Source organism: Planctomycetaceae bacterium, assembly GCA_041398785.1.
Classification (GTDB): domain Bacteria; phylum Planctomycetota; class Planctomycetia; order Planctomycetales; family Planctomycetaceae; genus JAWKUA01.
In genome coordinates, this window is record JAWKUA010000022.1 from 57,672 (window position 1) to 115,342 (window position 57,671).

Consider the following 57,671-nt stretch of genomic DNA (forward strand, 5'->3'; position numbering starts at 1 on the left):
AAACATTCCCATGCCACCGGAACAGCCGCCGTTGCCTCCGAACATTCCGCCGCCACCGGGACCATTTTCCTGCATTCCGCCGCCCATCATGGCCGGCCCGCCGCCGCGCATTCCTCCACCAAAGCCGCCGCCGCCACCGCCGCCACCCCGCATTCCTCCACCGCGCTGGGCGAACGAAGCTGTTGCCGGCAGCAGTATCAAACACACGACAGCAATTGTTTGAAAGACTCGTCTGGACATTGTTTCCTCCCCTGCAGATCGAAGTCACGGAAATCGAACACTGCCTGTCGCGGATCAACGTTTCAGTGACCGAACCGCCGATCCGCAACAAGCCACTATTTCGATAAACGTGACAGCTGCGACAGGTTCCGGCATTTTTCCCCGCAGATTTTCGGTTCGGCTGCCGGGCCGCGTGGACTATCGCCTTCAGATCGGTGCAGGGCGACGCAAAGGCACCATGTCCAGGAGGTGCGCGAGCGGTGCTTCGGGCATGTGCCGGGGGGGAGACGGTGCGCCGCTACTCGGCAGACTGGCCGTTCAGCGGAGTCCGCGACATGTGTTTATCGAGAAATCGTATGACGCGCTTTGAGTATACCTCCGGCGACGCAGCCAACAGATCGACATGCGCTGCTCCGGCGACCATCCACAATTCCTTCGGTTCCTGTGCTCGTTCGAACATCTCCGCCGTTTCAGCAGCAGTCGTGTGATAGTCGTCGGATCCGGAAATAAGAAATACCGGGCATCCAACGCCAGCCAGGTGGTCGATGGGGCGAAGTTCAGACGGCGATACTCCAAGCCGTGGCTTCAATTGAATCAGCAACAACTGCGCCGGAAGCCACGCCAATGGTCCCAGTGATGCAGCGACGCGATTGTTGATTGCGCGGTCGATGTCCGAGTAAACGGATTCCAGCACAATGGCATCGATGCCCAACGGTGACGCCAGCAAGGCCGACGCGCCGCCGAGTGACACGCCGATCACGCCAATCGGTTGTCCGGGGTGCTCGCGCCGGGCATATTCCACAGCGGCCCGGACGTCATGCCTTTCGAGGTGGCCGACAGTAATCTGATCGCCGGAACTTTCGCCGTGTCCCTGCAGATCAATCAGGACGGAGCAATAGCCATTCGCACGCAACAGTTCCGCTCGGCGGACCATCGCCCTTCGCGATCCGCGAATGCCATGCACCAGCACGACGACCCCCTTTGCGTCGTCAGTCTGCACATGCCAGCCACTGATCGTGGCACCCGAATCACTTTCGAGCGATATCGTCTCGGCGGACAGATTCGACGGAGGACTTCCAACGATATGCTGTGCCGGTGCGATGAGAGCACCTGCGACGAACCACGATATGATCAGTCCCGCACCAATCAACAACAGTGCCGCCAGACCAGAACGCCGAACGACGCGGCGACAAAGGAATCTCCCGGCATTTGATGTGCTGTTTGTTGCTCGGAACACTGTCTTCAGAATGCCTGCTTTGAAAATCAATCAATGGATGACGGCGTCCGAACGATGCCGTCGATCCGCGTGTGAAACGAATCCAATACGCGGCTCGCGACGCGTTGTTTCCTGTCACGGGCCTATTCGTCGTCTTCCGACACAACACCCACAAGGTCATAATCCTGGCGGCGGATCAACTCCACCGGCACCATTTCGCCGACCTCCAGGCCGTTGCCGGAGACCAGCACCTCAGAGTCAATTTCGGGCGCGTCTGCGAAACTGCGGCCCGACCAGACGCCGTCTTCCAGTTCTTCGTCAAGCAGGATGTCCAGTTCGTAGCCAACCAGGGAATCCGCGTGCCGGAAGGCTATGTCCTGCTGCACGGTCATCAGTTCGTCGCGGCGAGCTTCCTTGATGTCTTCCGGAAGATGTCCGTCGAGCTTCGTGGCGGGAGTGCCTGGTTCGACCGAATACGTGAAGACTCCCATGCGTTCGAACTGCGTGTCGATGACGAATTGTCGCAGTTCGTCAAACTGAGCGTCCGTTTCGCCGGGAAATCCGGTAATGAACGTCGTCCGCAGCACCAGGTTGGGAATCTGTTGACGGAGCTTTCCGACAAGTTCGCGAATCTGTTCCGCGTTGACTCGCCGCTGCATGCGTTTCAAAACCGGCGAACTGATGTGCTGCAGCGGCATGTCCAGATAGGGCAGAATCTTTGACGACTCGGCGATCGTCCGAATCAGTTCGTCGGTGAAGTGAATCGGGTACAGATACATCAGGCGAATCCACTTCAGGTCGTCAATGGTCTCCAGTTGCCTGAGCAGTTCGACCAGCTTCACTTCGCCGTAAAGATCCAATCCGTAATACGTCGTGTCCTGAGCGACAAGAATCAATTCCTTCACGCCGTCGTCCGCCAGTTCACGAGCTTCCTGCATGACCATTTCGATGGGCTTGGTAACGTGTTTGCCTCGCATCATGGGAATGGAACAGAACGTACACGTGCGATCGCAGCCTTCAGAAATCTTCAGGTAGGCAAAGTGCTGCGGAGTGATCCGCAGCCGCGCGCGATCGTCCATCGCCTTGATCGGCGCGGGGCGGAAGAGTTCACGCTGCTCGTTGGCGCCACCGATCATCCGGTCCGCGACGCGGTTGATTTCGTCGCGTCCAAAAACGCCGACAACGTGATCGATGTCGGGCATTTCCTGCAGCAAACCGCCTTCCAGCCGCTGCGGCAGACAACCGGCGACGATGACTCCCTTCGTGCGGCCGGCTTTTTTCAGGTCGAGCATTTCCTGAATGACGGCTTTCGATTCGGCTCGCGAACTTTCGATAAAGCCGCACGTGTTGACGATGACAAAGTCGGAGCCGTCCGGATCACTGACCAGCGTGTAACCGTCAAGAGCCAGCGTGCCCAGCATCTTTTCGCTGTCGACCAGATTCTTCGGACAACCAAGACTGACAAATGCATAGCGGCCGCGCGAGTGTCCGGGTGACACGGCAGGTGAATCCGACTGAGCAACAGGGGCGTCGATGATGGGAAGGCCGGTCATGCGATGTTTTCTGGTCCCGGGACAAAGGACGATCAATGTACTGAGGGATGAAATGCGTCTCGTTCCCGGAACGCGTTCCGGTTGCCGGTACTCCCCAACCAGGCTGGTAATCCGGAAATGTCGGAGTTGCCGCCTTCGCCGCTTTCTCGGCGGTTGCGGCGGCGAAGCACGATCATTTGTCCCTCACAAAACACCAGACTGCCGGCATCGAGGCATCGCCGGAAACCGGGTTCAACGTTCAGTCTAACCTGCCGGTTTTGCGGGACAATCCGGATGCCCGGAATCCCGGAATATTGGATTCATCCGGGAGACGGGCGTGCCTGAATCTTCGAATGCTGTGTCCGACAGGTTGATACAGCGGTTACCTTGACGGGAACTACCGGATTCGAGCCGGTTGGTCAGCAGGCAGGTGTCACCACGAAGGACACGAAGAACTGCAGGGACGGAAAATCCAGGCAGTGGATGCCGAGTTTCGTCCCGTTCAACGGCATCGTCCTGTAAATAGATCGTCACGGCAGATATCACCGCCGAACTCCGGCTTCGTGCTCTTCGAGCACTTTGTGGTTGCCGTTCAGATGCGGGAAATTCGGACACGCGAAGCCAGCAAGCGCGAATTTCCCTTCGCGTCCCCGCTGTCTGCCAGCCCCGTTCGGAAAGATGACCGAACTGCCGTCTGAAGCGGTCCGTGACGATGTACAGGCATGGTGAGAACAGGCAACGATTCGGCGACGCGCGGACCGCCGGGCGAATGCGTTCAGGGCACGAACTCCTTGCCGACCGCCCGGCGCGATGTTAGGCTGACGGCAACGGATACCACCTTCCGCGAAACTTTCCCGCCTCACAGTTTCCACCCCGCAATCGTGCTGCGTCGCGCGGCACCAGAGCACCCTGGTTCGTCAGACCACATCGTCGTGCCCAGCGTTTTCAAAACGGATACTCGATATGAAGTCTCCTGCCTCGATCCTTTGCCTGGCTGTTTCCCTCCTGATTCTGCCGCCGGCGCTGTTCGCAGATGAGCAGCCGGCGGATTCTCCGCAAGTCAGCTTTTCGAAGCAGATCCATCCGATCTTTCAGGCGAAGTGTCAGGGCTGTCATCAGCCGGCCAAGGCCAGCGGCAGCTTTGTCATGACCGATTTTGACAAACTGCTCGGCGGCGGTGAGAGCGAAGAGAAGGCAATCGTTCCGGGCAAGCCCGATGAGAGTTATCTCGTCCTGCAGATCACGCCCGAAGACGGTTCCGCCGCGATGCCTCCGAAGGGCGACGCGCTGTCGGCGGTTGAGATCGACCTGATCCGAAAATGGATCGAACAGGGAGCCCGCAACGATTCGCCGAACGCCGCGCGAGTTCCGTTCAGCCGCGACAACCCGCCGGTGTACTCAATGCCGCCGGTGATCACATCGCTGGACTTTTCGCCGGATGGTTCATTGCTGGCCGTGGCCGGATTCCACGAAGTTCTGCTGCACAGGGCCGACGGTTCCGAACTTGTCGATCGCCTGATCGGCATTTCCGAACGGATTGAATCGGTGCGATTTTCACCCGACGGCAAGCGTCTGGCCGTTACGGGAGGTCAGCCGGGGCGAATGGGTGAAGTGCAGGTCTGGGACGTCGAGAAGCGAGAACTGCTGCTGTCTCATTCGGTGACCTACGACACAATCTACGGAGCAAGCTGGTCTCCCGATGGCACTCTGATCGCATTCGGCGGTTCCGATAACATCGTGCGAGCCATCAATGCCGAAACCGGCGAACAGGTACTGCAGCAAGGCGCGCACAGCGACTGGATCCGCGACACCGTGTTCACAACCGACGGGTCGCATCTGCTGTCCGTCGCGCGCGACATGACAGTGAAGCTGACGGAGGTTTCCACGAATCGCTTTATCGACAACGTAACGTCGATTACTCCCGGCGCGCTGAAGGGCGGCATCAATTCGATCGCTCGGCATCCGGAACGCGACGAAGTGGTGGTGGGCGGGTCCGACGGAACGCCCAAGGTTTATCGAGTCTTCCGGATCACAGCCCGGCAGATCGGCGACGACGCGAACCTGATCCGGACGCTCGATTCCATGACCGGCCGCGTCTTTGGAGTTGCCGTCAGCCGGGACGGAACGCGGATTGCCGCCGTCAGCGCACTGGACGGACAGGGCGAACTGGCGGTGCATTCCTACGAATTTGACACAAATCTGCCGGACGATCTGAAGGCGATCAGCGCCAAGCGCGTCGCGGCTCGCAGCGCCGAAGAACAACAGAAGCTGGATGAGTATCGTTCCAAAGACATCAAACGCATCGCTCAGGTCAGCGTTCCCGAAAGCGCTCTGTACGCGTTGTCGTTTCATCCGAACAATCGCCAGGTCGCAACCGCCGGCGGCGACGGAACGATCCGACTGTATGACACCGAAAGCGGCCAGCTCGTAGCTTCATTTGCCGCCGCTCCGGTTTCCGCGGAAAAAACGCGTTCACAGTCGCCGGTGGAGGAACTTGTCTGGCAGGATTCTCCGCTGTCGGTGGAAGAATCGCTGCCGGAGGGAGCTTCGGTGGTCAGCCTGGAGGTCACGCCGTCGGCCGTCGCGCTGCCGAATCCGTTTGAGTACGCTCAGTTGCTGATTTCGGCGACGCTGGATTCCGGCGACGTGGTCGACGTCACTCGCATCGCGAACGTTTCCGTACACGGTCGCGCGGTTGAAGTAACGAAGTCCGGATTCGTCAGACCTCAGGCCGACGGCACGTCCGTGATCTCCGTGACACTGGGAAGTCACGCCGTTCAGATTCCGGTGGCCGTTGCGGGATTCCATGCTCCGTTTGAAGCCGACTTCATCGAACACGTCAATCCGGTGCTGTCGCGAGTCGGCTGCAACCAGGGCACCTGCCACGGTTCCAAGGACGGCAAAAACGGGTTCAAGCTTTCTCTGCGAGGCTACGATCCAATCTACGATGTCCGCGCGCTGACGGACGACCTGGCCGCTCGACGCACAAACATCGCTTCGCCCGCCGACAGCCTGATGCTGCTGAAGGCCACCGGTGTCGTGCCGCATGTCGGTCAGCAGGTCATCCGTCCGAACAGCAACTACTATGAAATCGTTCGAAGCTGGATCGCCGGCGGAGCGAAGCTGAATGGTTCGACTCCGAAACCCGTTTCGATCGAAATCGTGCCGCAGAACCCCGTCATTCAGCAACTGCGTTCGACTCAGCAGATTCGAATCGTCGCCACGTACGCTGACGGACGCACAAAAGACGTGACTCGCGAAGCCTACATCGACAGCGGGAACACAGAAGTCGCAGCGACGAACCGATGGGGACTCGTCACCGCTCTTCGCCGCGGAGAAGCACCGATTCTGGCTCGCTACGAAGGATCCTATGCCGCCACCACACTGACCGTGATGGGCGATCGCAGCGGCTTCGAATGGAAAGAACCCGAAACGTGGTCAGAAATTGACCGCCACGTCGCCGCGAAATGGCAGCGGATGAAGATCGAACCTTCAGAAGTCTGCAGCGACGAAGAATACCTCCGGCGGGTTCATCTGGACCTGACCGGTCTGCCCCCCACCGCCGAACAGGTGCGGGCATTTCTGGCGGACAGCCGCGAGACGCGCATCAAGCGGGCAGAAGTCGTTGATCAGCTTGTCGGCAGCGACGCCTACGTCGAATACTGGAGCAACAAATGGGCGGACCTGCTGCAGGTCAACAGCAAGTTTCTGGGACCGGAGGGAGCTGTCGCGTTCCGAGACTGGATTCGTTCGGAAGTTAAGGCCAACACGCCGTATGACGAATTCGTCCGCAAGGTCATCACGGCTGACGGTTCCAACAAGGAGCATCCCGCGGCGTCCTATTTCAAGATTCTGCGGGAACCGACCGCAATTATGGAAAACACAACTCACCTGTTTCTGGGTGTGCGGTTCAACTGTAACAAATGTCATGACCATCCGTTCGAACGCTGGACTCAGGACCAGTACTACGAAACAGCCGCCTATTTCGCTCGCGTCGGTTTGAAGCAGGATCCGGCCAGCGGAGACCGCAGGATCGGCGGAACCGCCGTCGAAGGTGCGAAGCCGTATTATGAAATCGTCTACGAAAAGGACGACGGGGAAGTTGTTCACGACCGTACTCGCGCCGTGACGGCTCCCGAGTTTCCCTACGAATGCGACTTTTCGGTTGCCGAAGGAGCTAACCGCCGGCAGCGACTGGCCGCATGGATCACTTCGCCCGACAACCGCTACTTCGCGAAAAGCTACGTCAATCGGCTGTGGGGTTACCTGCTCGGTGTCGGCATTATGGAACCGATCGACGACCTGCGAGCCGGAAATCCTCCCACCAATCCGGAACTGCTGGATCACCTGACAAACGAATTCATCAACAGTGGCTTTAACGTCCGGCACGTTGTGGGACTGATCTGTAAATCGCGAACCTATCAGTTGTCACTGGAAACGAATCGCTGGAACGCGGACGACGAACAGAATTACTCACACGCGATCGCTCGGCGGCTGCCGGCCGAAGTGCTGTACGATTCGATCCACCAGGTGACCGGTTCCGTGTCGAAGATTCCCGGAGTTCCGGACGGCACGCGCGCAGCGGCAATCCCGGACGCGGGCATCGAACTTCCGGATGGTTTCCTGGCAAATCTCGGCCGCCCCGTTCGCGAAAGCGCCTGTGAATGTGAACGCAGCGCCGACCTGCAGCTCGGCCCCATCATGGCTCTGATCGGCGGTCCCACCGTCGGCACGGCACTCGCGGATCCGGATAACGCAATCGCATCTCTCGTCAGGGAGATCCCGGATGATCGCCAGTTGATCGACGAAATCTTCGTACGCATTCTCAATCGACCGGCAACGGATTCGGAAATCGATTCCGTACAGGCGCTGAACACGTTAATCGACCGAGACCACGAACAGCTTGTTCAGCAGCTTGCCGCACGTGAAGAATGGTGGGTCGAAGAGAAACCGAAGCTCGAACAGGCGCGGGAAGCTGCCATCGCAGAAGCCACAGCCGACCTGAAAGCCTTTGAAGAACAAATTGCACCGCGCCGCGCGGAAGAAGAAAAAGTCCGGCTGGAAAAGCTTGCGGAAGTCGAAGCGGACTACAACAACTACAAGGCCGCGATTCTGAACCAGGCGGAGTCCTACCTGACGGAAAAGTCTTCCACCGACGCCGAATGGCACCTGCTGGAAGCGATCTCTCTGGAAGCCGTTTCGGGAATCACGCTGGAACGACAGGAAGACCGGTCCATCAAAGCGACCGGTTCAGCCGATCGCGGCGCATACACGGTGACCGTCCGAACGTCGCTGAAGGATATTGCCGCGTTCCGCATCGAAGCACTGACCGATGCCGGCATCAAGGGTAACGGCCCTGGGCTGCCGGAAAACGGCAACTTTGTTGTCACGGAATTTGACGTCCAGGCGGCTCCGTCATCAGATCCCGGCAAGATGACCAAAGTCGAATTGCAGAACGCGAAAGCGTCATTCCTGCAGGCCGGATTCAACATCGACCTGACGATTGACGGCAATGCGGGCAATCAAAACGGCTGGGCGATCGCCAACGCCGGCGGAGTCGCTCACTGGGCAACGTTCGAAACAAAGCAGCCGGTCTCCCACGACGGCGGCACGATCTTTAAGTTCACTATCCATCAGAACCACGACGCGAAGAATCACCTGCTGGGACGATTCCGCATCTCTGCGACAACCAAACCGCAGCCGGGTCTCAGCCTGCCGGAAAGTCTGCAGTCGATTTCTCTGGTCAAAGCGGAACAGCGGTCCGACGGCCAGAAGCAGACGCTGCTGTCGTGGATTGAAAAGACGGATCCAACGCTGCTGGCAAAACAGACAGCCCTGAACGAAGCCAGGAAGCCGCTGCCGGAGGATCCGGGAGTTACGTCACGAAAGGAAAAACTCACCTTTGTCAGCCAGGAGGTTCCGGAAGATTCCCGCCTGGTCCAGATGCGTTCCGATGTGGAATTCAGCACAAAGCAGCAGGAATCCAAACGACTGACCATGGCTCAGGACCTGGCCTGGGCACTGATCAACAACCCGGCATTCCTGTTCAACCACTGACGGTGGGACTCTTCCGGCAAAGCGGGCAGGAACGCCGGATCGTTCCGGCGCTGCCGAAAGGTCCGAACAGGTTCTCGCAGGGTCCGACGAAAGCTGCGGTTGGGGGATTTGGTTGCGTGTTTCCCGACCGCGGAGATAGACTACATCAGCGACGATTGCTGGCCGGGGCACTGTTCCCCGGCATTCCCTGACGCTTCGTGAAAAGCATTCTCGCCCATCAGATTCACGTCGCTCAGACTTGCGTATCCTTTGCTCACAATTCGCTCCCCGCCACAGGAATCCTGCCATGCTGCGTATCAAAGGTGAACTCGCCAAGGACGTTTGCGATCGGAACCTCGGGCCTACTCGCAGAGATGTGCTGCGAGTCGGCGGGTCCGGAATGCTGGGGCTGTCTCTCGGCACGATGCTGCAGTTAAAGGCCGCCAGCGCGGCCAATAACAGTGAAATCAGCGGCGGACCCGGCTGGGGCAAAGCGAAAAGCATCATCATGCTTTACCTGCAGGGCGGACCGTCGCACCTGGACCTGTGGGACCCCAAGGAAAACGTCCCCGACAACGTTCAAAGCGTCTTCAAAAACATCGACACGAAACTGCCGGGAGTGCAGTTCACCGAAAACCTGCCGAAGCTGGCTCAGGTGAACGACAAGTTCACAATGATCCGCTCGATGAGCTACACGCCGAACGGACTGTTCAACCACACGGCCGCGATTTACCAGATGATGACCGGCTACACGACGGACAAAGTCAGTCCGTCCGGGCAGTTGGAACCTCCCAGTCCGAAAGACTTTCCCAACTTCGGTTCCAACATCGTGCGGCTGCGTCCTGTCGACGAACCCATGCTGCCGTTTGTCATGCTGCCCCGCCCGCTGCAGGAAAGCAACGTCGTCGGGAAGGGCGGAACCGCCGGATTTCTGGGCAAGGCCTACGATCCCTACACGCTGTATCCCAGCGGTGACGACATGGACATGAAGAAGATGTCGCGGATCAAGATCGACGATCTGAAACTGCGACCGGAAGTCTTCAGTACTCGCCTGCAGCGCCGCGCGGATCTGCGCACCGTGATCAGCAACGGTATGCCCGAGATCGACAACGCCGTCAAGGACCTGAATCTGAACCAGTACTATGAACGAGCACTGGATCTGATCGTTTCCGGCCGGGCTCGCGAAGCATTCGGTCTGGATTCGGAGTCCCATGCCACACGTGAACTGTACGGTCGAAACACGTTTGGCGATTCCTGCCTGCTGGCTCGCCGCCTGGTGGAAGCCGGGACTCGAGTCGTGGAAGTCGTCTGGCCGAAAATTGCGAACTCCGACAATCATTCCTGGGACCACCACACGGGGTTGTCCAACCGCATGAAGAATCAGTCCGCTCCCATGCTGGACGCCGGCGTGTCAGGCCTGATATCCGACCTGGACGAACGCGGCATGCTGGACGAGACGCTGGTGGTCGTGATCGGAGAATTTGGCCGCAGTCCTCAGCGCGGTGTCAGCACATCCGGCAACGGAAACAGCGACGACGGCCGGGACCACTGGCCTTACTGCTACACAGGGATCGTCGCCGGTGCCGGCGTCAAACGCGGCAACGTCCACGGCAAGTCCGACAAGACCGCGTCCGCTCCGCTGGAAAACCCGGTCCATCCGATGGAACTGCTGGCGTCGATCTATCATTCCTTCGGCATCAATCCGGAAACGATCGTCTACAACCATCTGAATCAGCCGCGCGAACTGGTGAAGGCGTCCGCCGTCAACGCGTTCTTTGCGTAGCGAAAACCGCCCGATCACCCACCCCCGCCAGTGAACCTGCAGCGAGGCCCGGCGCAATAGCCGGGCCTCTTTTTTTTGGGTCATTCGCACTATCCGTGGGGGGGGATTTGGTGTGCTGAGAACCTCCGCTCAGGCTCAGCAAACGGATGACCGCCCCGTCCTCCTTGGCATCGGATCAGCCTCCAGGAGGCGCGGTGCCAGGCCGATGCGACGGCGAAGCGAACGGGGCTCGTAACACGTCTTTCGGTGGGAGATCCGATGCAACTGGCAGTCTGCGAAGTCGAATCCCGGTTTCAGAATCGATACGCGGTCGCAGAAACACTGTGGTATCCAGCGTGAAACCGCCGCTGAAACCCCGGAAACACTGACAGTTTCGGCGGACCATGCATACGGAAGCACCGATGCAGCCAGTGCCAACCGGACATGGGAGCCGTGCGGATGATCGCCATCGCTCACATTCAGAGATTGCGACCGGTTGCCGGCGCAGCGTTGTCGCCGACTTCTGAACTGCTGCGCGACGGACGGAATTCAGTGCTCACTGCCCCTGCTGCGACAGGCCTGCCTGTTGTGTTCGGAGATACCAGACGAACCGCACCGGCTGTGTATGGCTCCTTAAAGGTGACATCGGCCGGTTGCCCCGGTACCATCGGCATCGCACCGTCCCGTCACCACAACTGATGCTGCAGCGGCCAGTGTGAGCCGATCAGACTCACGAAGCGGAAAAGTCCAACGCACGATCAATGAGTCAGCATCCTGCCGCCGCATAGATCGCAATTCGTTCTGCCGCTAACCGAAGCCGTCTCTCATGTCTCTAAACTACACTCACCTGCTGATTCCATCTTCGTCCGAATTTCGCCCGGACGCAGACGCCGTTGCCCGATTCGTTCGTGGACTCATCGACAATGGCAATGTCGCCAATGGTGCCAAGGTTGCATTCGCGCGCGTGACGAAGGGGCAACCACGCGTCCGGCAGATGCGCAATCCAATGACCGGCGAAACCATCGACCTTCGAGGTCCATCACGGACGCTTGAGCGACCAAGAACATTGTCCGATCCTTCCCAGATAACCGAACACGCCGCGAACCAGCAGGAATTTGATGTCTTGCTAACGGGTGAAGGCGTTCCTTCCGTTCCGCCATTGACGGTCGGGTCCGTGGAGGACGGCGACTGGAAGGTAATGGATGGCGCATACCATCTTGAAGTCCGTTGTCGCATACGAGCGAATGTCGTGCGGCTCTACATGCTCGATAGTGAGGACGATCTTCACCGGCCGCCAGCATTCGCAAATTATCGTCCAAAGTACAACGAAGACTGTTCTCCTGCCGAAAACGCGGATGGACTGTATGTGCATCCTGAGATTGGCGCATTCAGAGTCCCGAATGCCGGATGTGGTATGTTCTGGATCGAATTCAACTACGGCAAATTCGTCTTCCCTAGACTCAAAGACGGTAGCGTTGATGTGCTGGCTGACTCCGTCATCGACCTGGCGCGAGCCGCGTTCGATTGCGATTTTATTCAGGCTTGTGACTGGGGCTGAGCAATCGCGCGGCATAACACGTGAGGCTTTGACTTCGCCTGGCGCGGAGTGGGCGGTTGGTGAAGGTGTGACGCGAACCGAACGGCGGGCGTTCGCGGCAGAGCGCCGTCAGCCGAAGCTCACAGGCCTTTGATCAGGAAGCCCGGGCGCGTTCGCCGCGCCGCGGGAGTTGCTCAGAACGCCGTATGCGTTTTCAGTGTCGCCGATTGTTTCCGTAGGCGCACAGCCGCGCCGTTGGTGCGGGGATCAGGCATGACCGGTTCGCCACCGGACGCGATGGCGTTGCCAGCGGCCCATCCACTTACAAGTTCACCGACCCGGGCGGTCGTGCTTTCCGGTCTGGAATACGTTTCGGGATTGTCCGGGATCGCCCATTTCCTGCACACGTGTGGAGGCGAGGTTCTTCGGCCGTTCTGAAGGAGCGAATTGCTCGCTGTTGCGCGACGTGAGGTTTTGTGCGTCCGCGTGGAACGTCCGGAGCGGCGTGATTCGCACGATATCACTGATCCGTGGAAGCTGATTCTCGTTCAACCGCCCCGGGTAGCGACAACGAGTCGCCCTGAGGATACAATCACGGTGTGGCAGACCTCGCGGGCGTCTTCGCGGACATCATTGAATTCGCAGTAGCGACCCGTCCCCGTCTGACCCCGTCCCCCGCCCACGAAGCGGAAAAGTTCAACGGACGATCTATGAGTCGGGTTCCTGCCGCCGCATAAATCAATTTCTTTATGTCGCAAATATCGTCGTAAAAGGATGTTGAATGGCTCGAACCATCCCCATTCTTCCCTGCCAGTCCATGCCAGAGAACCTGGCATTCTGGCAAAGCTTAGATTACGAAGTTACCTATCAACAGAAGGCTCCGTATGCTTATGGGGTGGTCCATTCAAATGACATTGATTTCCATTTTATTGGTGTTGACATAGAGCCTGTACATAACTTCAGCAGTTGCCTTGTCCTCGTCTCAGAGCTGGAAACTCTGCACAGGACCTATGCGACAAAGATTAAGAGCTTCAAGGAAAAGTCTCCTTATCAGGGTGTTCCACGCATTTCCAGAATGAGAGAAGGTCAGACTCGCTTTACCCTGACCGACGTTGCTGGTAATTCAATCATCTTTATTATCCAAGGGGGTAAAGACCATGAAGTGGCTGAAGCCTATAAAAGCACTGACCAAACGCCTTTGCAACGCTCCCTCAATATGGCAAGACGATTACGGGATTTCAAGAACGATGACGCTGCCGCAGCTAAAGTTCTTGACGTAGCCATCAAGAAGCATGGTGATGATACCTCCATCGAGTTTGCTCAGATTTTGAGCGCTAGGATCGAACTTGGCATTATTCTGAATGATAGTAACTATGCACAAGAGCTATATTCTCAACTTCGTAACCTGCCTATAAGTAAACGAGACTTAGAGCAATTGGCAAGGGCTTCTTTTGAAGAATTTGCTGCAAATTTGAACGAATAGACCCATTCTGTGGCCCACTATGAGACATAACACGTGACGCTTTGACTTCGCTTGGCGCGGAGTGGGCGGGTGGTGGAGGGTTGAGGGGGATTGTGCGGCGGGCGTTCGGGGCAGAGCGCGGTGAGCCGAAGCTCGCAAGCCTTTGTTCAACAGATCGCTACATCGCGGCTCGTCGTCCGGGGTGAGTCTGTTCGATGTGTTCCATCCCGCAGGCTCCCGCGGTGGGCAGCATTTTGCCGGGGCTGCACCGGCCGTCGGGGTTGAACACTTTGCGAACGTCGTCCATCACGGCCAGGTCTTCGTCGGTGAACAGCCGGTTCATGAAACTGATCTTCTCGACGCCGATGCCGTGTTCACCGGTGACGCTTCCGCCAAGTTCGATGCACTTTTCCAGGATTTCGTTGCTGGCCAGCATCACTCGCCGCACCTGTTCCGGGTGACGTTCGTCAAACAGCAGAATCGGGTGCAGATTGCCGTCGCCGGCGTGAAACACGTTGACGATTCGGATGTCATGGCGCTGGCTGACGTCGCTGATGAACTGCAGGATTTCCGGCACGCGGGTTCTGGGCACGACACCGTCCTGAGTGCAATAACTGGGACTCAGCCGGCCGATGGCCCCGAACGCCTGCTTGCGGCATTTCCACAACAAAGCGCGTTCTTCGGCCGTTTGCGAAAGCTGCACGTCGCGAGCACCGCATTCGCGGCAAAGTCGAATGATGGTGGCTGCTTCCGCATCGACGGCAACTTCCAGCCCGTCCACTTCGATCAGCAGCACGGCTTCGGCATCCAGCGGGAAGCCGAAGTGATAGGCGTCTTCAAGAGCTCCGACAATTCCGCGATCCATCATCTCCAGAGCGGCCGGAACAATGCCGGCTCCGATGATGCTGCTGATCGTGCGAGTCGCGTCGTCGACCGTTTCGAAGATTCCCAGCATCGTGCGATACGATTCCGGGTTGCGAACGATCTTCACCCAGACCTTTGTCACGACTCCGAACGTGCCTTCGCTGCCGACGAACAATCCGGTCAGGTCGAAGCCGGTGCCTTTCCCCGTCGGGCCTCCCAGTCGCTGCAGCGTTCCGTCCGGCGCGACGAACTCCACACCGATCACATGATTCACCGTGACACCGTACTTCAGCGTGTGAGGTCCGCCGCTGTTGGTCGCCACATTGCCGCCGATCGTACACGCCCCCTGGCTGGACGGGTCAGGAGCGTAGTGAAATCCGGACCCCGCCAGCGCCTGTGTCAAATGCACGTTGACGACTCCCGGTTCGACAACGGCGTAGCGGTCGCGCAGGTTGATTTCCCGAATCCGCTTCATGCGAGTCAGAGCAATCATGACTCCGCCGCCGACGGGCAGACATCCGCCGGCAAGGCTGGTTCCCGCGCCGCGCGGCACAAACGGCACGTCGAATCGATTGCACGCGCGGACAATCTCCACGACTTCGCTGTCGGACTCCGGAAAGACCACGACGTCCGGAACGTTCTTTTCCACGACGTAGCCGTCACATTCGTAGACCAGCAGCTCATCGCGGGAACTCAGCAGTCGCTGCGGTCCGACAATCGCAGCCAGTTCGCGCAGGAATTCCGGCGTGATGGTTGTGGGTGCCGCAGGATCGGCTGGTGTTGCGGTGGTCATGATGCAAGCTGGATCAAAGAACGTTTTTCAGTCAGGCGGCGCGACGCTTTTCGACGACACCGCGTTGTATCGCGGCCGGTTGTTCCTGGCATCGCAGGTGGCGGTGCCTCAGTAATTCAGACCGTTCTTTCGAATGTGGACATACGGTTCGGTCGAATCCAGCGGCTGGTGACTTCTGGCCGATGTGATCGTGATCAGGTAAATCAGATGATCTCCGGATTCCAGCTTGTCGGCCACAATGCCTTCCAGCGACGCGAGTGAATTTGTCAGCAGCGGTAAGCCGTTTTCGCCGGGCATCGTTGGAACTCCGCTGAAGGCGTCAACACCGGGTTCGAAACCCCTGCCGAAGTGTTTGAAAAGTCCGGCGTCCGGTTTCGGCACCTGATTGATGGTGACCGGTGAGTCATCAGACAGCCAGTCCGTCAGAAAGCGAGATTTGTTGACGGCGACGGTGACCTGCGGCGGGTCGAAGGATGCCTGCTGGACCCAACTGGCCAGCATGCCGGTCGTCCGCCCGTTGCCGTCGCCGACGACAAGTATGAACGCGCCGCTGGGTATCCGACCCAGCACCGGCGCAACTTCGCCGGACGATTCGCCGGATGATTCGACGGATGACGAGCTTTTACGAGCCATGGATCGGCTTTCGGAGAATCGATGGAACGGTGGTGAATGGTCTGTCGCGGGACGTTCTGCTGCAAGGGCACGATGTCGTGTCGTCACAGCGCGTAGCATGTCCGATGCGAGCCGACATTTCCAACCACGAAAGTCCGTCCCCGCCCTCGTTCCAGGGCTCCTGCTCTGGAACGCAATGCCTTGCAGGCTCCGCCTGCCGTTCAGAGTGAGGCGCCGCAGCAGCGATCGCAAAGGCGGAGCCTTCCCGGCGTCCCGTTCCTGGGCTGGAGCCCGCGGAACAAGGTATTGCGCCGAACGCGGTGGCTCCGGGCTGCGGATTTGAACGAATGACTGGCAAGCTTCCGCTGAGCCTGCTAACAATGGTGCGGAGATCTTCACCCCGGCATTTCGTCCGCAGCAACGGGCCTCCGGCGAATGAGCATCCAGCAGGTTCCCTCCGACGCGCAGCTCCGGCCTCTGACCATTGTGGCTCAGGATCCCGGTGTGACCGATGCGGACGGCAAGCCGCTGATGACGCAGTTGTGGATTCCCGCGGAACGGCTGGCGGAAGGTCCGTGGGGATACCGCGTTCAGGTCGTGGACTACGATGCCGCGACGCAGCGATTTCTGCCGGCTCTGGATCCGGATCAGTACGAGCATCACGACGGCGGCAGGGATTCCGATCCTCCCGGGTTTGTTGATCCGTTCGCAAACGTGCCGCCCGAACAACTGCTGGACGATCCGCACTTTCACGCTCAGAACGTCTACGCGATCGTGATGAAGACACTGTCGCGATTCGAATTCGCTCTCGGCCGCCGCGTGAGCTGGCAGCTTCGGTCGCATCAGTTGAAGGTGGCGCCGCATGCTTTTGCGATGGCCAACGCGTTCTATTCACGCAGCGACGAAGGCCTGTTCTTCGGATATTTTCGCAGCAACGGTCGCACGGTTCTGACGGCACTGTCGCATGACATCGTCGCTCACGAAACGACTCACGCATTGCTGGACGGATTGCGGCCGAGGTTCATGGATCTTTCATCGGCCGACCAGGCGGCGTTTCACGAAGGGTTCAGCGATATCGTCGCGCTGTTGTCGGTGTTTGCTCAGAAGGAAATCGTCCGGACCGTGTTCGAACAGAAGGACAACCGTTCGGACCTGCGCACGGTGGACGGCCGGAAGTTCATCAAACGCGAATCTCTGCAGACCGAGCATCTGGTGAAGTCCGTGCTGCTGGGTCTGGCGGAACAGATGGGGCAGGAACTGTCCGGAGTTCGCGGAGAACCGCTGAGAGCCTCCGGCCGCCTGGAAGCGACTCCCGACCATTATCTGCACGATCCGGAATTTGAAGAACCGCATCGTCGCGGTGAAATTCTCGTCGCGGCAGTGTTGCGAGCCTTCCTGATGGTGTTTCAGCAGCGGCTGACAGGGCTTTCCGGAGCTTCCAGTAATTCCGACGAACCTCCGGACCTGATCGACCTGGACCGCGCCGTCGAAGAAGCAGCCACCGCCGCCGATCATCTGCTGACGATTGCCATTCGCGCCATCGACTACCTGATGCCGGTTCACATCAGCTTCGGCGACTACCTGAGCGCCATTCTGACGGCCGACCACGAAGTCTGTGCCAACGATGAAAAGTACCACTACCGTCAGCAACTGATTGACGCCTTCGCGGCGTTCGGAATCCGGCCGACCGCCAGCGGCAGGGGAAGCGAAGGCGGACTGTGGGGACGTTCGGACACGAAACAGCTCACCTACGCGCGGTCTCACTTTCGATCGATGCAGACTGATAAGGACGAAGTGTTTCGCTTTCTGTGGGAGAACCGCCGTTCGCTGGGCCTGTATGAGAACATCTACACACAGATTCTGTCCGTTCGGCCCTGCATGAGAGTCGGTCCGGACGGCTTCTTCCTGCAGGAAACCGTGGCCGAATACGTTCAGCTTGCGGACCTGACGTCCGCTGAACTCGGCCGCATGAATATCGCTTCGCCGCCGGATCTTCCGCCGAACACTCAGGTCCGGCTTTCCGCGGGAGGCATCCTGATTTTTGATGAATTCGGCCGGCTGAAGTTTCACATCGCCAATCGGCTGAATTCGGTCGACCGGCAGCAGCGGCGCGTCGACTATCTGATTAAACACGGAGGCTATCTGCACGGCAAAGGTCACACGAAACTGACGGCCAACTTTGCCGAACTGCATCGGCTGCGAGCGATCGGTCAGCCACAGTTTCCGGAGGAGGAAATTGCGTGATGGCGACGGTGAAACCCACGTCCTGCCGGCTGAGAACCTATCAGGTCGGATTCGGCGACTGCTTTCTGCTGACGTTCCGGTATCCGCCGACGGCCAGCGGTCGTTCCCGTGATCGGCACCTGCTGATCGACTTCGGCAGCACGCGCGTGCCGGCGTCCGTTCGCAGCAGCCTGGAAAAGAAGGTTCCCGAACATCTCAAGGCAGTGGTCTCATCGCTTCGCACGCCGGTCAGCGTGCAGCGGTACATGTCGCTGATCGCGGAAGATATTGCTCACGAATGCGGCGGCAAGCTGGACGTTGTCGTCGCGACTCACCGCCACAAGGATCACATCGACGGGTTCCGGACGAATGATTCCGGCACGGCTCCCGGAAACATCATTGCATCGCTGAAACCCGACATCGTGCTGTTGCCGTGGACCGAAGATCCCGACGCCGAACCCGACGCGCTGACTCCGACAGGGAATCTTCGCAGCGATCAGTCCTTCGCCCGCAGTCTGGCCGGGATGCAGGCATTCGCGGGAGCCGTCGAACGTCAGGTGTCCGCCCTTCGAAAAACTCGAGAAGCCCGGCAGCAGGCGTCCATTTCCGGAATGTCGCAGCTTCAGTTTCTGGGGGAAAACAATCTCGCCAACCGGGCGGCGATCGAGAATCTGCTGACCATGGGCCGTCGTCAGCCGCGGTTTCTGTCGTTCGGAAAAGATCCCGGCCTGGGACGTCTGCTGCCCGGCGTCGATGTCGATGTGCTGGGACCTCCGACGGCAAAACAGTGGCAGTCGATTCTGAAACAGCGCAGCACCGATCCCGACGAGTTCTGGCATCTGCAGGCGGATTTCTGGAGCCTTCACGGTGAAGCCGCCGAAGCCGCCGTCAGCGACGATGACGAACTGCTTTACCCCGAAATGTCGGCCGCCCTGCCTCCCGCTCACGCACGGTGGCTGGCATCACGAATGGATCGGCTCAACGTCCAGCAGACGCTGCAGATCGTGCGCATCGTTGATCAGGCGATGAACAACACCAGCCTGATACTGCTATTCCGGACGCAGCACAAAAGTCTGCTGTTTCCCGGCGACGCTCAAATTGAAAACTGGCTGTACGCGCTTCGCGAAGCACCCAACAGCCGCGACATCCGCAAGGCTCTGGCCAAGACGGATTTCTACAAAGTCGGCCATCACGGAAGTCTGAACGCAACGCCGAAGTCGTTGTGGACACTTTTCGACAAACGCTCCGACGACGAAACCGACGCACAGCGGCTGGACAGCGTCGTGTCCACTCGTTCGGGAGTCCATGGCAGCCGCAGCCGAGGCACCGAAGTTCCCCGAAGCAAGCTGGTCGATGCCCTGAAGCGAGACAGCAATTTCAAATCGACACAGCGTGCCAAACGTATGTTCTTCGATCTGGAATGGGACGTTTTGTGAACTTACCCCATCCGTCAAATTGCTCCCGGGCCGCGTGAATCCGAGTCAGCATCGGAACGCAGCCCGGATGTTCCCTCAGCACCCGCCGCGCAACAGAAAACCCTGCGATTCCACGGCAGAAAAGCAGGGTTTCCAAGTGGGCGGAGCCGGAATCGAACCGGCGACACCAGGATTTTCAGTCCTGTGCTCTACCAACTGAGCTATCCGCCCTGAATCGGGCCTTGCGAGCTGACACCCGCAAATTTGAGCGAGGGAGTCTAGTGGCGAGCATTTGCCGACACAAGGCACGCAGCCAGTATTACTCCCGCGTCGTCTGCCCGTCGGCATCAGTTGCCCGTCCGCATCAGTGCTGAATTCTCCCGGAAATCCCTCAGCGGCAGCCGCGGTTTCCGCGCCGTGACATTGGCGTCTCCGTCCCACAGTTCGCGGTGGAGAACCAAGTCAGTCGATACGTCAATCGAACCAACCGGTACTTTGACCGTTCGCCGTCGATCGGTGGCTTCCCGTCGGCGGAGAGTCTTCCAGGGGACGGACTCCGTACGCGTTGGGCGGGATTGGGTCGTCGGACAACCTATTTACCGGATTCCTTTGACTTGACCGCTGCATCAAGTCGCTCTCGTGCCCGTGCCGTGATATCTCCATTTTCGTGATGACACGATACGACCCGCCATACGCACCATCAAACTGACTTGAATCCATCTTAACCACTGGTCCGTGAACCCGGGGCGGCTTCACCTGTCATTTCGTCGCAGAGCCCAGAGTTACATCGAGACTTGCGCCTCTGGCGGCAGGCGGTGCGTTCGCTTGAGACGCCGAATGCAGCAGGCGAATGCGGCCGCAATTCCAGAGATCCAACCGGTCGTGCCCGGTTCCGGAACCGCAGTGAACTCCGCTGAGACGGTGACGAAGTGGCCATGCAAAGAAGCCGGTTCTCCATCAGGCCCAACGTAGAATGCTTCGTTGAAGGGTGTGCCCGCGGGGTCATTCGTCGGATCAAGTCCAAACCGTAGTGCTGCTTCGCCAACGGTGTTGCCCAGGATCGTGGCAGAATGCGGAGCCGTTGATGTCGTATATCGGAGGGCGAAACTGCGGGTACCAGTGAAGAAACCGAGGTCAAGTGAATCGGCATCCGCTGTCAAAACATTGGAAAATACGCTACTTGACGACGCTCTGGCCTGGTTTGCGTTCAACGTCAAGTCACCGACAAATGTCGACAGCGTACTGTTGCCGTCGGTGGTATCAGTGTCGACAGAGCCATAGACGGTCGTGCCACTTGCATTGACAACATTTCCGCTGGAGGAGCCACTGGAAAACCGCGCTGTCGAATATCCTCTCATCGAGGTGTCGACACGCACATGGTAACCCTGATTCGCAGCATCTTCGATTGTAAAAGCCAACGTGTAGCTCATTGCTTTCCGACTCAACGCTCCAGCGGCACCGGTGCCGCTCGGAGGCGGAGATCAGCGCAAGCGACCACCCGAAACGTGTCGAAAACGACGCCACGTTGTTTGTGATTGCGGGATCCGCTGTGACTGAAGCAACGGTTGCCCAGGAATCTGTGCTTCGGAAAAAGCTTGACGAGGTAACGACCGAGTCCTGAGCACTTGTGTTGTTAATTGTCACGCCAGAGATGACGCCTGCAACTGCAGATGTTCCCGTACGCCAATTACCAGAGGCGGGAAACAGAAGAATCAGTAGCGACACTGCTGCGGAGAATCTTTTCATCGCCCTGGCCCGGTGGGTCACTATTCCAGCTAGAAGGAACGGTTCTTACGGACTGCCATTTTTCCCGTAAGAAACATGATAGAGATGATTGGTCTGACTTGCAAAGCATGTCAACCACGCAGCTACTTACTTGCGCAGACTTGGGGTCCGGCTACGCAATGGAAGGACGCACGGCGGGATGCAACCCACCTCGATCTGACTGAGGTTCCTGGATGCAATAGACGAACCTTTGCCGACACAGCGTCGTGATTTGCAGCGTGCCTCCGGAGCCGCTACGCTCTCTGGCGACTCATTTCGCACGGTGGCAGTTAGTCGCGATGGAGCGTTGTCTGAATCTTTACGGGCCGAGGTCTTCATGCAAAAACAGAGAGAGACTTGTTTTCGCATACGAGTGTCGACGTATGTCATCCCTGTTTGCGTCGCGATGCTATTGTTCGCTCTTGACCCCACGGCAGTCAGTGCGTCGCCAATCTACTTCGCTGGCACGGGGAACCACTACGAACACATCGTGGGCAGCTTCCGCTGGGACTCTGCCACTGCGGCAGCAACGAACTTGACATTCGAATTCAACGGCACAACGCACAACGGTCACTTGGCGAACATCGGTTCTTCAGCCGAGAATCAGTTTCTCTCCGACCACGTGTTCGCCTCCGGTGAGCCGTCGGCATGGGTGGGAGGCACAGATGGCGATACCGAAGGCACTTGGACATGGGCGGGCGGCCCCGAGGCAGGGCAGGTTTTCTTTATCGCCGGCACGGGCACTGTTGCGGGACAGTTCTCCAATTGGGCGGTCGGCGAGCCGAATAATAGTGGCAATGAAGATGCACTGCTGTTCCGCGGCGGCGGGGGGTGGAATGATGGCCGCATCGGCGACGGGCTTCACGGGTACATCGTGGAGTTTGAAACTGCGGCCGTTCCAGAGCCGTCACCGTTACAACTCCTCATGAGTCTGGCAGTCGCTGGTGTCCTCTACCGGACAACTCGCACTTGGCGCGACCGCTGGAACAGCAAGTAACTGTCAGCGTAACCAATCTCAGGTGTCACCCGCTACTTCGACCGCTCCCCGTAGATCGGTGGTTTCCAGTCGGCGGGGAGTCTTCCCTGGGGACGGACTCCGTAGGCGTCGGTCGGAATCGGATGATCCTCGGGGTTCAGCACGGGCAGGTCGTCGGGCAGGTGTTTGATCTTGAAGTCGCGGTACTGAATCTTCATCGCCGGGCCGACGTGGACCTGGACCGCCAGCACTCCTTCCAGAGCGCGGCCGGTCGGGTCCAGGTCGATGAGGTCGGCGGTCTGGTGTCCGTCGATCCAGTGCTGATGATGGTTTCCCTGAACGAGCACACGGAAGTCGTGCCATTCGTCCGGCGCGAATTCGCGGACCGGCATCTTGTCGACAACCCACGGCTGCCCGGATTCATCGACGATCACTTTTTCGCCGGTGTGCGACAGAATGCGGCGACCTCGTTCTTCGTACAGCATCCCGTTGTATTCGGGAACGTCAGCGACGACGTCGCATTGATAGCCGGTGACAATGTCGAGTCCCAGGTCGGGCCGCGACTGGCCGCGATATTGCAGTCCGCTGTTGCCTCCGGGCGTCACTTTCACCTGCACTCGCAGATCGAAGTTGCGAATCGTTGATCCCTTCCAGGTCAGAAATCGATTCGACTTCAGCGATCCGTCCGTGACGCCGGTGATGGCACCGTCTTGCACGGACCAGAACTGCGGATCTCCCGACCACTGAGCCAGGTTGCGGCCATTGAACAGGTTCACGAAACCGTCGTCGCCGGGTTTGACGGTCACCGCGGCCGACGCTTCCGGATGAGGAACCGTGGACGCGGTGAATTCTTCCGCCAGCGGCTGCAGCGGACCTCCCAGTTCGCGGACTCGCTGCGTCGTCCGTTCCCGCATGGCCTGCAGCGTGTCGGCGTGCTGCGGATTGTCCGCGAGATTCACCAGTTCGTCCGGATCACTCAGCAGGTCGTGAAGGAACTCACGGTTGCCGTGATCAACGTAGCGAACATATTTGAACCGCTGATTTCTCAGTCCTTCAAATGCCGGGATCCGCGTACGAACGGCGAAGTGTTCGTGAAAGGTTTCCGTCCGCCAGTCGTCCGGCTTTCCGTCGCTGACAACGGGGCTCAGGCTGCGGCCCTGATAGCGATCCGGGACGTCGGCTCCGGCCCAGTCGAGGAACGTCGACGGCAGATCCAGATTCAGCGCCAGAGCATCGGTCACCTGACCCTTCCGGCTTGCGTCGACCCGCGGGTCGGCGACGATCAGGGGCACCCGCAGCGATTCGTCGTAGTGAGACCACTTGCCCGCGAAGCCGCGGTTGCCCATGTAGTAACCATTGTCGGCGGAATAGACGATGATGGTATTGTCGGCAAGTCCATGGTCTTCCAGCGCCTTCATGAACCGGCCGATCTCACCGTCAATGCCGCTGACCATGCGGTAATAGGCTCGGATATTGATCTGATACTTGTACGGTGTATTCCAGCGCCAGAACCAGCGTTCCCGATTGATGGTGGTCTGCAGGAAATCCGGCTGAGCTTCGAAGATCGCCGGATCATTCAGCCGCGGCGGGGCGATCGTCACATCGTCATACATTCCGTCGACGGAACGTGGCCACGGAAAATGGCCGATTCCCGGACGTCGGTCACCGTCTTCGGCGTGGCACGCGTTGAACCACATATTCAGTGCGAACGGCTGGTCCCCTGGCTGCGATTCGATGAACGAGATACCTCGATCGACGATCAATTCGGTTTCATGACGCAGAGTTCCGTCGGGCTGTTTCTTGTAATACGGATCGCGGCCGATTGCTTCGAATTCATCAAAGTGATCTTCGGCGCGGTAGCCTTCGGGCATCCTTGCGTGCCACTTGCCGAAGTAGCCGGTGCGATAGCCCTGCTGTCTCAGAATGTCGGAATACAGCGTTTCCACGGCTTCCGGTCGAGCCAGATCGTGATTACCAGGCGTGCCATAGCTGCGACCCGTCAGTCCGGTCAGGATCGTTGTGCGGCTGACCCAGCAGATCGAATGACTGACAAATGCGTTTTCAAACCGGGTTCCGCGAGCGGCCAGAGCATCGATATTGGGTGTGCGGATGACGGAGTTACCGTAGCAGCCAAGCGTCGATGTCGTTTGATCGTCGGTGAAGAAGAAGACGATGTTGGGACGTTCGAATGCCTCCGCGCGGACGTATTGCGTGATCGCGCAGACGAGCAGCAGCAGCGTTCGCGTCAAGACTGTTCTCGGCAATTGTCCGGATGTCATCGTCGTCTCCGTCGTTTCATGTTGCTCGCGATTGCCCGCGAGAAGTTTTCCGCCGTGGGAACGTCTTCAGCTGGTTCGCATCGTACAAAGCAAGTCCCGGGAGTTCATCCGGCGCGCGGCGGACCAGGCATCAGGAATTGCTCGCGGCTCGATTTCGGTTAAAATACAGGCTCTTCGAACCCCTGAGTTGCGAGCGAACCGAACCTGGTGAACGAACGATGCGTGTCTCTGTGATCCACCTCCTGAGTTTGTGTGTTGTTTTGGTGTCTTTCGCCGTCTGCTGCCCGTGCGGAGCGGCTGCCGGTGACGAACCAGCCGAAGTGGCCATTGATCCGGCGAAGGTGTACGCCGCGAAGTGTGCTCGCTGCCACGGAGATTCCGGTCAGGGCGTCGCGGACGGGCACAACGAACCGCTGCGAGGTACGCAGACCATCGATGAACTGACGAAGCTCATCGTCGAAACCATGCCGGAAGAAGATCCGGCTGACTGCGTCGGTGAGGAAGCTCGTCTGCTGGCGGAATACATCCACAAGACGTTCTACTCCCAGGCGGCAAACGACAGGCCCGTCGTCGAGCTGTCGCGGCTGACGGTGGATCAGTACCGCAACGTGATCGCGGACACGATTGGTCGATTCGCTCCCGGACAACCCCGCGAGCAGTCCGACGATGATCGTCCCCGGCGTCGTTCACGGCGCGTTGCCACCGAGGAACCGGTTGTGCCGGGGCTGCGAGGCGAATACTTTCAGTCGCGAGGCATGAGCAAGGCGGACCGGCTGGCTCACTACAGCAGCGACACGCATCTGGAGTTTGACTTCGGCACGGGCAGTCCGACTCCCACGATTCTGCCGGACCAGTTTTCGATTATCTGGGAAGGCGGGCTGATCGCTGGTGCGACCGGTCACTACGAGTTCCGGATCACGACGCAAAACGGTGCTCGGCTGTATCTGAACCTGGATCCTCAGGAAGGTCTTCGCAAGCTGCGCGACGACAGTTCCGCCGCCGGCCAGCAGGCGCTGATCGACGGCTGGGTCAGTTCCGGAAAAATGCGTGAACTGAGTGCCCGCGTATTTTTGCTGGGAGGCCGCACGTATCCGATTCGACTGGAGTTCTTCAAATACCTGGAAGATACCGCTTCCGTCAAACTGGAATGGAAGCCGCCGCATGGCGCGTGGCAGGTGCTGGATCACAACAACACGCAGTCCGTGAGGACACCGCGAGTCTATGTTTGTGAAACTCCGTTTCCGGCAGACGATCACAGTCTGGGTTACGAACGGGGCAGTTCGGTTTCCCCCGAATGGCAGGCCGCTACAACCAGCGCGGCCGTCGCGGCGGCTCAGGAAGTTGTGGACCGTTTGCCCGCGCTGGCCGGATTTTCTGACGACGAAGACGCGGACCCTGACGATCGTGCGAAACGGGCCAGTGACTTCGTGCTGAACTTCGCTGCGACGGCTTATCGTCGACCGCTGACCGACAGCGAACGCGAACTGCTGGCTGCGATCATGTCGGCCAGTTCCGAAAACCCTGAAGCGGCCGTCCGCCGCGCGGTTGCGACCGTGCTGATGTCGCCGCACTTCCTTTACACCGATCTGACGCCCGCCGATGAGCAGCCATCGCAGCATGCCGTGGCGTCGCGGCTGGCTCTGACGCTCTGGGATTCGATTCCCGACCGCGAACTCAGCGACGCCGCGGACCGTGGCGAGCTGCAGACTCCCGAACAGATCAGGCAGCACGCGTCCCGAATGATGGAGGACGGCAGGGCGAAAGCAAAAATGGCGGGCTTCTTTCGCAAGTGGCTGGAACTGGAAGAACGGGATCTGGCCAAGGACAAGGCGATGTTCCCCGAATTCGACGAAGCCGTCATCGCCGACCTGCGGAAGTCGCTGGAACTGTTCATCGACCGAGTGGTCTGGAGCCGCGAATCGGACTATCGCCAGCTTCTGCTTGCCGATTACCTGGTGCTGAATGATCCGCTGCGTGAGCTGTACGCGGCTGACCTGCCGGATGGCAGTGCCGAACTGGATGAGCAGGAAATCCGTCGCCGGGCTCGGACGGAACGCGTTGCGTCGGAATTTCAGCCCGTCGAATTTCCGGAAGGCCAGCGCAGCGGAGTGCTGACGCATCCGTATCTGCTGAGCGCCTACGCGTACCACAACAACACATCGCCGATTCACCGCGGTGTCTTCCTGACTCGCAACATCGTCGGGCGAGCCCTGAATCCTCCGCCGATGGCCGTCGCCTTCAAGGACAACGAATTCGCCGCCGACCTGACGATGCGGGAAAAAGTCACGCAGCTCACCAGCGACAAAGCGTGCATGTCGTGCCATTCCATCATCAATCCGCTGGGATTCACGCTGGAAAGTTTTGACGCCGTGGGGCGTTTCCGGTCGGTCGACAACAGCAAGCCCGTCGATACGCGAACTCAATACACAACAGAAGCCGGCGAGACTCTGGAATTCGCACGTGCGAAGGACATTGCGGAATTTGCCGTTTCGCACGATGAAGCTCACCGGGCTTTCGTCACGCAGGTCTTCCAGCATCTGGTGAAACAGAATCCGATGGCGTACGGTGAACAGACCATCGAGGCGCTGTCCGAACAATTCGAGAAAGACCAGTTCAACATTCAGAATCTGTGGGTTCAGATCGCAACGCGCACCGCCGCCGGCGGCTCCGATGAAAAACTCCTGTCCGGGACGCCGTAAAACTCTTCAGCCAAAGGAAACGCATCATGCATCGTATCAGCAACAATCGACGCCGATTTCTTCGCGACCTTGGACTCAGCGCGGCGGCTCTGCCATTTGTGGCGGGTTTGCCGAGTCTGGTGCGTGCCGACGACAGCGGGGCGACGCCGCGAAAACGGCTGATCGTGATGTTCTCGCCCAACGGCACGCTGCCCGACGAATTCTGGCCGGACGAATTCGGAACCGACAGCCCGCTGAAGCTGAAGGCGATGCTCAGCGCTCTGGAACCGTTTCGCGAACAGACTCTGATCCTGAAAGGTGTCGACAACAAGATTCGCGGCGACGGTGACAACCACATGCGCGGAATGTCGTGTCTGCTGACCGCGACCGAACTGAATCCGGGAAACATTCAGGGTGGATCCGACACACCCGCGGGCTGGGCCGGCGGCATTTCGATCGATCAGGAAATGCGGACCTTCTTTCAGTCACGAGATGATTCCCGAACGCGTTTCGGGTCGCTGGAATTCGGCGTGGCGGTTCCCAATCGAGCTGACCCGTGGACGCGCATGTGTTACGCCGACAGCGACAAGCCGATCGCTCCCATCGATGATCCCGGCCAGATGTTCGAAAAGCTGTACGGCGGCGCGCAGGAACGACAGGTCGTCGCCAGCGTGCTGGACAGCGTCCGAGCGGACCTGAATCGTGTCGCGCCAAAGCTGAGTTCGGCCGACCGGAAAATGCTGGAAGAACATCTGCAGAATGTCCGCCAACTGGAAAAGGATCTTGCGGCCGCGGCCGAACAGTCGGCTCTGCAGTTCCCCGAACCCGACATCGATCCCAACATCGAACTGGTCAACGACAACACGCCGCAGATCAGCCGTATGCAGATTGACCTGCTGGTCAACGCCATGGCCAACGACATGACTCGTGTGGCCAGCCTGCAGTTCATGCGGTCCGTCGGACAGGCGCGCATGCGCTGGCTGGGTGTCGAGGAAGGCCATCATTCGCTGTCGCACGAACCGGACAACAACGCGGATGCTCACGACAAGCTGAAACGGATCAACAGCTGGTTCGCGGAACAGCTTGCATATCTGGCCGGCCGCCTTGCTGCGACTCCGGAACCCGGTGGTTCAAACGGCACGATGCTCGACAACACGCAGATCGTGTGGCTGAACGAACTGGGCAAGGGCAACTCGCACACGCTCAGCAACATCCCGTTCCTGCTGGTCGGCGGCGGTGCCGGATTCCGGACCGGCTGTGCTCGAGACCTGGACGGCGCGGCTCACAACCGGCTGTGGCTGTCACTCGCTCACGGTCTGGGACATCACGACCTAACGTCGTTCGGCACCGAAAAGTACAACGACGGCGGAGCACTGTCGCTGTCGTGACGCCGGCATCGGCCGCATCGCTTGTCTGTCGGCCGCGGCCGCACGCCGCGTTAGCCGCGCGATTCGGCAAATCGCAGCGGTAGTGATCGGGAACGAACTCCCGCCGCCTGGTGGATGGCGTTGGCGATTGCCGGCGCGACGGCGATGATCGGGGTTTCTCCGGCGCCGACCGAAGGCAGGTCTTTGCGATCCACCAGGACGATCTCCAGTTCCGGCACTTCGGCCATGCGAGGAACGCGGTAACCGGAAAAGGCCGGGTTCAGAATTCGACCGTCGGCGAACCGAATCTCTTCAAACAAAGCCGCTCCCAGTCCCATGATCAGGCAGCCTTCTACCTGAGCCTTCAGGTTTCCGGGATTCTGAATCGCTCCGCATTCGAACGCCTGGCAGATTCGCACGACGTTCAGTTTCCCGTCGATGATTTCCACTTCGGCGCAGGCCGCGACGAACGAGCCTTTTTCTGTGCCGCACGCCAGCCCGACTCCGTGACCGGCGGCGATGTTGTTGCGCCGGCGCGGCCACTGAAAGCGCTCCGCGGCGGCCTTCAGCACGTTCTTCAGCCGTCCGTCTTCCAGATTGCGAATTCGAAATTCCAGCGGATCAATGCCCGCCAGTTCCGCGAGTTCGTCCATCGCGCATTCCCGCGCGAACGTGTTGGCCGTTGACGCCAGCGCGCGGTACGACCCCTGTCGCAGTGGCGAATCCGCTCCGATGAAACGAGTTCGACCGGCCGCGGCAGTGTAGGGCGTATCAATCGCCGAACCGCCGGAGTTGTAGTTCGCAAAATCCCATCCGGTCAGCCGACCGCCGGCATCGATGCCGGCCTGAACTTCAATCAGTCCCGCCGGGCGAAAGTAGGCCCACGTGAATTCCTCGTCCCGTGTCCATCGCAGGTGAACGGGCTTTCCGGAGGACTTCGCCAGCCGCGCCGCTTCAATCGCTGCTTCGCCGGTGTGCTTGCCGCCGAAACCGCCGCCCGTGTCCGGCACGATCACGCGAACGCTGTCGTCCGGCAGCCGAAACGTCTCGCACAGTTCGCGATGCACGCGCGCCGGCTGCTGGGTTCCCGTCCAGACCGTCAGTTGTCCATTGTCCCATTCGGCCACGGCGGCGCGAGGTTCCATCGGCGCATGCTGAATGTATGCGATCGTGTATTGGCGTTCGATCGACTTGTCAGCGCCCTTCACAGCGCTTTCGAAATCACCCCACACGCGCGTTCCGCGGCGATCCGGCCGACCGGTTCGCTTCAGATGCTCGAACAGATTCTGGCTGTTGGTATCCGACGAAATCTCGTCCCACTGAGCCGACCGGGCGATCGCCTCAATGCATTTCGCGGCCTGCCACGACGACGGAGCAACACAACCGACGAACCCGGCGTCTCGCACAACGGTCACGTCCGGCATGTCGCCAGCCGCGGACAGATCGACCGATTTCAGCGTCGCTCCATACGACACAGGGCGAAGAATCCTGCCGTACATCATGCCGGGTCGAATGATGTCGGACGGAAATTTCGCCCGGCCCGTCACAACATCGCGTCCGCCGACCTTGCCCGCGGTTGTTCCCAGCACGCTCCATTCGCTGACGTCAGTGATTGGAACCTCGCCGGCCGGTGTCGCGGTACTCAACCGTTCCTGAAGCACCGGGTCGCTGGCCAGTTCCGTCAGCGTCACCTGGCTGCCGCCTGCGCGGAAAACGCCGTTGTCGATCACCAGTTCGGACCGATCCGCATTCAGTCGCTGCGCCGCGTAGTCGGTCAGCAGTTCCCGGGCGGCCGCGGCCGCATTGCGGACGCGCGGGACGGTGGATGGAGTCGTCCGGCTGCCGGCAGTTCCACCGTCGTCCGGGCAGCGGCGAGTGTCCGCCATCACCAGTTGCACACGATCGACCGGTAGGCGAAGTTCTTCCGCGGCGGCCTGGGTGATCTGAGTACGCGAGCCCTGGCCAGCTTCCACCTTGCTTGTGAAAACAGTGACCGTGCCGTCTTCCGAAAAATGGAATCGTGTGGACAGCGGTTCGTCAGCGCGCGCCGTCCGCGATCCTCCGCGCTGGCCGCGAGCAGGATTGGCGCAGATCGCAATCATCACTCCCGCGCTCATTGCCTGAACAAATTCGCGGCGGCCGGTTTCGAATGAATACGCCGGAGCTTCACGAAGTTCGTAGCGTTCCGCTTCGGCAGTCAGATCATCAAATCGTTCACTGGACATCGTCGGCCTCCGCTGCGAAGACGGTAAAAAAACGGATGGACGCGTTCAGGCACGTTCGCCGGCGACGGCCTGTTCAACCGCCGCCAGGATGTTGGGATAGTTGCAGCAGCGACATATGTGATCACTCATCGCCAAAACGATTTCATCGCGACCGGCGTCCGGATGGTCACGGACGAATGCCACGGCCGTCATGATGTGGCCCGACACACAGTAGCCGCATTGCATGGCATCGTTGTCCAGAAATGCCTGCTGAACCGAATGCAGCCGTTCGTGTTCGGCGAGACCTTCGATCGTCTGAACCTGCCGCCCGGCGACCTCCGCGACCGATGTGATGCACGACCGAGTCGGCTGGCCATCAATCAGCACCGTGCATGCGCCGCATTCACCTTCGCCGCAGCCGAATTTGGTACCCGTCAGTTGGAAGTCCTCACGCAACACGTCCAGCAGCGGACGGTCCGGATCGGTCGTGGTCGAATGCTCGCGACCGTTGACAGTCAGATTGATCTGCCGAATCATCGAAGCGACTCCTGATGCAATTCACGAAGCAACCCGCGACAGTTGTGTGATTATGACTCAGACCATCGCGCGAGACAAACCGCCTTTACGCGACATCGCGCATCGGTACGTGCCGCTCGCGGCACAGCTGTCCGCAACTGGGAGAAGGAGGCTCCTGCCGAGCCGCTGCAGCATCGGGTGGTCTGTTCACAGATTTCGCAGATGCACACAGATTGCTGCTGGTCGCGCAGGGCAGTCGGAGCGGTGTGTGCGGGCTCGGTCTGTGGGTCAGTGCGCAGATGAAGCGTGCTTGTTCGGAAAGGCGGAGCCTTCCTGGCAGTGCGTTCCAGGGCACGAGCCCCGGAACGAGGTAACAACTCGGGAACGAGGTGAACGGATCTCGAACGAGGCTGAATCGTGCGGCGGCGTTATTTTGTGCCGAGGCAGTACAGCACTTCCTGGCGGCGGCCGTCGCGGATGTGAGCAACGCGTGTGTAGATGCGGCTTCCACAGATTGCGGGCGTGGCGAACACGCTTTCTCCGAGTTTATTCTGTGCGAGTTCCTCGAAATCGTCGGGCGTAGCTCGGAAGACAAACGTGGTGCCTTCTTCGTTGGTCGCGTAGATCCGGTCGCCGACCAGCACGGGAGAACTGCTGAAGGTTCCCGCCAGGCGTCCCTTCCAGAGTTCTTCACCGGTGTCGCATTTCAGGCACATGGCGACGCCGGCGTCCAGCGTTGCATACAGATAGCCGTCCTTTTGCAGCAGCGACGGCACATAGGCTCGCGTGTTGTTGCGCCAGACAACTCCGCCTTTACCAAACGCGGCGACGGCGGAAATATGGTTGTCGGGGTAACCGCCGCTGGTGAAGATTCTGCCGCCATCCGTGACCGTGGACGTGACGCATTCCGTTGTTGCCCCTTCGATTTCCCAGTTCGTTTCTCCCGTCAGCGGATTCAGGCTGGTGACCAGATCGCAGCCGATCATCACCAGTTGGTCCTTTCCGCCGGCCTGCAGCACAATCGGCGAGCAGTAGTTTGGCTTCTTCGGCCGCTCCCGCTTCCACTGGATGCTGCCGTCTTCGCGGTTCAGTCCCGCGATGGCTCCTCCGCCCTTGTTGTCGGCCGAAACCAGAACCAGATCCTGCCACAGCGTCGGAGATGCTCCGTAGCCCTGGTGAATTTCGTAGTCGGAAACTTTCGTCTGCCACAGCAGATTGCCGTCTCGGTCCAGTGCCGACGACCAAAGTGCTCCGCCGTTCAGAAAGTTGATAAACAGTCGATTTCCGTCGCAGGCAATGGTGGACGACGCCATGGACGCTTTCTCATTCGGCTGCCGGCCTTCCGGCTTGACGCCGCCGTCATGAACGACCGTCGACCAGAGTTCGGCACCGGAGTTCCGGTCGAAACACAGCACGACCTGCTGGTTACTTTCCAGATCCGCCGTTGCCAGCAGCACCTGATCGCCGACAACAATCGGTGAACCGTGACCGCGTCCGGGAACTTCGGCTGACCACAGCACGTTCTCTGACTCGCTCCAGTGTAGCGGAGGATCCTGATCGGGATTCGCGGTTCCGTTGCGATTCGGACCTCGCCACCAGGGCCAGTCGCTATCGCCAACGGAAATCGGTTCGGCCGCGGTGACCGGCAGGAAAGAGCAGGCCGCTAAGACGGACAGAAGCGAGACAACAGCGATCGAAGAATGGCGTGACATGCGGGGGACTCAGCGAACGGCAGGCAGGAAATGGCCAACGATGGCCGGCGAGCACACTACCGTAATTTATTCACTGCTCACGGTTTTGCCATTCACTGATTTCCAGGCCTGTTGCTTTTCTAAGAACCCCCAACAAAACCTCCGAGGTCGCAGGTTTTGTCAGGGGTTCTAAGCCTGTCGCTGCCCGGCGAACATTGCGATGGCAGACAGCAGTTCGCGGTCGGCGGATTCCGGAAACCGGACCAGCGACCGCACGGCTCGCCGGCACAGTTCCGCCGCGGTGGCCGATGCCGATTCGATTCCGCGCTGAACGACGCCGCGATTTCGCAGGTCATCGACTGCGGAGATCGGGTGCTGAAAAATCAGACTCAGCAATTCTTCGCGTTCTTCGGGATCGGCCAACTGCAGCGATCTCAGCAGCGGCAGAGTCAGCCGACCGTTCTGCAGATCGTTGCCTTCGTCCTTGCCTGTCGACGAATGCGATTCGGAAAGATCCAGGACGTCGTCGGCGATCTGAAACGCCAGTCCCAGTCTCAGTCCGAACTTTCCAGCGGCGCGCTGCTGCGACTCAGTCGCCTTCGCCGTGCGAGCTCCCAGCAGGCAACTGAGCGCGAAAAGTTGTCCGGTCTTGTCACGAATGATCCGGAAATAATCGAACTCGGATGTGGAACGATCCAGGCGAGCGGCCGTCTGGTTGAGTTCTCCTTCGCACGTCTTGTCGGTGGCCAGTCCGATCAGGCGACAGGCTTCCGCATCTCCCGTCGACGCCGCCAGGTGGAACGCTTTGGAAAACAGGTAGTCTCCCAGCAGCACACTGGTTTCCGTGTTCCAGCGGCGATGGACGGTGGCCAGATGCCGGCGAGTATCCGCGTCGTCGATCACGTCGTCATGCACCAGCGTCGCGGTGTGAATCATTTCGACGACGGCGGCCAGCACGGCCGCACTGGCGCGATCATCACCGTTCAGCATGCGGTGAGTCAGCAGCAGCAGCATCGGGCGAATCTGCTTTCCGCGAAACCGCGAAACGTGTTCCGTGACGTCGTTCACGAATCCGCTGGACGATCGCAGGCGGCTGTTCAGAATCTGATTGACGCTGTGCAGGTCGTTGCCCAGATGCTGCTGCAGCATCGACTTCAGCAGGTTTGCATCGACAGGTGGTGTGCCGGTATTGACCGCCAGATTCATTTCGCTGATCCCTTGTCGGCGGCTGTGTCATTGAGCGCCGTGCCCGTCAGGCTGTCTTTCGGAAACGCAGCGTCTGTTGTTCGCTGCTGGTTGTCAGTTGGTAACTCGTCGTCGGCTCGCAGATAGTGTCCGCTGCGTCCGCCGGTCTTTTCCAGCAGCCGGATATTGATGATTTGCATGCTGCGGTCAATCGCCTTGCACATGTCATAAATCGTCAGTGACGCGACGCTGACGGCCGTCAGAGCTTCCATTTCGACGCCCGTTCGCCCGGTGACTTTGACCGTGGCTTCCAGTCTGACGCGGCGGTCGTCCGGGAAGGAAAAATCCACGGTGGCACTGTCCAGACCCAGCGAATGACACAGCGGGATGAGTTCGTCGGTCCGCTTGGTCGCCATGATGCCGGCCAGCCGGGCGACTTCCAGAACATCGCCTTTGGAGATTTCCTTCCGCCGGATGATCCGCAAAGTCTGTGGCTGCATTAACACGAAACCTTCGGCACGAGCCATCCGCGACGTCACCGGCTTGCCGCCGACGTCCACCATCCGGCTGGCTCCGTGTTCGTCAAAGTGAGTCAATTCGTCCATGAAACCCGATGTTTGGCTGGAAAAGTTCTGAAAAACGGCGAGCCGCCGAGGCTGTGTCCGGACCGGCGGCGAGAGTCTAGCGAATCCGCTGCCTCCGAAGAATGATGCCGCCCGCGGAGCATTTTGTCGTTCCGACAGTCGGAGGAACTTCCGCCGAACGGTGTGACCGGGGGAATCGGATCAGACAGAAACGTCGTCTCCGGCGCCACGGCCAGCGGGCAGAGCGGTTTGGTTCATGCGTGCCGGCGTGTACTCGTATGGACGGTGGCGAATTGCGTAGACAAACCTGCCGACATTGCTGATCCTGTAATGCAGGTCGGTTGGCGACGGAATTCGCACCGGCAGCCAGAATCGGCGAAACCACGTGTGGAAACTCGTCAGGTGCGGGTTGTGTCCATCGACACTCTGGAAACTGCCCTGCGCGGCCCGGCGGATCACGGATCGTCGCCAATTGGCCGCAGCCCGTTTGCACCGCAATCGGATGACATTTCGGAGAAAGTTCCTGTGAGAGCCACCAGTCTGTTTGCTCGCGACGCTGTGCTTGCCGTCATCGGCCTGATTGCCGTGATGAATCATACGGCTGCCTGCGGCGACGATTTGCGGAAACCGGCTGCTGTGGCGGCAGAGGTCGATCGATTGCTGGAAGAGTCCTGGAACAGCAACGATATCGCTCCGGCTGACCCGGCTGATGATTCGGCGTATCTGCGGCGAGTGTACCTGGATCTGGCCGGACGAATCCCGGCGGTTTCGGAATTGCGGGAGTTTCTCGCGGACGAACGCCCGGACAAGCGAACTGCGATTGTCGAACAGTTGATGGACAGCCCGGCATACGTCCGGAATTTCACAACCGTCTGGCGGAACACTTTGATTCCGCAGGCGAATATGCAGGTCGAATTTCGAGGAGTGATTCCCGGATTCGAAGCATGGCTTTGGGAACGAATCGCCGACGGGCGGCCTTATGACGAAATGGTCCGCGAAATCATCACGGCGGACATCACGCCGGAAAGAGTCTCCGGCCAGGCGCTGACTGCGACGACGACTCCCGATGCCTTCTTTGTTGTCAGGCAGCTCAAACCGGAAAACCTGGCCACCGGCACTTCGCGAGTCTTCCTGGGAGTCCGGCTCGACTGTGCTCAATGCCACGACCATCCGTTCGACAAATGGAAGCAGCGGCAGTTCTGGAATCTGGCGGCCTTCTATTCCGGCTTCTCCACCGGAACCGCAGCCGCTGACAACCCGCAGATGATGATGTTCCGCGAAGATGCTTCGTCACGTTCAATTGCGATTCCCGGAACGGACGAAACCGCTGCCGCCATCTATCTGACGGGAATGTCGCCATCCTGGGACGATCCGCGCGAAACGACTCCGCGGGAACTTCTGGCAACGTGGCTGACCGATCCGCAGAATCCCTGGTTCGCGCGAATGGCGGCCAATCGCATGTGGGCTCAGTTCTTCGGGCGGGGCATCGTGAATCCGGTCGACGACTTTTCCGATAACAACCCGCCGTCGCATCCGGAAGTTCTGAATCTGCTCGCCGAACAGTTTGCCGTTCACGACTTTGATCTGAAGTTTCTGATCCGCACATTGACCAGCACTCGCGCGTATCAGCTTTCCAGCCGGCAGAGTCACGAAAGCCAGGCAGATCCGTCAGCGTTCGCCAAAGCGGCTCTGCGAGGCATGACGCCCGAACAGTACTTCGACAGTCTGGCCGAAGCGGTGGGCTATTATCAGCCGTATCGCAGTGAGAATCCGTTTGTGCTGGACACGAACACTCCGCGGTCGATGTTTCTGGAATTGTTTCGCGACGACGCCGAATCGCCACTGGACCGCGAGACCACCATTCTGCAGGCTCTGGCCATGATGAACGGACGCTTCATCGACGACGCGACCAGTCTGGACGAAAGCCAGACCTTGAAAGCGATCGCGGAATTTCCGCTGATGACCGACGATGACCGGCTGGAAACGCTGTTCATGGCCACTGTGACTCGTCGCCCGACCGTCGAAGAACACACGCGCTTCGGACAGTACCTGAAATCCGGCGGAGCGACGGGAGACTCGGCCGCCGCGCTGTCAGATATCTTCTGGGCCCTGCTGAACAGCAGCGAGTTTCTGCTGAACCACTGAGATTTCGCTGAAATTCACTGCCGGCATACGGTCAGCGTACGGTTCTCGGGCTCAAACGTGAAAGCGTGACAACGATTTCGCAGGTCGCTATAACGCCGTGCGACGCTTCGACAGATATTCTGCTAATGCCGAGTTGTGTGATGTCTCGTAGTTTCAAAAAGTACCAATCACTGCCAGCCTGTCTGCTGTTCTGTGCGGCCGTTGTCGGATGTTCGGGTGATGCGACAACGCAGCCGTCGACGACAACGCAGGATTCTTCCGAAGGAACACCGGGCGGCGCCCCCGACGCCGAGACGCTGTCGGGTTCGTCCGCGATTTCCATGACGTCGACGGCCAGGCTTCCGACGGAAGGCGAGCTCCACTTTGCTGCTCCCCGACTGACCGACGAAGAACTTCGCGGAGGCTGGATCAGCCTGTTCGACGGTGTGTCGCTGTTTGGCTGGGAGGTTCCGGCGGACACGAACTGGCATGTCGAAGACGGCACAATCGTCGCCAGTGAAGGTGAGATCAGTCTGCTGCTGACTCCGTTTCTGTTCGACGACTTTGAATTTCGATGCGATTTCCATCTTGAAGAAGGCGGCAACAGCGGCGTCTTTCTGCGAACGGCGGAAGTCGCCGGCGATCCGGCTGTTGATACCTATGAATTGAACATCTGCGACAGCCATCCATCGCATGGAACGGGCAGCCTGGTCGGCAGACACGTGGCCGAAGATGTGCCGCCGGTCGAAGGGCAGTGGCACACGTTTCGAGTGCTGTGCCGGGGGCCCGCCATTCAGGTGTGGCTGGATGATGCGCAGATTGTTGACTTCACCGACACCGGCGAACACATCCGGCTGACCGGACGTATCGGGCTGCAGAAGAATCAGGGCCGGATCGCGTTTCGCAACGTCTTTCTGCGTCCGCTGCTGCCGAAGGAACTGTTCAACGGCGAAAACCTTTCCGGGTTCCGGGTTGTTCCCGGATCAAAGAGCAAATTCGACGTTCAGAACGGCGCCATTCACATTTCGGACGGCCCCGGATTTCTGGAAACCGAAGGAACGTACAAGGATTTCATGATGTACGTGGAAGCTCGCACCAACGGCAAATCACTGAACAGCGGCGTGTTCTTTCGAGCGGAACCGGGAACCGAAGAAGCGCCGTCGCACGGTTACGAGATGCAGATTCAGAACGGCTTTCACAACAATGACCGGACTCAGCCGGAAGATTCCGGCACCGGGGCAATCTTTCGTCGCGCGGCGGCCCGGTACGTCGTGTCGAGCGACAACGAATGGTTCGTGGCGACGCTGCTGGCTCAGGAAAATCAGTTTGCCACCTGGGTCAACGGTTATCAGGTTGTTCACTGGACCGATGACCGGCAGCCGAACAGCAATCCGCGCGAAGGGCGGCGGGACGAAGCCGGACACCTGAGCCTGCAAGGCCACGATCCCACAACGGATCTCGATTTCCGCAGCATTCGCGTTTATGAATCGGGCGCGAAATGAGTGCACTGATCGAACTGAAGAATCTGACCAAGGACTACGGTTCGTTCCCGCACTGGACGACGTCAGCCTGCGTGTCGGCGACGGAATCACCGGACTGCTGGGACCCAACGGCGCAGGGAAAAGCACTCTGATAAAGGTGCTGCTGGGCTTGGTGCGAACCACGTTCGGCCACGGCTTTGTGCTGGGACATGCCATCGGTACCGACGCCACAGCGATTCGTTCCAAAGTCGGGTACATGCCGGAAGACGACTGCTACATGCACGGGCTGTCCGGAATCGAAAGCGTGCAGGTCGCCGCTCAGTTGTCACGTCTGCCCCGCACCGAAGCTCTGCGACGCGGGCATGAAATTCTGGACTTCTGCGGCATGGGGCAGGAACGCTATCGCAACGTCGAAACGTTCTCGACCGGCATGAGACAGAAGCTGCGATTCGCGATGGCCATTGTTCACGACCCGCAACTGCTGATTCTGGATGAGCCCACGTCGGGGCTGGACCCCGAAGAACGCGAATCCATGCTGAACCGCATTCGGGTTCTGGCAAAGCAATTCGGCAAGGCCATCATCCTGTGTACGCACATCCTGCCGGACGTCCAACTCGTCTGCGACGACGTGGTGATCCTTGCCGGCGGCCAGATGCGGCTCAGCGAAAAACTGAAGGTGCTGACGGAATCTCCGGATCCGTCCGTGACCGTTCAGTTCCGCGGAGACGGCGCGGCTTTCGTGACAAAGCTGCAGGATCGTGGAATCCGCACCGAAGCAGTGTCCGAATGGCAACTGAAGGCATTCGGACCCGCCGCGGATCTGTCAGCAGCGCTGTGGCAGTCTGCGCGGGCCGCCGGAGTCGTCATTCGCGGAGTGACACCGTCAAAGAATTCTCTTGAGCAGATCTTTCTGCAGGCGGTGCGACATGCCAATTCATAATCTCGGCTACCGCGAATGGGATGGGCAGACCGAATCGTCGTCGACTCGCTGGATGGTCGTCACCGGAATCGGCATTCGTCGAGCGTGGCAGAGCATGTGGCTGCGTCGAATGGTGTTTGTCGCCTGGATTCCCGCGCTGATGTACGGCGGACTGATCTTCTTCTACGAACAGTCGATGGAAGGGGACTCCTTTATTCCCCGGCATGTGTTTCTGGACCTGCTGCGGTTCACACTGCCGTCCGCAACAGGACAGGATGTGGCGTCGACATTCGGCATGACAGGCCTGTCGAAGCTGGTGTCGCAGATGACCGCCGAACGGCACCTGTTCTGGAGTTCCGTGATGCTGCAGTTGCAGCGGTCGCAGGGAGTCGCGCTGGTTATCATGGTTGGCCTGGTCGCTCCCGCGCTGATTTCGCAGGACATGCGTTCTCGCGCGTTTCTGCTGTATTTTTCCCGGCCGCTGTCGCGGACTCAGTACATTCTGGGCAAAGCGGGAACGCTGGTTTTCTTTCTGACGCTGATCTGCACGCTGCCGGAGTTGCTGCTGTATGTTGTGGGAGTTCTGCTGTCGCCGGATGCGTCGATCATCTTCAAGACCTGGGACATTCCGCTGCGGATCGTTGTGGCGTCCGCGTCGATGGTAGTGCCGTCAACGGCGGTGGCTTTGATGCTGTCGTCGATGACGACGGAAACGCGGTGGGCGACGTTCGCCTGGTTCGCCATCTGGATTTTCGGCGCGACGGCAGCGGCCGCGGCGGCGATTTCCGGCGGTGACCCCGAATCGCTGCTGGTCCGACTTTCCTTTCCGCTGTTCATTTTCAACGACGTGTCGACTCGCGTGTTGAAGATCCCGGAAATGAATGGTCACTTTGAAACACAGCTTGCGGTGCTGCTGACGGTGACGCTGGTGTCGGTCGCCGTCGTGTATCGACGCGTTTCAGCGCCGCTGGAAAGCTGACCATGCCCGACGAGCTCATTCGGTTGAACGGCGTTACGAAGCTGTACGGCAGAGTGCTGGGTGTCAATGACATCAACCTGTCGCTGCCCGCGGGCGCCTACGGACTGCTGGGACCGAATGGTGCCGGCAAAAGTACCTTGCTGAACCTGCTGACCGGTCAATTGCTGCCGACTCGCGGAACGGTGCGAGTGCTGGACAGAGATCCCCGAAACAATCCGGAACTCATGCGGCGGATTGGCTTCTGCCCCGGCTTCGAGGGCATGTATTCAAAAATCGCGGGGCTGGATTGGGTCACGTTTCTGCTGCAGATGCAGGGAGTCAGCCGCGTGCAGGCACTGGAGACCGCGATCGAATGCATGATGCTGGTCGGAATGGCGGATTCGATGAACAGGCCGATCGCCAGCTACTCGCGCGGAATGAGGCAGCGCACGAAGCTCGCACAGGCGATCGCTCACGATCCGGAACTGCTGATTCTGGACGAACCGCTCAGCGGGCTGGATCCGGTCGGCCGCGCGGAAATGACCGATCTGCTGCGGAAGCGAATTGCTGACGGCCGCAGTCTGATCATTGCCAGCCACGTGCTGCATGAGATCGAAGCGCTGACGCATTCGTTTCTGCTGATTTCCGGCGGTCGACTGCTGGCATCCGGCACGGCCGAAGAAGTTCACGAACTGCTGTTTGATCTGCCCGTGGAAATCCACGTCCGGTGCAATCACCCGCGACAACTGGCGGGACTGCTGATGAAACACGAACTGGCGGACGCCGTCCGAGTTGGTCACGACAAGGCCGGCGAAGAACTGCTGGTGGTGTCAACGCGACAGACTTCGCAGTTCACGGCAATGCTGCCGGCGTGGATTGACGAACACGAACTGACGGTGTTCGAACTGCGGACGGCGGACGATTCGCTGCAGTCGCTGTTTAACTCACTGATGCGCATTCACCGGGGTGAAGGATGACGTCACTTCTGGCCATCATCCGCTTCGAGTGGAATCGCACGATGACGTCAGGACGCATCGCGTGGTGGGTGACTCTGGCCGCCTTTCCGGTCGTGATCACCAGCCTGGTGCGATGGTTCACCTACGAAGCCGTCATGCGCGTACCGCCGGATCGGATGGAAGAATTCCTCGCGGCGCAGCAAACCGCGTGGTCCATCGTGCTGTACATGCTGGTGCCGTGCGTGGCGTCGGCGGTCGGAGTGCTGCTAAGCGCCGCTCCTGCGATTGCCGGGGAACTGGAACAGCGAAGCTGGGTCTACATGGCGACCCGGCCGAACGGCATTTTCTGGCTGATGCTGGGCAAATACATGGTGGCTGTGGTGTGGGGAGCCTCCGCATCGATCGCAGGGCTGACCGTTGCTGTGCCGATCACCGGCCTGGACGTCGCGACGGCGTTCGACCTGTGGTTCACTCTGGTGCGACTGTGCCTGCTGTCATGCGGCTCCTACGCGGCGGTGTTCATGCTGATTGGAGCCATCATTCCTCATCGAGCCATGGTGTTCTGCGTTGCGTACACCGGCGTTGTCGAAGTTGTCATCAGCATGATTCCGGCGGTCATCAATCGCATCACCGTGCAGTATCGACTGAGATCCCTGTTTGTCAGCTGGACCGGCGCGGAGGAGCAGCTTCGGAACATGCCGTTCTTTGAATATGTGTTCAATGAAGACGGTACGATGCTGCAGATACTGTGGCTGCTGGCGTTGACGGCCGTGTTTCTGGTGACCGCTCTGGTGATCGCTCACCGCCGCGAATTCACCGCCGTTGCCGAAAGCGATGTTTGAGCACCGTCGCGGAAAGCGATGTGTAAAAGTCACCGCACGTGACAGCCGCAAACGGAGGCTGTTCAGGCCAGTACGCCGGGCAGGGGACCGGTACTGTCAGCGAACTGGTCCGTGTCGCATCCAAACGCCTGCAGCATGGCAACGTAAAGATTCGCCAGCGGCGTGTCGCGACCGTAAGACAAGTGCTGACCCGACTGCAGCCGACCACCACCGCGACCGCCGACCAGAATCGGCAGGTTGTGAGGATTGTGGCTGTTGCCGTCCCGCAGTCCGGAGCCATACAGAATCATCGAATTGTCAAGTACGGTGCTTTCGCGTTCCTGCATTCCGCGCAGACGGTTCAGCAGATAAGCGTACTGAGTCACGTGCCACCGGTTGATCAACTGATAGGCCTTCAGTTTGTCCTCTTCGTTCTGGTGATGAGACGTGTCGTGGTGGCCGCCGGTGACGCCGTCCAGAAATGAGAAGTTACGACCGCTGACGGCATTTCCAAACATGAATGTGCAGACTCGTGTGGTGTCGGTCTGAAATGCCAGGGCAATCATATCAAGCATCAATTGCACATGTTCGACGTACTCTTCCGGAGGACTCTCCGGCGGACGTGTGTCCGCATTGATCGGCGCACGAGGCCTCCAGGCCGCGAGTCCTCCGTCCTGCTGGTCCTGCAATCGCTTTTCGATGGCACGCACGGACTGCAGGTACTCATCCATTCTCTGCCGGTCCGCGACGCCCAGACGCTGCTGAAGCTGTCTTGCGTCTCCGATGACCCGATCCAGCAGCAGCGTGTCGCGAAGCGCTGCGTCCTGCCGGGGATTTGATGTGCGGAACAGGCGTTCGAACACCAGGCGAGGATTCAGTTCGCGAGCCAGTGGATTGGTCGGACCGCTCCAGGCAATGTGTGATCCGTAGACTCGCGTGTACCCGACGTTGGTGTCGACGCCGGTCGTCACGGGATCGATGCCCAGTTCCAGCGAAGGCAGCGGCGTGTGCATCGCCGCAGTTTGCGCGGCCACCTGATCCATTGACTGACCGTTGCAGTTCAGGTCGATGCCCAGTGACTTGTTGATTGTTGTGCAGGTCAGAAATCCGGATGTCTTGACGTAGTGCCCGTCGCCGAAGTCGCTGGCCTGGTTCCACAGGTTTGTCAAAACCAGCAACTGGTCCTGCAAATCGGCAAGCGGTTCAAGTGTGGGAGAAAGCGTAAATTCGCGTCCCTCACCTTCGGGAGTCCACATGTCCTGACGCACACCGTTGGGCACAAACAGAGCCGCCATGCGGACCGGTGTATCATCAGTCGCTTCAGCGCCGGCCGCTTTGGCTGAGCGGGGCAGCATTGCTTCCAGCCACGGCAGCGCCAAAGCCGCTCCTGTTCCGCGAAGCACAGTTCGGCGGGATACGGTAAACCCACGTTTCGAAAGTTCACTGACGCGGGGGCCCGAAAGTGCGTGGTCAATCGGTGCTCGATTCAACATCAGGCTGTTCCTCTTGCGGCTGTTCCTGTTGCAACTGTCCGGCGGAATTGCCGCCGGCATCGTCATTGTCAGCGGCATCGTCAGTGCCGGTGGCGATCACAGAGACACCGGGAATTGTACCCTGCTTGTAGCGAAACGGGGCACTCTTCACGATTTCGACGATCAGTGTATGAGATCGATAGTCGTGTTGCGCCAGTTCTTCGACGATTGCCTCAACGACACAGTCATCTTCGCTGGTCAACCCGCGGGCAAGTGCATATCCCAGCATTCGCGATGTGAGATTGCGAATAAACTGCTGCTTTCGCTGCATCAGCAGAAGTTTGAGTTCCTCGGGACCTTCGAACGTCCGGCCATCGGGCAGTTCTCCGTGAGCATCCACCGGAACGCCGTCGATTTCCGTTCGCCAGCGACCCAGTACGTCGAAGTTTTCCAGCCCGAAACCCAGCGGGTCCATTGTCGCGTGACAGGACGCGCACGCGGGATTGGCTCGATGCAGTTCCAGTCGTTCGCGCAGGGAAGCGGGACTTTCAGCGTGTTTCGCTTCGTCAAGCGGCGGAACATTTGGCGGCGGCGGTGGCGGCGGAGTCCCCAGCAATGTTTCCAGAATCCACTTTCCCCGCAGCACCGGACTTGTGCGATGCGGAAACGACGAAACGGCCAGCACGGCACTCATCCCCAGCAGCCCGCCGCGATGACTGCCTTCCGGCAGTTCCACCAGCTTCGGCTGTTCGCGAAACTCACCGTCCACGCCGTAGTGGCGGGCCAGTCTGCGATTGACATAGGTGAAGTCAGAATCGATCAGGTTCAGCAGTGAGCGATTGTCGGACAGAATGTCTTCGAAGAAGAAGATCGGTTCGTACTTCATGCCGCCTTCGAGTTCCGAGTCGTACCTTCGGGCGACGGACGGATCCGGCTTGAATTCCCGCCCCAGCGCGCGAGTGCCCAGCCATTGTTCCGTGAAGCTGGTGGCGAATTCCCGGACCTTCGCTCCTCGGCGCAAACCCTTGCGATCCGTTTCGCTAAGCAGCATGCGTGCGACCTGCTGAGCCAGCACGTCTTCGTCATGAAGCCGGCCTTCGTCCGCCAGTCGAAATAACTCGGCATCAGGCATCGACGCCCAAAGAAAGTATGACAGCCGCGACGCCATCTCGTACTGCGAGATCAGCACCGGAACCTCCTGTGTGTTCGGTTCCTCCGCCAGAAACAGAAACTTCGGCGACACCATCGCGGCCTGAAGCACAACCGGAATCGCCGAGTCGAAGGATTCGTCTTCGCTGTACACCGTGTCGAACAGATCTGTGTACTGCTGAAGTTCATCATCCTGAATCGGACGACGGAATGCCCTGGGAAGGAACTCCGCAAGAACTTCGCGCGCGGCATCCGGAGGCGACCGGGATTCGCCGGGCTCAGCGATGATCAGCCGACTTCTGTCTCGCGGATCCTTCATGGCGTGATCCACCGCCGAACGAGCCGCTTCCAGAAACTTTTCGGCATGAATCGGTGAGATGAACAGAGTTTCGGCGGCGTTGTCGAATCCCTCACCGCCGGCTCCGTCTGCGGGCAGAGCGTGTCCGGCGTTGACCTGAATTCCCAGCAGGTCCCGAACCGTGTTGGCATATTCCGACCGGTTCAGTCGGCGCATCATCGGGCCGCCGACAGCAACGCCGTCGTCGCACACGGCCGCATGCACTGTGGCTCGCACCCACGACACGAACGCCATGCGGGATTCGTGCGACGGAGCTTCGCTTTCCGGCGGCGGCATCTGACCGTCGTAGACGCGTTCGGCGATCTTGTTCCACCGCGACACGTCGCCCGCGACATCAGCGACCGAAGCAAACAATTCCAGGTCCAGGCCGGCCTCGGGAGATTCCGTCAGGTGGCAACTGACGCAGTGGGTCCGCACAAATTCAACGGCCGCAGATTCGTCGAACGCGGCATTATCCGCAGCAGCCGGCATAGGCTGCGGACTGGCGTCCGGTTCATCACAGTTAGCGATGGCGTGCAGAGTCGTCACCACGCCGATGGCAAGAATCAATCGGAAATGCATGGGACAGATCACAGGCAGGTGAGTCGTTCGTGGACTTCCATCCTATTGGGCTTTCCGGAGTCTGTCCATCCGGATACTCAGGCGAGCGACCTGCCAGGCAAAGGATCCGCTCACCGCTTCCGCGGCCGATTCGCAGGGTCACGCGGGTTGTCGCGCAGTCACCGACAGCCAACTGTAAAGCACCGGCAGCACCAGCAGGTTGACAAGTGTGGCTCCGGCAAGACCGGCAAGGATCACAAGTGCCATCGGGTATTCGATCTCCTGTCCGGGAAGTTCTCCGGTGACGATCAGCGGAACCAGCGCGAGTCCGGTTGTCAGCGCGGTCATCAAAATCGGAGCCAGACGTTCCTCGGCGCCGCGCAGGATGAGTTCGCGCGGCGACAGGTGCGGCTGTTCGGCCGTCAGGTGCCGGTAATGGCTGATGAGCATGATGGCATTTCGCGCGGCGATCCCCAGCACCGTGACAAAGCCGACCAGCGATCCCAGGGAAATGATTCCTCCTCCGGCCATCACACCCAGCAGTCCGCTGCCCAGTGCAATTGGCAGCGCCAGCAGAATCAGAAACACAAGCCGCCAACTGACAAAGTCGACGTACAGAATGATCGTGATCGCGATGATCGACCCGAGTGACAGCAGCAACAGCCGCTGCCGCGAGGCCCTGGCTTCGGCGTACTCACCGAGAAATTCCGGATGATAGCCGGTCCCGAACTGCACACCGCTGCGCACCGCCGCTTCAATGTCGGTGGCAACGGATGCCAGATCACGACCTTCTGCGTTGCAGGTCACGTCCAGCCGACGCGACGCTCCTTCGCGCTTGATCTCGTTGGGAGCCGGAACAATCGTCAGCGTCGCAACACTTTTCAGCGGAACCTGGGCACCCGACGGAGTGTCGATCATCAGTTGTCCCAAAGTCGCCAGGTCCGTGCGCAGCCGATCCTTTCCGCGAACGACGACCGGGAAGATTGCCTGGTCGCGGTACATTTCGCCGACCTGTGTGCCGTTGACCAGTGTTGTCACGCTTTGCATCAGCCGACCTGGCGTCAGCCCGAACTGAGCGGCGGCGTCGAGGTTGATGTCGATGGCGATCTGAGGAACCAGAACCTGTGGTTCGACTTTCAGCGTGGTGACTCCGTCAATCGGTCTGATGACGGATTCAATCTCTGCGGCGGTGGCTCGCAACTGCTGCATGTCCGGCCCATAGACTCGCACGACGATCGAGGCGCTGGTGCCGGTCAGAACTTCTTTGATGCGCTCGGTCAGGTAAGTCAGCAGGTCGCGGTACAGACCCGGGTAGCCGTCAACGATGGTCTGAACTTCGGCGACAGTTGCGTCGTAGTCTCGGGAGTCATCGATGCTGATCCACAATTCCGTGAAATTCGGCCCGACGACTTCGTCCGCGACTGTGGCTCTGCCGATGTGAGAACCAAAGTTGCGAACTCCTGCAACGTCCATCAGTTCCGAACTGGCTCGCAGCGTGATGCGGTTCATGGCGTCGATGCCGATTCCCGGCTTTTCCACCCAGTGCATCAGAAAATCCGTTTCGCGGAACTTCGGCATCAACTGTTCGCCCAGCCGGGGAATGCTGGCCGCCAGCAGCCCGAAGGCCACCGCTGTCACCGCCAGCGTGCCCCACTTCAGCCGCAGGGCGACGGACAACACGGATCGATACGTTCGGCGAAACAGACGCACCAGCGGACTGTCCTGAGAACGATGTTCGGCTGACCGGGGCAGCAGCATCAGAGACATGGCCGGCGTGACGGTCAGCGCAACGGCCAGCGACGCAAGGATCGCCAGGATGTAAGCTGCCGCCAGAGGCCGGAAGAAGGCTCCGGCAAGCCCGGTCAGAAAGAACACCGGCAGAAAGGCCAGCACGACAATCACGGTGGCATAAACCACAGCGCTGCGAACTTCCATGGACGCTTCAAACACGACCTGAAACGCGCTGCGAGGTTCCGGAAGCTGCGAATTCAGACGCAGACGCCGCATGATGTTTTCGACGTCAATAATGGCGTCGTCGACGACTTCTCCCAGAGCGATCACCAGTCCCGCGAGAACCATGGTGTTGATCGTTCCGCCGCGCCAGTACAGAACCATCACCGCGGCCAGCAGCGACAGCGGGATGGCCGTCGCGCTGATGATTGCACAGCGCCAGTCGAACAGAAACAGCAGCAGCACCATCACCACCAGCGCGCAGCCGAACATCATGGAATGGCTGAGATTCGTCAGAGCCCGCTCAATGAAAGTGGCGGGACGAAACACGGTGGTGTCGTATTCGACGTCGCCCATCGCCGGCTTCAGTTCCTGCATCGCCTTCTCGACGTTGCGCGTGACATCCAGAGTGTTCGCCCACGGCTGCTTTTCGACGATCAGCAACAGGCCCGGCCGGCTGTTGATGATCGAATCACCAATGGGCGGCGCGTGATCGTACTTCACGTCCGCGACGTCTTTGATTCGCAGCGGTGCCGGCGGTGAAGCCATCGAGCCGCTGGCTGACGTCGCTGCCGTGGTATTCTGCTGACGGAAGCCGATGACGATTTCGCCAAGTTGCTCGGGCGTGTACACCGCCGGAACATGACGCAGCGCCAGCCGCTGATTGGCTGTGTCCAAAAAGCCGCCGGCGCCGACAGCCGTCGCGTCGCGCACCGTCTGCTGGATGGCATCAAGCGTTACGTTGTTGGCGCGCAGTCGGTCCGGGTCGACCACCACCTGCAACTGCGGCTCCTTCTCGCCCCAGACGGCAACATTTGCGACGCCCGCGACCGACATCAGTCGCGGCCGGATCGTCCACTTCGTCAGGACCGTCATGTCCATCTGCGATTGCGTGTCGGACCAGAGCCCGATCTTCAGGCAGCGGCTCAGTGATGAAAGCGGAGGCAGAATTACGGGTGGCCGGGCCACCATCGGCAGTTGTCGGGCAGCCAGAGCCAGGCGTTCCTGAACGAGCTGCCGGGCCGTCAGCAGATCCGTCCCCTGCTCGAAGATCAGTCGAACGCTGGAAAGGCCCAGCACCGATTTCGACCGCACTGTCTGGACAAACGGAATGCCGTTGACCGCGTTTTCGATCGGGACTGTGATCAGACTTTCGACATCTTCGGTGGCGATCCCCGGAGCTTCCGTCTGAATCTCAACCAGCGGCGGAGCGAATTCCGGAAACACGTCCAGAGGCACACTGTCCGACGTCTGGACGCCGACGATGACCAGCGCCGCGGCAAACACCAGCACCAGCAATCGAAACTGCAGCGACGTTCTGATCAGCCAGTTCACTTTCCGGCTCCGAATTCGGTTCCGAAAAGTTCCGCCGCGCCGCCGGTGACGACCGGTGTTCCAAGCGCAGGTCCGGTCGCCAGGACCGCTTCGTCGCCGTCCGTGAAACGAATCGACACGCGCCTACGAGTGTATTCGTGATCGGCAGTCTTCGTGTAAACCCAGGTATTGCCGTACACGTCGTACAGAATTGCGGCCTCGGGAACGACGAGCGCCGTTTCCGTCGTGGAAACGGGAAGCCGGACACCGACGCGCTGGCCGGGACGCAGCTTCAGCTCCCGGTTGTCGACTTCATAGTACAGATCGGCGGATGACGAAAGCGGGTCCGCTGTCGGAGGTGCCGCAACCGGTTTCGCGATGATCTCCTGCGGAAATGACTCCCCGGACAGCCAAGCCAGTTGCGCCGGTTCGTTCGTCTGGATTTCCGCCAGCAGGTCCACGAACACCGGCACGCGAATCCACAGCACGTCCGTGTTGACGACTTCAAACAACACGGCTCCGCTGGCCACCGTTTGACCGTTGCTGACTTCCAGACGGTTGATCAAACCGCCGATGGGTGTCGTCATCGGCAGAGCGGTGGCTTCACCTTCGGTCGGGGAGATGTCCAGCATTTTCAGCAGATCGCTGAGCTGCTTCTCGCGGTCCTGTGCCGCCTTCAGGTTGCTGGCGGCGATGTTCAACTGAGCTTCCGCGTCCTCCACGGCGCCGCGCGGCCCGGCGCGGTCTGCGAACAGCTTCCTCGCGCGATCCAATGCGATCCTGGCCGCTTCCACTTCGGCTGTGATTCGTTCGACATCTCCCTCCGCGACTGTTCGCGACGACATCAGCGTCGCGCGAGCACCGACGAGCTGCACCCGTTCGGCCGGAGTCGGGACGTCGCGTTCGGCGGACAGCAGCGGCGTCAGCAGCAACAGCGTTCGACCGGCATCGACTTTCGCTCCCGGTACGGGCATGGCCTGCGACGACGGCGGTGACACGCTTCCCGCCAGAGGCGCGGTCACGACGATTGATTTGCCGGACGGCACCACCGCCATTCCGCCCAGCGTTCGTCGCTGAGTCACGCTGCGTTTGGAAACCGGCGTGGTGGCGATGCCAAGCCGCCGGTCCGCGTCGGCGGTCAAAGTAATGCGGGCCAGATCCGTTTCGACAGGCAGCTTCTCGACCTTTGCCGGCTTGACTGCTTCCTTTGTCGCTTTCTCCGCCGACTTGTCGCAACCGAAGAAACATGACAGCAGCGTCAGCAGCAGGATCGTGATCCGCCGCGACACACACCGCGAACACGGCAACTCGATCAGCGATACAAACCACGCAGTGGCGTGACGGACGCCCTGTGATTCGCGGCGGACGATCATTCGGAATGCAGCGAGTCGCGGTTTCGTGAAAATGAACGCGCAATGCCAGGCGTCAGATTGCATCGTGGGCTGCGTCGCGTGCATTGAGAAGTCTGTCGTTGTAACGGCGGCCTTCTTCACGTCATCGCATGCCGCTCAAACCTGTTTCCTCCCGCATTGTACGTCGGCACCAGGGAGGCGAAAGCAGAACGCGCGGCGTGTGAGAAAGATTTCATCATACAGTGCCAGCTTCATACAGTGCCGGCTTCATCGCTGCGTCGCGTTTCAGAGGCTGAAGCAGACAGGTTCGTTTCAGAGACGCCAACTCTCGCGCCTAAAGAACACCGCGGATCGTTGCTGCGATCTCATTCGCGGGCAGAACTCGGGACCGAATCGGCCGGAGCCTTCTCATTGTGTTCCAACTCAACGTCCTCGACGGCCGGTTCGATGGCCGGTTCGATGGCCGGTTCGACGTCCGGCATCGGCACGTCGATTGCCTGATTCAATTGTTCGACATCGACCAGGCCCGCTTCCAGATGGCAGCCGACGCTGCGTTCGAGTTGTGCCAGTGCGCGAGCGTACGCGGCCTTTTGATCCAGAATTCTGGCTCGCACGTCCAGATACTGTGTCGTTGTCTGTAACACCAGCAGGTAATCAGTCCCGCCGTCAGCGAATCCCTTCTTCGCGATCTGCAGCGCGTCGGCGATCGCCGGCAGGACTTCCTGTTCCAGAATCCGCAGATTGTCGCTGGCCTGCTGTAACTGACGAAACGCGGTGCGCACGTCGGCCACGATCTGGTCGTGAATTGCGTCCCGAGCGTGGCAGGCTGCATTGACTTCCCAGTCCGCTCGAATGATGCCGCCTTCATTGCGATTGAAGATCGGTAAGTCCATCCGAAGCCCGCCGCCGGTTCGCGTGTAGCCAGGCCCGTCGCGAACATCCAGTACACCGTCAAGACGCAGAAACATCCATCGAGCAAGACGCGAACGTTCAGCAGCGGCCGCGATTGTCCAGCACGCAGCCTGGTAGTCGGGTCGACATCCCAGAGCCTGCTGGACCAGTTCCTGCTCACTTAGCACGGGCATGACGGGAGTTTCCAGAGCCAGCGGGATCAGTGGTGACGGATTTGTCGTGAGTCCCATCAACGCGGCCAGTCGGGCTTCCGCGATTCCGATGGCCTGAGTCTGCACGCCGGCTGTTGCCCTGGCGTTGAGCTGATCGACGTGAGCGGCAATGGTTTCCAGCTCACTGATCGCGCCATCCTGAAGTCGCTTTTCGGTCAGTCGTTCGATGTCCCGGCGAATCTGCAGAGCTTCATGGGCCAGTTCGGCCTGCTGAGTCGCAATTGCCAGATCCGTGTAAGCCAGCCGAACATCGCGCGCGAGATCCAGACCATTCTGAACCAACTGCTGACCGATTCGCCGGTACTCGCGATTGGCCACCTTCACGCGAGCGGGCCGCAGAAAGTACGACTCAATCGGAGCGTACAGTGTGTATTGCCCTTCCTTGGCCGCCGTCGGAAAGTAGACCAGCAGTTGCGGATTCGCGATCAGATCTGCCTGAACCGCATCTCCACCGGCCATCTGCAATTGAGCCTGCGCTGCCTGGAACGCGGAGTTGTTCGTCAACGCCGTCCGAATCGCCTCATCTTCGCTGAGTCCGTCCTCAACGACGACTCCCGGTGGAATGACCTGCCGGGACGGAGCGACCGGCTGCGGAGCCGATCCGATTCGCCAGCTCAGTTCGCGCGACAGCAGTCCGGGATCGCAGCACGGTCCGTCCGATCGGCAGCCAGCCGCCAAAACCGTCAGAGCTGTCACAACCAGCATCAGCCACATGCGTGCGCGCAAGCGAAATGGTTGTGAACTTCCGTGTTTCATCGTCGGATCCTTCCAGCGATCAGCGCGGACCGCTACATCCGTATCGGTACGATCGACCGCAGCTTCCAGCATACCTGGCAATGCACGGTTTGTTGCCGTGACCATGACAACTGGAAGAACCCGCAGCCGACGATGAAGCTGAGTCTCTGAACTGCCACGTTGTCTCCACTTCGCATTGGGGTGACGATTGCGGACTGACGTCGCGCCACTCGCTGGTGCGGGATACAGACAACCGACGTCACCTGCGGGTTGCTTGCGCGGGCGCTGGGTTCCCGCCTCCGCGGGAATGACGGAACGACGGGCCTGCGCGGGAATGACGGAACCTATCCGATAGTCACGGACACAATCTTTGTGAATCTGTGAAATCTGTGGCTAATTCTTCGGGGCCACCGGCGGGTTGATCGCGCGGGCACTGGGTTCCCGCCTGCGCGGGAATGACGGAATGACGGGCGTGCGCGGGAATAACGGAGCGATGAGCCTGAGCGGGATGAACCAGGTTCACGCACCGATTGAAGCGTTGCGGCACGAATGCCAGAATAGCCGCCGTCAGCGTGAGAACATTAAAAGGACATTCATGTCAGCTCCCAGCATGTCATCCGGCAACGGCGTCAGTTATCTGTATATGGCTGCAGCTTTCGTTGTCGTCACGGCAGGATTGAAGGCTGCCGAAGCCATCGTCAATCCTCTGTTGCTGGCCGTCTTTCTGGCCGTCATCAGTGCTCCGGCCTATTTCGGACTGGTCAGGCGCGGAGTTGCCGAATGGCTGTCGATGCTGATCGTGATCTTCGCGCTGACTGTGATTGTACTGGGACTGCTGTATTTCGTCGTCGGCTCGATCGCCAGCTTCACATCACGTCAGGACCACTACATCAGTTTGCTGGCGGAACGAAAACGCGACATCCAGCGTCGAGTCGAAGGCTGGCTTCCCGCGCGGAAAGAGCCGGTCGACGAAAAACACGCCACGGAACCCGGTGACGAAGAAGCCGCCGACGGCGCACCGGACAGCAAGACTGCTCCGGAAACGAATGGTTCACAACCAAACTCGCCGCCCTCCGAGTTAACCGACGACGAACCAGCAGACGGCCGAAACCCGGTCGCGGCACGCGTCAACGACACGAACGCGCCGCCGGACGAAGGCAGCCAGACGCCGCGCGCCACACCGTCCGACGACTCAGCCGACGACATCACCCACGCACTGCTGCACGCCGAAGCCGAACCAGCCGATGAGGACAAGCGCGACGACGATGACCGTCCGGGTTCTGTGCCGCTCGACACGAACATCGCCGTCTTCGATCAGGTGCCCGCGCATCCAAAGACGTGGACGGAACTCGCGTACGCTCAGTTCGATCCCGGCACCGTCATCAGCCTTGCGGCACAGCTTGCCAGCAGCATCGGGCAATTACTCGGCAACGCGTTTCTGATTCTGCTGACGGTCATCTTCATCCTGATGGAAGTCGGCAGCTTTTCCAAAAAGATCGACCTGGCGTTCGTTCGTACCGACGAAATGGCGTCTCGCGCTACGGAGATCATCAACAGCATACAGCACTACCTGGCGATCAAGACAATGATGAGCCTGCTGACGGGTGTGCTGCTGTTTTTCTGGCTGCTGATTTTCAATGTGCCATATGCCGGACTGTGGGGACTGCTGGCCTTTCTGCTGAACTACATTCCCAACGTCGGATCCGTCATCGCCGCGATTCCCGCCGTACTGATTGCCTGGCTGGAACTGGGCACCATGCCGGCCATCGCCGCACTGATCGGCTATCTGCTGGTCAACACCGCCGTGGGCAATTTTCTGGAACCGCGGCTGATGGGACGCGGACTCGGGCTGTCAGTGCTGGTGGTGTTCTGTTCGATGGTTTTCTGGGGCTGGGTTCTGGGACCGGTGGGAATGCTGCTGTCAGTACCGCTGACCATGACAGCCCGGATCGCACTGGAAGGTTTCGACGACACGAAGTGGATCGGCACGCTGATGGGCAACGCCGGAACCGTCAAGGTATCGGGCAAGCAGCCTCGCGTAGTGTCATAGGTCCTGCGGCAGATGAGACTATACCCTCCCGTTTCAACGGAGGGTCGCCGATCGAATGCCGTTCAGGCGTTCGATCGCGGGGAGGGCGACGCACGGGAAGCTCCTTGCGCGGCCGTTCTCCTCGTTTGATCGCCTGAACGGCGATCACTCGACCCTCCGTTGAAACGCTCATCGTGCTACGTCTCGATCCGGGATGAATCGGCAAATATGGCGAGTAGTAGCTCAGTCTTTGCACGAAAGGAAGGTGGCAAATTGCAGTGCGAACGAAAACACAGTCATTTTAACGATGGGGCGAAGTAGTGACGGACTCGAACGAAATCAGGTTGTAATGATTACATAATTTCAAGACGCCAATCTTTGCTGGAGAAAACGTGACCTTTAAAAGATGTGGTACGATGAGGTTGAAACGGGAGGGTGAAGTAATTACCGCTTTGCACTTGTTAATTCTTATCTGCCGATCGCCTATGTGCTTCGGCGATTCCGTGTCGTGGCTTTTCATGCCGCCGTCAACCTGCAACAGTGGTGCCGCAATCACATTTCGACTCCTGCCATTCCCGAGGCGCCGCGATGCGACACTTTCCGACACGGCTGTTTTTCCTTCTGACTCTGACCGCGACAGGTGCTGTTGCTTCCGTCGCGGAAGCTCAGGACCGGAAGCCCAATATTCTGTTCATTGCCATCGATGACCAGAACGACTGGATCGGCTGTCTGAACGGTCATCCTCAGATTCAGACACCCAACATCGACGCGCTGGCGACTCGCGGAACCGTATTCCTGAACGCTCACTGCCAGGCTCCGCTGTGTAATCCGTCCAGAACCAGCCTGCTGACCGGACGGCGACCGTCGACGACCGGCATCTACGGGCTGGCTCCGTGGTTTCGCGACATTGAAGACCTGAAGGACATCGTCACGCTGCCGCAGTATCTTCGTCAGCACGGCTACCAGGCTCTCAGCACCGGCAAGATTTATCACGGCGGCTACGGTCGCCAGGCGAATGATGATGAATTCGACAAGCTCGGGCCGCCAGCGGGAGTCGGAGCACGGCCGGCGACACCGCTCGTGGAGACGCCTGCCAAACATCCGCTGGTCGACTGGGGCGTCTTTCCTCACCAGGACGAAGACAAGGGAGACTGGAAGGTCGCATCATGGGCCGTCGACGAACTTGCGAAGCAGCCGGAGGAACCGTTTTTCCTGTCCGTCGGCTTCTTTCTGCCGCATGTGCCCTGCTACGCGACTCAGAAATGGTTTGATCTGTACCCGGAAGACACGCTGCAGTTACCACCGTTCCTGGAAAATGACCGGCAGGACACACCGCGGTTTTCGTGGTATCTGCACTGGAAACTTCCCGAACCGCGGCACGACTTTCTGGTTGACGCCAATCAATGGAAGAACCTGGTGCGGTCCTACATGGCGTGTACCAGTTTTGTCGACAGCCAGGTGGGTCGAGTCCTGCAGGCTCTGGAAGCCAGCGGCCGCGCCGACAACACCATCGTTGTGCTTTGGTCCGATCACGGCTGGCATCTGGGCGAAAAACGCATCACCGGAAAAAACACGCTGTGGGATCGTTCCACGCGAGTCCCGCTGATCTTCGCCGGCCCGGGAATCACCGCCGGAGCACGCTGCGAACAGCCGGCCGAACTTCTGGATATCTTCCCGACGCTCATCGACCTCTGCGGTCTGCCTCCGCGAAACGATCTGGAAGGACATTCTCTGCTTCCTCAACTGCAGGATTCGTCCGCCGAACGTCCGTGGCCGGCGATCACGACACACAACGCCGGCAACCACGGAATTCGTTCAAGGGACTGGCGATACATCCAATACGCCGACGGCTCGGAAGAACTTTACGACATGCGCAGTGATCCGAACGAATGGACAAACCTGGCCGGCCATGACCAGTTTGCAGCCGTCCTGAAGGAACACCGCCGCTGGATTCCCTCCAGCCGGCAACCTGTCCCCGGCAGTGCTCACCGGATCCTGTTGTACAAAGACGACGGCACAGCCATCTGGGAAGGCAGCGAAATCAAATCCGGCGATCCCATTCCGGAGCTGACGCGATAACTGCCAGGCCCGCCCGATCGTTGCTCAACCGGGGCATGTTGACCCGGCCGCAGCGCGTTCGCCGTGTACCCCGCGCGATGAGATGCAATGGCACACTGGCCATCGGACCGCGATTGACCAGCCGAACAGCGACCTGGCGACCAGCACGTCAATCGGCGAGAGCCGGCTGGTGCCGGCCGACAGCACCTTCATTGATTGCGACGTCTGCGACGGCAACAACGGGTTGCTTCAAACATCTGTCGACGCTCGGCCGGCGGCCGCTTTTTTGCCGCAACGAATCGGTAGTCGACGACGGTCAGTCAGTCGGTCACCAGCCGGTGGAGATGTTTGTGGACTGACGTCCGGCAACTCGCAAAGGTGATGAATGGTTCCCGTCGGCGGCGAGCAGCGCGACGTGAAAGTATAGCAGTCCAGCTCCGGTGTGGCGGGCGTGGCTGCCGGGCCGTCCGGCGGGTTCGTCACGCGGAACGTGACGGCTCCTGAACGGCTGCGACACGCAAGTCGCCGGATGGTTTGGCGTGTTTGACGGGAAACTTCGGAGCGCGAAGAGTTCTCGTCATAAGCACTGCAGTGTATAAACGCCGGAGCGTTGCATTGTCAGATCCGCAATTCCGGAATGGAAAATGTCCATGAGCCGTACCGCCAGCCACGATGCCAGAATTGCGGCGATGACGTTTTCGCGCGTATACCCGCTGTACGTCGCGAAGGTCGAAAAGAAGGGCCGGACAAAGGAAGAGCTGCATCAGGTGATTTCCTGGCTCACGGGTTTCGATGAAAAGGCATTGCAGAAGCACATTAGCGATGATGTGACTTTCGAACAGTTTTTTCAGCAGGCGACGCTGAACCCAAATGCACGCCTCATCACTGGCGTCATCTGCGGATATCGGGTTGAAGAGATTGACAATCCATTGACGCAACAGGTCAGATACCTGGACAAATTGGTCGACGAACTGGCAAGGGGACGGAAGATGGAAAAGATTCTTCGCGCCGAATGAACCCTCACCGGCAGGTGCCGCTGCGACAGTCCGGAGGATCCGGGAATATTCCTGCGGCGAGATCACCGGGGCTCCGTCGTCCGGCTTCGCAAGCGCAGATCCGCTGTCGCGTCGGACGTTCTCTGGCACACGCGGCTCGGCGCGGGTCTCGCCCTTCCAGCCATTGGTCGCACGCTGCGGTGGGCAATTCTTGAAAAGGACGTTTCAGCAGTAGTTTGCACGGTCTGAGTCTTTGCCGTGTTAACATGGCGGTCACCGAACAGGTCTTTATCGCGAGGCATTCGTTTATTCGAAGGAATGACTTACGGTGTCGCCGGACAACAGCCGGATCAAACGGACGATGTTGATGAACAGAAATCTGACCCTGCCGAATCGCTGCTGTCGCCGTCGCCGAGTTGTG

General features: G+C 59.6%; 36 protein-coding genes, 1 tRNA gene and 1 pseudogene (2 of these 38 cut by a window edge). 20 read left to right on the forward strand and 18 right to left on the reverse strand.

The features are described from left to right. The 3 genes from R3C19_21795 to rimO all read right to left on the reverse strand — a co-directional run. On the reverse strand, positions 1-240 hold the 5' end (the start) of the coding sequence (locus R3C19_21795; protein MEZ6062988.1) for a hypothetical protein. Its footprint begins 474 nt before the window's first position; only the first 240 of its 714 coding nucleotides appear in the window; the start codon lies at positions 238-240; the stop codon falls past the left edge of the window. Between the two features lie 277 nt (positions 241-517). Further along, entirely contained in the window at positions 518-1,219 is a 702-nt protein-coding gene (locus R3C19_21800; protein ID MEZ6062989.1) for an alpha/beta hydrolase, read from the reverse strand. A gap of 359 nt (positions 1,220-1,578) precedes the next feature. Further along, positions 1,579-2,988: a 30S ribosomal protein S12 methylthiotransferase RimO gene (rimO, locus tag R3C19_21805; protein MEZ6062990.1), complete on the reverse strand. Its 1,410-nt coding sequence runs from the start codon at positions 2,986-2,988 to the stop codon at positions 1,579-1,581. A 942-nt stretch (positions 2,989-3,930) separates the two neighbouring features. Between rimO and R3C19_21810 the strand changes: the two genes are divergently transcribed. The 4 genes from R3C19_21810 (at position 3,931) to R3C19_21825 (ending at position 13,785) form a co-directional block, all read left to right on the forward strand. Continuing rightward, the gene (locus R3C19_21810) at positions 3,931-9,024 is read left to right on the forward strand and encodes an LpqB family beta-propeller domain-containing protein (GenBank protein MEZ6062991.1); all 5,094 of its coding nucleotides are present in this window, start codon (positions 3,931-3,933) and stop codon (positions 9,022-9,024) included. A gap of 286 nt (positions 9,025-9,310) precedes the next feature. Further along, positions 9,311-10,786, forward strand: coding sequence for a DUF1501 domain-containing protein (locus tag R3C19_21815; GenBank protein ID MEZ6062992.1), 1,476 nt, complete (start codon positions 9,311-9,313; stop codon positions 10,784-10,786). A gap of 805 nt (positions 10,787-11,591) precedes the next feature. Continuing rightward, positions 11,592-12,323 carry a hypothetical protein gene (locus R3C19_21820; GenBank protein ID MEZ6062993.1) on the forward strand — a complete coding sequence of 244 codons (732 nt, stop codon included), beginning with the start codon at positions 11,592-11,594 and terminating at the stop codon, positions 12,321-12,323. A gap of 760 nt (positions 12,324-13,083) precedes the next feature. Next, positions 13,084-13,785: a hypothetical protein gene (locus R3C19_21825; protein ID MEZ6062994.1), complete on the forward strand. Its 702-nt coding sequence runs from the start codon at positions 13,084-13,086 to the stop codon at positions 13,783-13,785. 157 nt (positions 13,786-13,942) lie between these two features. Here R3C19_21825 and R3C19_21830 read toward each other — a convergent pair whose 3' ends face one another. Together R3C19_21830 and R3C19_21835 are read right to left on the reverse strand one after the other, a co-directional pair. Then, complete coding sequence (locus tag R3C19_21830; protein MEZ6062995.1) at positions 13,943-15,421, reverse strand: FAD-linked oxidase C-terminal domain-containing protein; 1,479 nt, start codon at positions 15,419-15,421, stop codon at positions 13,943-13,945. 108 nt (positions 15,422-15,529) lie between these two features. Next, complete coding sequence (locus R3C19_21835; protein ID MEZ6062996.1) at positions 15,530-16,054, reverse strand: flavin reductase family protein; 525 nt, start codon at positions 16,052-16,054, stop codon at positions 15,530-15,532. Positions 16,055-16,468: 414 nt separating this feature from the next. Between R3C19_21835 and R3C19_21840 the strand changes: the two genes are divergently transcribed. Both R3C19_21840 and R3C19_21845 read left to right on the forward strand, forming a co-directional pair. After that, positions 16,469-18,277: a hypothetical protein gene (locus R3C19_21840; GenBank protein ID MEZ6062997.1), complete on the forward strand. Its 1,809-nt coding sequence runs from the start codon at positions 16,469-16,471 to the stop codon at positions 18,275-18,277. Continuing rightward, positions 18,277-19,692, forward strand: coding sequence for a hypothetical protein (locus tag R3C19_21845; protein MEZ6062998.1), 1,416 nt, complete (start codon positions 18,277-18,279; stop codon positions 19,690-19,692). Before R3C19_21840 ends, R3C19_21845 begins: the two co-directional genes overlap by 1 nt. A 137-nt stretch (positions 19,693-19,829) precedes the next feature. Here the strand turns inward: R3C19_21845 and R3C19_21850 are convergent. Both R3C19_21850 and R3C19_21855 read right to left on the reverse strand, forming a co-directional pair. Continuing rightward, positions 19,830-19,902 (reverse strand) — tRNA-Phe (locus tag R3C19_21850). 551 nt (positions 19,903-20,453) lie between these two features. Continuing rightward, on the reverse strand, positions 20,454-21,101 hold the full coding sequence (locus R3C19_21855; GenBank protein MEZ6062999.1) for a hypothetical protein: 648 nt from the start codon (positions 21,099-21,101) through the stop codon (positions 20,454-20,456). 641 nt (positions 21,102-21,742) lie between these two features. Between R3C19_21855 and R3C19_21860 the strand changes: the two genes are divergently transcribed. Then, positions 21,743-22,432, forward strand: coding sequence for a C-type lectin domain-containing protein (locus tag R3C19_21860; protein ID MEZ6063000.1), 690 nt, complete (start codon positions 21,743-21,745; stop codon positions 22,430-22,432). A gap of 32 nt (positions 22,433-22,464) precedes the next feature. On the opposite strand, the gene R3C19_21865 is transcribed toward R3C19_21860, so the two are convergent. Beyond that, complete coding sequence (locus R3C19_21865; protein ID MEZ6063001.1) at positions 22,465-24,660, reverse strand: sulfatase-like hydrolase/transferase; 2,196 nt, start codon at positions 24,658-24,660, stop codon at positions 22,465-22,467. A gap of 248 nt (positions 24,661-24,908) precedes the next feature. Between R3C19_21865 and R3C19_21870 the strand changes: the two genes are divergently transcribed. Together R3C19_21870 and R3C19_21875 are read left to right on the forward strand one after the other, a co-directional pair. Then, a complete protein-coding gene (locus tag R3C19_21870; protein MEZ6063002.1) occupies positions 24,909-27,389 on the forward strand; it encodes a DUF1592 domain-containing protein in 2,481 nt (826 codons plus the stop codon). A 26-nt stretch (positions 27,390-27,415) separates the two neighbouring features. Further along, positions 27,416-28,756 carry a DUF1552 domain-containing protein gene (locus R3C19_21875; GenBank protein ID MEZ6063003.1) on the forward strand — a complete coding sequence of 447 codons (1,341 nt, stop codon included), beginning with the start codon at positions 27,416-27,418 and terminating at the stop codon, positions 28,754-28,756. Positions 28,757-28,806: 50 nt separating this feature from the next. Here the strand turns inward: R3C19_21875 and R3C19_21880 are convergent, their stop codons facing one another. The 5 genes and pseudogenes from R3C19_21880 to moaC form a co-directional block, all read right to left on the reverse strand. Next, on the reverse strand, positions 28,807-30,960 hold the full coding sequence (locus tag R3C19_21880) for a molybdopterin cofactor-binding domain-containing protein (protein ID MEZ6063004.1): 2,154 nt from the start codon (positions 30,958-30,960) through the stop codon (positions 28,807-28,809). A gap of 45 nt (positions 30,961-31,005) precedes the next feature. Continuing rightward, a complete protein-coding gene (locus R3C19_21885) occupies positions 31,006-31,476 on the reverse strand; it encodes a (2Fe-2S)-binding protein (protein ID MEZ6063005.1) in 471 nt (156 codons plus the stop codon). Between the two features lie 407 nt (positions 31,477-31,883). Then, positions 31,884-33,167: a PQQ-binding-like beta-propeller repeat protein gene (locus R3C19_21890; protein ID MEZ6063006.1), complete on the reverse strand. Its 1,284-nt coding sequence runs from the start codon at positions 33,165-33,167 to the stop codon at positions 31,884-31,886. Between the two features lie 168 nt (positions 33,168-33,335). Then, positions 33,336-34,352 carry a polyprenyl synthetase family protein gene (locus R3C19_21895; protein ID MEZ6063007.1) on the reverse strand — a complete coding sequence of 339 codons (1,017 nt, stop codon included), beginning with the start codon at positions 34,350-34,352 and terminating at the stop codon, positions 33,336-33,338. A 107-nt stretch (positions 34,353-34,459) separates the two neighbouring features. After that, a pseudogene (gene moaC / locus R3C19_21900) lies at positions 34,460-34,936 on the reverse strand (cyclic pyranopterin monophosphate synthase MoaC). A 504-nt stretch (positions 34,937-35,440) separates the two neighbouring features. Between moaC and R3C19_21905 the strand changes: the two are divergent. The 7 genes from R3C19_21905 to R3C19_21935 all read left to right on the forward strand — a co-directional run bounded on the left by R3C19_21905 (position 35,441) and on the right by R3C19_21935 (position 42,195). Beyond that, positions 35,441-37,060: a DUF1549 and DUF1553 domain-containing protein gene (locus R3C19_21905; protein MEZ6063008.1), complete on the forward strand. Its 1,620-nt coding sequence runs from the start codon at positions 35,441-35,443 to the stop codon at positions 37,058-37,060. A 140-nt stretch (positions 37,061-37,200) separates the two neighbouring features. After that, positions 37,201-38,541 carry a DUF1080 domain-containing protein gene (locus R3C19_21910; protein MEZ6063009.1) on the forward strand — a complete coding sequence of 447 codons (1,341 nt, stop codon included), beginning with the start codon at positions 37,201-37,203 and terminating at the stop codon, positions 38,539-38,541. Continuing rightward, positions 38,538-38,672, forward strand: a complete 135-nt coding sequence (locus R3C19_21915; protein MEZ6063010.1) for a hypothetical protein — start codon at positions 38,538-38,540, stop codon at positions 38,670-38,672. Before R3C19_21910 ends, R3C19_21915 begins: the two co-directional genes overlap by 4 nt. Next, entirely contained in the window at positions 38,639-39,460 is an 822-nt protein-coding gene (locus R3C19_21920; GenBank protein ID MEZ6063011.1) for an ABC transporter ATP-binding protein, read from the forward strand. The genes R3C19_21915 and R3C19_21920 overlap by 34 nt, the downstream gene beginning before the upstream one ends. Beyond that, entirely contained in the window at positions 39,447-40,418 is a 972-nt protein-coding gene (locus R3C19_21925) for a hypothetical protein (GenBank protein ID MEZ6063012.1), read from the forward strand. Before R3C19_21920 ends, R3C19_21925 begins: the two co-directional genes overlap by 14 nt. A gap of 2 nt (positions 40,419-40,420) precedes the next feature. Then, complete coding sequence (locus tag R3C19_21930) at positions 40,421-41,374, forward strand: ABC transporter ATP-binding protein (protein ID MEZ6063013.1); 954 nt, start codon at positions 40,421-40,423, stop codon at positions 41,372-41,374. Next, positions 41,371-42,195, forward strand: coding sequence for a hypothetical protein (locus R3C19_21935; protein MEZ6063014.1), 825 nt, complete (start codon positions 41,371-41,373; stop codon positions 42,193-42,195). The genes R3C19_21930 and R3C19_21935 overlap by 4 nt, the downstream gene beginning before the upstream one ends. A gap of 62 nt (positions 42,196-42,257) precedes the next feature. Here the strand turns inward: R3C19_21935 and R3C19_21940 are convergent, their stop codons facing one another. The 5 genes from R3C19_21940 to R3C19_21960 all read right to left on the reverse strand — a co-directional run bounded on the left by R3C19_21940 (position 42,258) and on the right by R3C19_21960 (position 52,189). Next, positions 42,258-43,667: a DUF1552 domain-containing protein gene (locus R3C19_21940; GenBank protein MEZ6063015.1), complete on the reverse strand. Its 1,410-nt coding sequence runs from the start codon at positions 43,665-43,667 to the stop codon at positions 42,258-42,260. Then, positions 43,645-45,714: a DUF1592 domain-containing protein gene (locus R3C19_21945; protein ID MEZ6063016.1), complete on the reverse strand. Its 2,070-nt coding sequence runs from the start codon at positions 45,712-45,714 to the stop codon at positions 43,645-43,647. The genes R3C19_21940 and R3C19_21945 overlap by 23 nt, the downstream gene beginning before the upstream one ends. Positions 45,715-45,852: 138 nt before the next feature. Then, entirely contained in the window at positions 45,853-48,978 is a 3,126-nt protein-coding gene (locus R3C19_21950; protein ID MEZ6063017.1) for an efflux RND transporter permease subunit, read from the reverse strand. Next, on the reverse strand, positions 48,975-50,393 hold the full coding sequence (locus R3C19_21955) for an efflux RND transporter periplasmic adaptor subunit (protein MEZ6063018.1): 1,419 nt from the start codon (positions 50,391-50,393) through the stop codon (positions 48,975-48,977). Before R3C19_21955 ends, R3C19_21950 begins: the two co-directional genes overlap by 4 nt. Before the next feature lie 281 nt (positions 50,394-50,674). Further along, the gene (locus tag R3C19_21960; GenBank protein ID MEZ6063019.1) at positions 50,675-52,189 is read right to left on the reverse strand and encodes a TolC family protein; all 1,515 of its coding nucleotides are present in this window, start codon (positions 52,187-52,189) and stop codon (positions 50,675-50,677) included. Positions 52,190-52,763: 574 nt separating this feature from the next. Between R3C19_21960 and R3C19_21965 the strand changes: the two genes are divergently transcribed. The 4 genes from R3C19_21965 to R3C19_21980 all read left to right on the forward strand — a co-directional run. Next, positions 52,764-54,218, forward strand: coding sequence for an AI-2E family transporter (locus tag R3C19_21965; GenBank protein ID MEZ6063020.1), 1,455 nt, complete (start codon positions 52,764-52,766; stop codon positions 54,216-54,218). A gap of 567 nt (positions 54,219-54,785) precedes the next feature. Next, positions 54,786-56,276: a sulfatase gene (locus R3C19_21970; protein ID MEZ6063021.1), complete on the forward strand. Its 1,491-nt coding sequence runs from the start codon at positions 54,786-54,788 to the stop codon at positions 56,274-56,276. A gap of 629 nt (positions 56,277-56,905) precedes the next feature. Continuing rightward, the gene (locus R3C19_21975; protein ID MEZ6063022.1) at positions 56,906-57,271 is read left to right on the forward strand and encodes a DUF2200 domain-containing protein; all 366 of its coding nucleotides are present in this window, start codon (positions 56,906-56,908) and stop codon (positions 57,269-57,271) included. A gap of 346 nt (positions 57,272-57,617) precedes the next feature. Continuing rightward, positions 57,618-57,671, forward strand: partial view of a DUF1549 and DUF1553 domain-containing protein gene (locus tag R3C19_21980; protein MEZ6063023.1) — the beginning only. It continues 1,890 nt past the right edge of the window; 54 of the gene's 1,944 nt are visible here — the first part of the coding sequence; its start codon is at positions 57,618-57,620; its stop codon lies beyond the right edge, outside the window.

Bases quoted from the DNA above. Each gene is read 5' to 3' on its own strand.
- rimO (MEZ6062990.1), bottom strand. From the start codon at position 2,988: ATGACCGGCCTTCCCATCATCGACGCCCCTGTTGCTCAGTCGGATTCA.
- R3C19_21810 (MEZ6062991.1), top strand. From the start codon at position 3,931: ATGAAGTCTCCTGCCTCGATCCTTTGCCTGGCTGTTTCCCTCCTGATT.
- R3C19_21815 (MEZ6062992.1), top strand. From the start codon at position 9,311: ATGCTGCGTATCAAAGGTGAACTCGCCAAGGACGTTTGCGATCGGAAC.
- R3C19_21820 (MEZ6062993.1), top strand. From the start codon at position 11,592: ATGTCTCTAAACTACACTCACCTGCTGATTCCATCTTCGTCCGAATTT.
- R3C19_21825 (MEZ6062994.1), top strand. From the start codon at position 13,084: ATGGCTCGAACCATCCCCATTCTTCCCTGCCAGTCCATGCCAGAGAAC.
- R3C19_21830 (MEZ6062995.1), bottom strand. From the start codon at position 15,421: ATGACCACCGCAACACCAGCCGATCCTGCGGCACCCACAACCATCACG.
- R3C19_21835 (MEZ6062996.1), bottom strand. From the start codon at position 16,054: ATGGCTCGTAAAAGCTCGTCATCCGTCGAATCATCCGGCGAATCGTCC.
- R3C19_21840 (MEZ6062997.1), top strand. From the start codon at position 16,469: ATGAGCATCCAGCAGGTTCCCTCCGACGCGCAGCTCCGGCCTCTGACC.
- R3C19_21845 (MEZ6062998.1), top strand. From the start codon at position 18,277: ATGGCGACGGTGAAACCCACGTCCTGCCGGCTGAGAACCTATCAGGTC.
- R3C19_21855 (MEZ6062999.1), bottom strand. From the start codon at position 21,101: ATGAGCTACACGTTGGCTTTTACAATCGAAGATGCTGCGAATCAGGGT.
- R3C19_21870 (MEZ6063002.1), top strand. From the start codon at position 24,909: ATGCGTGTCTCTGTGATCCACCTCCTGAGTTTGTGTGTTGTTTTGGTG.
- R3C19_21875 (MEZ6063003.1), top strand. From the start codon at position 27,416: ATGCATCGTATCAGCAACAATCGACGCCGATTTCTTCGCGACCTTGGA.
- R3C19_21880 (MEZ6063004.1), bottom strand. From the start codon at position 30,960: ATGTCCAGTGAACGATTTGATGATCTGACTGCCGAAGCGGAACGCTAC.
- R3C19_21885 (MEZ6063005.1), bottom strand. From the start codon at position 31,476: ATGATTCGGCAGATCAATCTGACTGTCAACGGTCGCGAGCATTCGACC.
- R3C19_21890 (MEZ6063006.1), bottom strand. From the start codon at position 33,167: ATGTCACGCCATTCTTCGATCGCTGTTGTCTCGCTTCTGTCCGTCTTA.
- R3C19_21895 (MEZ6063007.1), bottom strand. From the start codon at position 34,352: ATGAATCTGGCGGTCAATACCGGCACACCACCTGTCGATGCAAACCTG.
- R3C19_21910 (MEZ6063009.1), top strand. From the start codon at position 37,201: ATGTCTCGTAGTTTCAAAAAGTACCAATCACTGCCAGCCTGTCTGCTG.
- R3C19_21915 (MEZ6063010.1), top strand. From the start codon at position 38,538: ATGAGTGCACTGATCGAACTGAAGAATCTGACCAAGGACTACGGTTCG.
- R3C19_21925 (MEZ6063012.1), top strand. From the start codon at position 39,447: ATGCCAATTCATAATCTCGGCTACCGCGAATGGGATGGGCAGACCGAA.
- R3C19_21930 (MEZ6063013.1), top strand. From the start codon at position 40,421: ATGCCCGACGAGCTCATTCGGTTGAACGGCGTTACGAAGCTGTACGGC.
- R3C19_21935 (MEZ6063014.1), top strand. From the start codon at position 41,371: ATGACGTCACTTCTGGCCATCATCCGCTTCGAGTGGAATCGCACGATG.
- R3C19_21940 (MEZ6063015.1), bottom strand. From the start codon at position 43,667: ATGTTGAATCGAGCACCGATTGACCACGCACTTTCGGGCCCCCGCGTC.
- R3C19_21945 (MEZ6063016.1), bottom strand. From the start codon at position 45,714: ATGCATTTCCGATTGATTCTTGCCATCGGCGTGGTGACGACTCTGCAC.
- R3C19_21955 (MEZ6063018.1), bottom strand. From the start codon at position 50,393: ATGCAATCTGACGCCTGGCATTGCGCGTTCATTTTCACGAAACCGCGA.
- R3C19_21960 (MEZ6063019.1), bottom strand. From the start codon at position 52,189: ATGAAACACGGAAGTTCACAACCATTTCGCTTGCGCGCACGCATGTGG.
- R3C19_21965 (MEZ6063020.1), top strand. From the start codon at position 52,764: ATGTCAGCTCCCAGCATGTCATCCGGCAACGGCGTCAGTTATCTGTAT.
- R3C19_21970 (MEZ6063021.1), top strand. From the start codon at position 54,786: ATGCGACACTTTCCGACACGGCTGTTTTTCCTTCTGACTCTGACCGCG.
- R3C19_21975 (MEZ6063022.1), top strand. From the start codon at position 56,906: ATGAGCCGTACCGCCAGCCACGATGCCAGAATTGCGGCGATGACGTTT.